Raw genomic sequence first — 57,671 nt, 5'->3', positions numbered from 1 at the left:
GAAAATGGTAAAAGGGTATTATAAAATGATTAGCACTGTAGATGGTGTTATTGGTAGAATTAGAAAAACATTAGAAGAAGAAGGTTTGGCCGATAATACGGTAATTGTATTTATGGGAGATAATGGTTACTATATGGGAGAACGTGGTTTTTCTGGTAAATGGTTAATGCATGAGCAATCGCTTCGTGTACCGTTAATGATATACGATCCAAGAGAACCTAAATCTGCGCAGTCTAAAACTTTCGACGAGATGGTATTAAATTTAGATATAGCCCCTACATTATTAGATCTTGCTGGAGTAGGTATTCCGGAAAGTTACCAAGGAGAAAGCTTAGTCGAGTTTTATAATAATGATATTTCTAATTGGCGTAAATCTGCATTTTTTGAACACCAAAGAGAAGGGGAATCTTTGCTTCCTAAAACAGAAGCTTTTCGCGACGATACGTATAAATTTATAAGATATGAAGCTGCTCCGGAATTTATAGAGTTGTATAATTTAAAAGAAGATTTTAACGAGGTGAATAACTTAGCCTTGGATAAAAAATATAGTGACCTTGTAGATCTTTATGCTAAAAAGTGTGATTCGGCTGTTGGGAAATTAATGGCGCTTCGAATAAAAAGCTAGTATAAATTATGGAAAAGACTTTTTGGTTAATTAATGTGTTTTTTATAACACTAATTACGGGGTTAACAGCACAGAATATTAATAAGGAACAAAGTTCGGAACAACTTTCTCTTTGGTACGAGCAACCGGCTAAAGCTTGGATGACGGAGGCACTTCCAATAGGAAATGGTCCGCTTGGTGCTATGCTTTTTGGGGGTACAGAGATTGAACGTATTCAATTTAATGAAATAAGTCTTTGGAGCGGAGATAGAATGCCTATAAAAGATGACTTGACGGAAGAAGATATGGGCGCTCATCAGGCTTTTGGAGATATTTACATTCGTTTAGGTCATGATTTCAATAAGGTAACAAACTACAAACGTTCACTCGATTTAAACACTGCGATTCATCTTGTGGAGTACGACTATATGGGTGTTCATTATGTTCAAAAAGCTTTTGCTAGTCATCCTGGAAATGTTATAGTTGTGCAATTAACTGCAGATAAGCCTATGGCATTCACTGGGGATGTTTGGCTTACGGATATGCATGACGGGAAAATCACTTTAGATGAAAAGAATAAAAGGTTTTATTCGGTTGGTGATATGAAAAATGGTTTTGAGTATGAATCCCAATTGCAAGTGTTTACTAGTGGCGAAAAATTGAAAATGAAACGTTCTAATCAGCAAAGTAGTGGTATGGAACCAGTGCCTTTCTTGGGTTTGAATTTTATTAAATCTGATTCCGTTACTTTAATACTTAGTGCAGGTACTAATTTTAAACAAGACTTTAAATCGGAGTGGCTTGGAGAGCATCCGCATGCCAAAGTAACTGAAAATGTAGATGCAGCTTCTTTAAAAGGTGTTGATGCACTTCTTGTAGAACATTTGGCAGATTATCAAAATCTTTTTGGACGTGTATCTTTCGATTTAGGTAAAACAGATTCGAGTTTAAGAGAGAAAAGTACTTTGAAAAGATTACAGGCCTATAAAATGGATAACTCTTTTGATCCTGAATTAGAGGCTTTATTTGCTCAATATGGGAGATATCTTCTTATTAGTTGTTCAAGACCTGGTTCTTTGCCTGCAAATCTGCAGGGTAACTGGAATAATAGTAATCTGCCTGTTTGGGCTGGGGATTATCATTCTAATATCAACTTAGAGATGAATTATTGGCCAGCAGAAACAGCAAATCTTGGTGAATGTCACGTTCCTTTTATCGATTATGTTTCAAGTTTACGTGAGGTTAGTGCTTTAAATACACGAAAGCATTATGGTGATGTTCGTGGTTGGACCATTCAAACTATGAATAATGCCACGGGATTATCTTTTTGGAAATGGAATGCTCCAGGAAGTGCTTGGTATGCACAACACTTGTGGGAACACTATGCTTTTGGTCGTGATAAAGATTATTTAAGAAATACGGCGTATCCTATCTTGAAGGAAATTTGCCATTTTTGGGAAGATCATTTAGTAAGAAGAGCTGATGGAACTTTGGTAACTCCTGATGGATGGTCTCCAGAGCAATATAAGTATGAGCCAGAAGAAGGTGTAACTTACGATCAGGAAATAATTTATGATTTGTTTACAAATACAATTGAAGCGGCAGAAGTTTTAGGAGGAGATGAAGCGTTTAAAAAGAAATTAATTGGCATGAGAGAAGATCTTTTAAAGCCAGCAATAGGACGTTGGGGGCAATTAAAAGAATGGGAAATTGATAAGGATGATCCTGAAGATCATCACAGACATGTTTCTCACTTATTTGCTTTGTATCCAGGGCGTCAAATTAGTGTTGCTAAAACACCTGAACTTGCAGAAGCGGCTAAGGTTTCTTTAAATGCTCGTGGCGATGAGAGTACGGGGTGGAGTAGAGCATGGAAAATTAATTTTTGGGCAAGATTAGGTGATGGTAACCGTTCTTATAAACTCTTGCGTAATTTGATAAATTTAGTAGACGAAACAAAAACCATTTATGGTAATAGTGGTGCTGGTGTGTATTCTAATCTTTTAGATTCACATCCTCCTTTTCAAATAGATGGTAATTTAGGAGCTACAGCTGGTTATTGTGAAATGTTAATGCAGAGTCATGCAGATGAAATTCAGTTACTCCCTGCTTTGCCTTCAGCTTGGCCTGAAGGATCTGTTAAAGGTCTTCGTGCTCGTGGCGGTTTCGAAATTGATATTACTTGGAAAGAGGGTAAGTTAACAGATGTTGTTATTTATTCAGAATCTGGGTTACCATGTAAAGTTACTTATAATGGTAAAGTGTGGGAATCTAAAACAAAAGCAGGTAAATCATATACTTTGAACCAATCATTAAAACGGTAAATACGTTAAAAATATAATAGTTTATAAATTACCTCTAAATGGCCAGAAGAAATTCTGGCCATTTTTAGTTTTATACTTTACTGCAAATTGTCAAATTTAATAATTAAAGCTGCCTAATTATTTATTCATGTTCTATGGTAAGGGGACGTATTTGTGTTACATATTATATAGGTATGCGAGTTTTTACTGTTGTAAGATGATTAGTAGAACATATTTATACGTATTAGTTAGGATTTTGACTTTCTGCTTATTGAGATTAGTGTAAATATTGAGGATATATAGCTGTTTTGGCGTCGGTGTTGTTGGAGATTATGTTGTTTTAACAATAATCTTAAATAAAATGATTTAAATGCAATATTTGGGGTTTCTTTTTAATATAATATTATAAAGAATTGTTAATATAGCATAGTTTGGAGGTAATATCTGACACCCTACGCTTGCTTTGTTAAAATAGTATGCTCTTATGTTAATTTTAGACAAAGGAAATGTTAATATTTAACATAATTTAGATTTTTATTAAGAAAACTTAAATAAAATGTAAACAAAAAACAGGTAGCCAAACTTATTTTACTAACATTAAAAAGATTTATTCATTCATTTAAATACCAAAATAATTATGAAAAAAAAACACTGTTATAAACAAATCTCACTATTGCGACTACTAGCAATAAATAAAAATATGGTCACGCAAGTCGCCGTTCTTCTTTTATTTATAAGCGGTGTGAATGCGATGGCGTCAAGTGTGCCACTCAACGAGATGAGTAGCTTTACTGATGGCGATGTTAAAAAATCTGAAGAACTTGTACCTCAAGATACTGTTATTACAGGTACGGTTGTAGATGTAAATGGTGTTACATTACCGGGAGTTACAATATATTTAAAAGGTTCTTCTATTGGAGTTGTGTCGTCTTTTGATGGTAAGTATACTATTGACGCTCCTATACAGCATAAAACCTTGGTGTTTGCTTATATGGGAATGGTAACTCAAGAAGTTAAATTAACAGGACAGACTGTAGTTAATGTAAAGCTTTTAGAAGAAAGCGAAAGTTTAGACGAAGTCGTAGTTGTAGGATACCAGTCTATTAAGAAAAAAGATGCAACAGCTTCTATTGTAAGTGTTAAAGCAGAAGATATCGAAAACTTTCCAGCATCTACTTTCGAAGATGTTTTACAAGGTCAACTTGCTGGGGTTAACATTCAATCTTTATCTGGAGAGCCAGGAGTAAAAGATGTTTTTGTTATTCGTGGTAATACAAATATATCGTCTGATATAGATGGAGAATTAAGTGCTGGAGGTACTGGATTTTCTAATCCATTATATGTCCTTGATGGTGTTCCAACTACCCTTGAAGATTTAGCAGGTTTCGATGCGACAAATACAAACTTCCTTGCATCTCTTAACCCGAATGATATCGAATCGATAGATATTTTAAAAGATGCTTCCGCTGCTGCTATCTACGGTTCTCGTGGAGCAAATGGGGTTGTACTTATTAAAACAAAAAGAGGTAAAATTGGAGCGCCTGTTTTTACATTTAACACCTATTTAGGGGTGTCTAATACGCCTGATTTGATAGATGTTGAAACCGGTGTTGCCGAACGAAATGCGAAATACGATTTACTTAATAATTATTGGAATTATGACAGAATTAGAGACAATGTGCCAATGATTCTTTCAGATAGTTTAAACCCAGCGTTTAATAATAATGTAAACTATCAAGGGTTATTTTACCAACCAGGTATCATTCAGAATTATGATTTTGGTGTGTCTGGAGGTTCAGAGAAATCTAACTATAGAGTGAATCTTGGATATTACGACGAAGAAGGAATTGTTGTAGGTACTGGATTTTCACGTATTTCTGCAAGTATTAACTTAGGTATTAAAATTAATGACAAGGTAGATAACCAAACGGTTGTACGTTTAGGATATGTAGACAGACAAACAGGGTTAGGGAATACAAACGCCTCTACAGGAACATTTCCTATAAACCCATTACGAATGAATTCTTCTTTGTTATATATGTCACCTTTAGAAGAATCTGCATTATTAGGTAGATATGATGATATTAGAAACGAAAACATTAATTATACGGTGTCGTTTAGTAACACGTTAAGAGCTAAACTTATCGAAGGTTTGTATTTTAATAATACAGTATCGCTTTCAACAAATTCTACAAAGCGGGATTATTTTGTACCATCTACAATAAATTCTTCTGGAGAGTCTTATGCAGAGTACACGAGTACGGGTACTAAAAATGTGAATATGGATAACTTCTTGTCTTATACAAAAACGTATAAAGAAGTTCATTCTTTTAATGCTTTAGTAGGAACATCTCTTAATTATAATCAGAGTGATCTAATTAGAGTAGGAGGTATTGATTCTGCTAGTGATCAAATACAAACCGTTACGGGTATAGATCAAGAAAATATTTTTGGTAGAAGTACATTTTCTGAAAACGGAATGCTTTCTTTTTGGGGGCGTTTAGGATATAGATTTGATGAAAAATATTTAGTCGATGTAAACTTTAGAGCAGATGCTTCTTCTCGTTTTGGTTCTAATACAAGATGGGGTTATTTCCCTGCTATTTCAGCAGGTTGGGTATTCTCTGAAGAGTCTTTTGTTCAAGAGGCTTTACCATGGATTAGTTTTGGAAAATTATACGCAAGTTATGGTGTTAACGGTAGTCAGTTTTCTAATGATTATTTACGTTTTAATACGTACGATACAGGTAGTGCAGGTTACGGTTTAGGTACAGGTACGCGTCCGGTATCAACTTATAACGGTACAACAGTGGTTACTCCTAATTATAGTAAAATTGCCAACCAAGATTTATCTTGGGAGCGTTCTACACAATGGAATTTAGCATTAGACTTAGAGTTGTTTAATCGAAGAATTTTTATGACACCAGAAATTTATAATCGTGAAACTACAGATTTATTATTTGATGTCGATTTCCCTGTGGAAAGTGGATATACTAAATCTCAAGCAAATATCGCTGGAGTTAGAAACTACGGATGGGAATTTTCTTTAAATGCTTATGTGTTTGATCCAGCTAAAGATTTTCAATGGCAAGTCGGGTTTAACGTGGCGCATAACACCAACCAAATTACAGCATTACCAAACGGTAACCGTGACTGGGTAACAGGAACTAGAAGTTTAACAGTAGGAGAGGCGCTTAACTCGTATTACTTCCTAGAAAATACAGGGGAAGTATATAGCACTGTAGACGATATACCAGTAGATCCTTACACGGGAAGTTTGTTGCCAATACAGTTTAACGGATCTACAAAAGTAGGTAGTTATGGCTATGTAGATGTAGATGGAGATTATATTATAGAGTTTGGAGACGACCATATTGTGATTCCGGGTGCAGATCCAAATCCAAAGTATACAGGAGGTATTACAAATACATTCTCATATAAAAATTGGAATTTACGTATCGTTTCAAGTTTCACTGCAGATAGAACAATATTTAACCAAACCTTAGTAACTAGTTTATGGGGTATTAGTAAAGATAACGCAAGTCAGATTCCTTACAATTGGTCAAATTACAATACACCTGTACTTAGTAATTTCGATTATTGGAGAGAGCCAGGAGATGTTACTAAATATGCGTCTTTAGATCCAGGTGGAAATAATTATTTAAATAACAGAACGCAACAATCAATCTGGTTAGAAGACGGGGATTACTTTAAGATTGGGAGTATTACTTTGAGTTATAATTTTGATAGAGCTTTACTAAAGAGAATCGGATTTAAAGGTTTACGTGTATATGGTACAATGACTAACGTGGCTACATTCCAGAAATTTACAGGTCCAGATGCAGAGCGTGTAAATGTTGCCGGTTACGATATGGGATCTGGTTATGCACAGCCTCGTAAGATTACTTTGGGGATGAATGTTAAATTTTAATAAAAAACTTTTAAAAATATATATATGAAATATTTTAAATATAAAATAATAGCACTTTTCGTTATGTCAGGTTTACTATTCAATAGCTGTAGCGATTGGTTAGAGATGGAGCCTATTAACGAAACATATGGTGATGTGTTTTGGACTTCAGAAAGTGCCGCACAACAAACCTTAGCGGGAGGGTATTCTTTGCTTCGTACCGCATTGTTAAAAGGGAACCTGTTTTTAAATTGGGGAGAATTAAACGGTACAACTGTACGGTATAAAACATTAACAAATTCAGAAAAATTTGGTACCACGAGTTTTCCGAATTCTAGTGCATCTGAAATGCAATGGGGACCTTTCTTTAAAGTCATTGCGCAGTGTAATCTTGTTCTTGAAGAAACAGCCAAATTAGATGAATCACTTTTTGACAATGGCCTTGAAGGGAAAGAAAAAATACTTGGAGAAGCTTACTTTTTAAGAGCATTTACATATTTCTATATGGTAAAAGTATGGGGAGATGTGCCATTAGTGCTAGAGGCAGTTACAGAGGTTAATGATGTGTTGACTGAAGATGGTTATATTATAAATGTATCTCAATCACCAGAAATGGAAGTGTTAGAGCAATGTATAGTAGATTTACAAATTGCAGAACAATACCTTGATTATGGTGTCTTTGGAAGTTCAGAGTGGGCAGTACAAGGTAACAAAGGATCTGTGCAAGCACTTATGGCACACGTGTACCTTTGGATGGATAAACCAGCAGAATCGGAAGTTGCGGCAGCGAATATGATTTCTCAAGGTGGATATTCTTTAGTAGATTATACTGATTCTTTAGCGGTAGTAAATATGTTTGTTGGACGCTCTACAGAAGGTGTATTCGAATTAAATATCGATTACGGGGATAGTGAATCTTACTCGAATAATGGTATGGCTCAAAAAACACTTTATTATCCATATATAGATATTCCTGGCTATGTAGAAAAAGGTGCTACTTTAAACATTAGAAAGGAGACGGTAGAGCCTTTGTATGATTCAACAGATGTAAGAATAAAAAGATTTTTTGGATTCTGGGAAACCGAACGTCCAATTACTTTAAAGTATGCGAGTGTAGTTTATGAAGATGAGGCTAATAAAACCATCACTACTACTCATGGAATTTGTAATACACTATTGTTTAGATTATCGGGTATCATGCTTTTAAGAGCAGAGGCTTTAGCGAAACTAGGACAATATGGAGAAGCAAGAACATTGTTAAATACGATAAGAGCAAGAGCTGGCGCTCCAAATTTTGATGGTGCAGATGCCGATTTACAACATGAAGTTTATCTAGAGCGTACAAGAGAGCTTATTAGTGAAGGGCATGCAATGTTTGATAGAATTCGTAATGATGAGTGGGACGATATTTCGTGGATGACTTCAGTGCGTGAAGAGCAAAAAGGGTATTACTGGCCAGTAGCATCTTCGTATATCATCGACAATCCATTATTAGTACAGAATCCGTTCTGGGCAACTATTACTTATTAATACTTTAAAATAGACAAGACATATGAAAAAATATATTCTTTTAATATTTGTTGTAGCAATTGCTTTTGTGGGTTGCGAACAAAGTGATTACCTAATAGATGGTGGCGTGCACGATCCAAATGTAAATATGACGACGTACGAGTATTTACAAACAAACCCAGTATTCGATACACTAGTTCTTCTTATAGATCGTGCTGGATTGCAAGAAGAGATTAATGGTGATGTTACCTTTTTTCCGCCAACAGATTTTTCGATAAAAAATTATTTAGATAAGAAGTTCCAAGATACACTTGCTCAAGATCCGTTTGTAGAATGGTCTATGGAAGACATTCCTGTAGAAACGTTAAGAGATTCTTTAAAGATGTACATCGTACCTTCTAAATTAAATAGAACAGATTTAACAGATGATACTCAAGTGCATCAGACTTTATTAGGGAACGATGTTGGCGTGGCGTTAATTGCTGTAGAAGACGATTATACAAATCAAGTAAGTACATGGCCTGAATATGTGTATTATACATTTATTAGAGGTGCTGGGTTAGACGTTTCAGGAACAATTCCTGCAGATGAAGAATTGGATGTAATTGAAAGAGCTCAAACTTCTGGTATTCAAACTAATACAGGTGTGATACACGTGTTGGAAAATAGTCATACCATGTTCTATTTCATACAAAATCATTTTGTTGAAAACTAAAAAATATACTTATGAAAAAAACAAATAAAATAATAATGGCTGCACTGTCTCTGTCTTTTCTTATTGCGGCATGTAGTGAAGTGGAAACAGGTTATTTAAGTGGTTATATAAAATATGAAAACCCTGTATTGTATGTACAGTCAGGTACAGATGTTAGTACCGGGAAATTATTACCAGATGGATCGACGAAGCCACTTACAGTCGAAATGTTAGAAATTAGAAATAAAGAAACTGGTGAGATAGCAGAAGATTTATTAACTGAGCGACCTATAGTAAACTGGTTGGAAGCCTATAATTACGAGACTGATAGTACGTTAGCGCAGATAGAAGAAAAGTTGGTGTATGTAGATGCTCCTGCATTTAATTTTAATACTGTAAATGGGGAAATACGTTGGAATGCAAATACACAATATGCGGAAGCAGAACAATACGAATTTGATTTAAAAATATCAAATGTAAGAGGATCAGATGTGTTTCCAAATATTGGTCAAGTTGAGATTACACCTTTTGAAGCTGTGACCTTTGTTAATGGTACACGTGTGCAAGTGAGAAGTTTAGATCCGGTAAAGACTATATATAATGTTACTGAGTCAGTGGATGTATTGAACACCGGTGATAGTGAAATAAACACAGTAACCAAAATTTCAGACGAATCAGCACCAGGTATTACTGTTATACTTAAAGTTGTAGACAAGAACGGTACACCGTTTAATCCTAAGACAGGAGAGGTGTTGCCTAATTGGTCAGGTTCAAATTTACCATCTTACGAACAATCATCTGTTAATACAGAACTTACCGATGAAGCTTTTATCTATCATTTTCCAGTAACACCTTTTCCATACTATACGTGGTATCATAAAAACCCGTTAATGTATTACCATATTCCAGAAGGGACCCTTGGTAATTTAGATGATAATGAAGATTACGACCCAATAAATGGACGGTATTGGTTAAACTTTAGAACCAATCTTAGAATTAATGGTCCTGGAACTTGGGAGATTTTAATTAGATTTCCAACCGTTACACATATATAGTACATGTGAACCGTTTTAAAATATTTTCTATTTATTTAGTTTGGTTAATTTTTTAATAAATAGAAGATTTTTCATGTAGTGTTTGAGTTTTTTTTTAATCCCAGGTTAATAGTTTAACCTGGGATTTTTTCGTTTTAGGTTTTTTAGGAGGTGTTTTTAATACTGTATATGTTGCATTTATGTATCCGTTATTAAGTTTTATTTACCCTGTTTCTTCAAGCCAATTTCATGTGTTTATATATACTTTCTAAAGAAATGTTAGCAATCAAATCCGTTAATATTTTTTTCAATAAAGCAACGCTTTCTTAAATTTAGTTAAGATAGTATTATGTTTGGTTAATTTTATAACTAATAAAGGAGCCTCATCTTATTATTTTTGGAAACAAATAATCTGTGGTGTCTATTAAAAATGATATTAATAACTTTTTTTTAATATTGAATTAAGTCTACTGTAAGCTCTTTTTTATTTCTGTAAGGAGCAAAAGATTAAAAGTTAAACGTGTTTTATAGTTAAAGTATCTCCTATATATGAAAAAATGGTTTGTTTTTGTTTGTTTAAGTTTTTTATTGATTTTTCAAAGCCACTCTCAAAGTAAGAGAGTGGCCTATGAACCTTGGACGGAATCTCAGATAGATAAGTTCATGGAAAAAACGGAATTAATTCCTATTAGTGTTACAGGAGATAAGGATAATAGAATTAATGTTGTTATAGTAAACCAATGGACTTCGAGTGATAAAGCACCTTACAATTCGCCTGAAATGCGAGGTGAATTTGTTAAAGATATTGAAGAGTCGTTAGTTGCTGCGCTTACTTATGGCGATGAAAGAGCACAAACGGCTTATTCTCATTATAAAGAGTTTTTTAATGTGTACGGACTTTGGGCGCCACATATGCCAGAATTTAAAGTAGGCATTGGCATCCCAGAAATCGACGCCATGAGAGATAAATTGTTTTTACCTTGGAAAGATGAGAATAGAGGCTGGATTACATTCTTAATTATGCCAAACAGAGAAAGTGGTGGTGGTGGTGCTGCTAGAAACTTGGAAGGCAGATATGGTACAGCTGTTATTGCAGGTAATGGTATAGGTAAGATGTTACACGAAATTTCTCATACATGTATGAGTCTAGGAGACGAGTATACTACTGGTGCGACAGGAACTTCTGCTTTTCCAACATATGCCGCAGAATTAGAATACGATAGAGAAAAAATGAAATGGAGAAAATGGATAGATCCTTCTACGCCATTACCAACGCCATACGAAGAACAATATATAGATAAGATTGGAGCATTCGAAGGCAATCAATATCACCTCGTAGATTATTACCGTTCTACAGCTCAAGGGTGTATTATGGGAGCCGGAGTATTCGATAATACCGAACATATGTGCCCGATTTGTAATCAGCGTGTGTCTATGCGTGCTTACGATTTAGTCGACCCCGTTAATAGTTTTACACCTTCAACAAATGCCATTAGCATAAGTGGCAAAAAGAAAATTCATTTTTCTGTAGATCATATTAAGCCAGAGCCAAACACTCAAGTTGCAAGATGGTATTTAAATGGTAAATTAATTGCTACAGGTTCATCTGAGTTAGATGTAGAATTTGGTGAGATTTCTAATTACGAACTGGTTTGTTCCATAACAGATGAAACACCTACTATTAAACCAGATCCTCCATTTGCTGTATTCCCGCAATTCGATGTCGCATGGACAATTACAAATACTGCTCCGTCGTCTTCGGCTAGGGAATTATCGGTAAGCTTAAGTGCTAAACAAAAAGATAAAAAAGTAACTGCTTCTAATACGATTAAACCTAATGTTTCTGGAGGTAAAGCGCCTTACACTTACATCTGGTCTGATGGTAGTACAACTGAAACTTTAGATAATGTAGGTAAAGGGATTTACGATGTAACGATTATCGATAGTGAATTTAGAACAGCTAAAGCACATTATAGCATTTACGAAAGTAGTTTAAGTGCTAGTAAGAAGTCAAGTAAGTCTAAAAAGAATGCTAAGGAAATAACGGTTGTTTCAGATATTAAAGCTTCAGATATAGGTGAAGATAATGGTTCTGTAGCCTTAAGTTTTTCTGGAGGAACGGCACCTTATACTGTGCAGTGGCAAGATGCTGACTATGTATATGGAGCAAGTCAAATATATGAGGCTGAAGATGCAACATTCAGTATTCCTGAACATGACATAAAAACATTCTTTAATGCTAGCGAAAATACGTTTGTGAATTTTAAAGATAAAGAAGGTAAAATAACCTGGAATGTAGAGGTTGCGAACAGTGGGATTTATCCAGTAGACGTTATTTATGCTGGAATAGACCTAAAAGGATCCGATGCACAGGTTTCTGTAAATGGTAAGCTTCAAAAGGATTTAATGCATTTTAATCAAACACGTCCGCTTTATACTGGATGGGATTACGCTACTGTAAAAGTATATCTAAGCGAAGGTTTTAATACGGTAAGTGTGGTGTCTAACGGAGAATCTATTCCAAACTTGGATTACCTTAGATTACCTGCTAGTGTAAGTATGATTTCTGTTAACGAAACAGAAAGTATTAATCTTGCACCTGGCGATTATAGTTTTGTGGTTACAGATGCTAATAACTTAGTGACTGAAAAAACGATTACAATTCCTGAAGTTTATGCGTTTGAAGTAGATAATCTAAACATAGATACAGAAGGCGAACATGCTGTGAAAATAGAAAATCCAATAGCTAATTATAGCTATAAGTGGTATGCTAAAGATGCAAGTAATCGCACTAAAGAATCTTATGAGTCTCCGCTTTTTATAGGAACTACTTTTTCTCCAAAAACAAAAGGGAATTATTATGTAGCAGTAAAAAATAATCTAACGCAAGCAGAAAGTGTTAATAGAGTTGGTTTTGCTGTTGGAGATATTGCAGATAAAAGAACGGTTGCTATCGACCCGTCTGAGTTGGAACGAGGAAGTGTGTTATTTTGGTTAGATGCTACAGATATGGATGGAGATCGAAAGGAAGATGTTATTGCTCCTGCAAGAGGACCAGTTTCTGCTTGGAGAGATAAGTCACGAAGATCGTCGGCTAATGCTTTATTTACAAAGTACGAACCTAATAAATTAAATGGAAAAGGTGTTGCCGGTTTCGATCAGGTTTGGTTATCTATAATGGACGAAGAAGTTAAAGACTATCAAACTGTAATTATGGTTTATAAAGAAAGCAGTATGTCTTTTCCTGGGTCTTCTCTTTTTAAAGGATTAGAAACATTAATGGGGAAAAGTGAAAATACAAAAACATCACTTTTCGACGAAAGTAAAACAGATTCAAAAACGAAGAATGGAAGCGTTTTCCTAAATGGTAAAAAAGTGAATCCATTTGTAACACCAAATCCAATGGATTATTGTCTTCTTACTGTACAGTTGGATTCTAAATCAGGAATACCACTTAGAAGAACAGAAGGTCTTTGGGAAGCAGATTTAGCCGAGTTTATAGTTATAAATAGAGTGCTAGAAGATTGGGAGCGCAAAGGGGTAGAGGAGTATCTTCGAAGAAAATGGTTGGCTAAGGTCGACGTGAAATTTTAATAAACTATAAAAAAACCAAACCAAAATAAAACAGAACAAAATGAAAAATTTAGTAAAGAAAAGTAGTCTCTTGCTTCTTGTAGCGTCCTCGTTTATATCTCTTGTAGGTTGCGGAGATACTGCGCCTCAGGATAACGTTTTAACAGATGCAGAAAAAACAGACGGATGGAAATTGTTATTTGATGGAACAACAACCGATGGTTGGAGAGGTTATCAAGCAGATGATATGCCAGCTTCTTGGAAAGTTATAGATGGAACATTAATGACTGAAGGTGCAGGTTCTGAAAAATTAGGTGATATTGTAACTACAGAAAAGTACGAAAATTTCGATCTTAAATTAGAGTGGAAATTAGAGCCAGAAGGCAATAGTGGTGTTTTATATCACATTAACGAAGATCCTTCTCTTGCAGCAACATATTATTCAGGTCCAGAATATCAAATTATAGATGATTTAGGTTTTCCTGGAGGCGTAACACCTTATAACTCTACTGGAGCAGATTATGCAATGACACCAGCAGACGAATCTCAAAAACAATTAAACCCAATAAACACTTGGAATACAACAAGAATTGTATTCGATCATGGTAAAGTTACACATTACTTAAATGGTAAAAAGATTGTAGAATTTATTTCTGGGGATGCGGCTTGGAATGAAAATATTCAAAAAAGAAAATGGAAAAACTACCCAGCTTACGGGAAATCTAAAACTGGATTTATTGGTTTACAAGATCATGGTAGTAAAATATGGTTTAAAAATATCAAGTTAAAAGAACTATAAATTAAAGGAGTTCGATATCAATTATTCTAAATCAATACAATACATAATTACTACATTATGAATAAAAAAAATCTCTTATATATTTTTAGTTTTTTCTTAGTCGGTTCTTGTTTTACATCATGTAAAGAGACTGTTAAAGAAAAAGAAGTGGTTGAAGCTAAGCAACCTAATATTATTTATATCATGACAGACGATCATGGTTACCAGGCTATTAGTGCTTATAATGGGGCGTTAAATCAAACACCTAACATAGATAGAATTGCGAATGAAGGGGTGAAGTTTACAAAGAGTTTTGTAACTAACTCAATATGTTCGCCGAGTAGAGCTGTAATGCTTACAGGTAAATTTTCTCATGAAAATGGACAACGTATCAATGGTCTTAAATTTGATGGAAGTCAGCAAACATTTCCAAAATTGCTAAGAACTGCAGGTTACGAAACGGCTTTAATCGGAAAATGGCACTTAGGTAGTGAGCCAACTGGTTTCGATTACTGGAATGTATTACCAGATCAAGGAGATTACTACAACCCAGATTTTAATGAAATGGGTGAGAAGTCTAGAAAAGAGGGTTATGTAACATCTTTAATTACTGAGTATAGTTTAGATTGGTTAAAGGAAAGAGATACAACAAAACCTTTTGCGCTTATTATGCATCATAAAGCACCACATAGATGTTGGATGCCAGAGATCAAATACCTAGATAAGTATAACGATGTTAAATTTCCAATTCCAGATAATTTTTACGACGATTACGAAGGTAGAACGGCTGCAGCTCAACAAAGAATGCACATGAAGAATTTCTGTCCAGTAAACGATTTAAAAATGTTGGATAAGGAAGGTGAAATCGACGGACCTTTACGTAAGTATTTCGAAGCTCAAATTGCTAGATTAACACCAGAACAAAGAGAAGCATGGGATGCGGCTTATGCAGAAGAAATAGCATATTATAAAGAGGCTAAGTTAACAGGTAAAGAATTATTGGAATGGAGTTACCAGCGTTATTTAGAAGATTATTTAAGATGTATCGATTCTGTAGATGATAGTGTCGGAGAAATTTTAGACTTCCTAGAAGAAAATAGCCTTGACGAAAATACACTTGTAGTATACACTTCAGATCAAGGATTTTATTTAGGAGAACATGGTTGGTTCGATAAGCGTTTTATGTATGAAGAATCTTTCCGTACACCGTTATTAATGAAATTACCTTCTAGAATTAAAAAAGGTACAGTTACAGAATTGGTTCAGAATATAGATTATGCACCTACATTTTTAGATCTAGCGGGTGTAGAGATTCCTTCAGATATGCAAGGGAAATCATTACTACCTATATTAGACGATAAGGCTGATAACGACGAATGGAGAAAATCTGTGTATTATCATTATTACGAATATCCAGGACCTCATGCTGTTAAAAGACATTATGGTGTAAGAACAGATAAGCATAAGTTGATTCATTTTTATAACAATATCGACCAATGGGAATTATACGATTTAGATGCAGATCCAGGAGAAGTAGATAATTTATATGGTAAAGATGGATATGACGAAATTACACAAACGTTATATACCGAATTATTAGACTTACAGAAGAAGTATAATGATACCACTGTTGTGGATGTTAAATTAAACTAGGCTAGATATAGTTATGAAATTTAGAAAAACTTTATTCTGTTTATTGGTCGTGTTCTTAATTGCTTTGCCTAGTCAAAGTCAAGAAAAAGACTTGCCTGTTAAAGTGTTTATTTTAGGTGGGCAATCTAATATGGATGGTACTGGTAAAGGGGAAGAGCTTCCTGAAGAGTACCTTGTTGCTCCCGAAAACAGCATGATTTGGGATAATAAGGAAAAAAAGTGGGTAACCCTACGTACCGATTCTTTCTCTGAAAGAAGAAAATATAAATTCGGTCCTGAGGTGGCATTCACGCATCTTTTAGCTAAAAAATTTCCAAATCATACTATTGCTATAGTAAAAACCTCTGGCGGAGGTACTAAGTTATGGAAACATTGGCTTCCAGAGCAAAATATGTATAAAGCATTCCTTAGAAATATTAATAATGGACTTGCAGATTTAGACAAACAAAACATTCCTTACGAAATTTGTGGTATGTTATGGATGCAAGGCGAGTCGGATGCAGAAACTCTAGAATGGGCAAATGCTTATGAAGACAATTTAAAAGTACTTTATAAAGATGTAAGGTTGCAAATGGATAAACCTGATTTACCAATTGTAATGGGACGTATTTCAATAGGACTTTTAAGAGAAACACCTTGGGTTTTCGATTATACAGAAGTGGTTCAGGCCGCGCAAGATCGTGTAGCAAAAGCCGATAAAAATGTACGCATTATTAATACAGATAAGTTAGAAACGTTAAAGGATAACACTCATTTTAATTCGGAATCCAATATTTGGTTAGGACATAAAATGGGGAAATTAATGATTAAGGAAATAAAATAATATTTTTTAATACCCCGTAATTAAACCACATGTTTGTTACCCTGAAGTTGTGTACTCATGGCGCTCTATCTTAAAACTAAAGCATTCATGACTAATCGATTTCAGGGTTTCAATTTTTTAATGAGTATTAGTAAAAGACGTCAGTATTATTAGTTTTGTAAAGCTGCTTGTTAAGAATGGGATTTAAGCTGTTTATTAATTTAAGGGACTGGATATAACTTTTAATTTTACTTAAAGTATTTACAAAAAAGAACATAATTTGATTACTAAAATAGCGTACTAATTAAGATTAACCTTTAAATTTTTTATTGATAATAAGATTGAACTAAAATTAAATTTATGAAGAAAACAGTATTTCTTTTTATTGTATTAATGCAACTTGTATTTGTTGGATGTACAGAAAAAAACAAAGAACCAAAGGCTGAAAGTGTAAAAACTGTAGAAGAGCCATTAACATACTTGCCTTTTAAAACCGTTAGCTTGGAAGACATGTCGGCGTTTAAAGAGCCTAGTTCTAACTGGCAAATTGTAGGAGATGCTTACGTAGACAGAAGTCAGAAAACAACACTTACAAGTACGCCAGGAACAGGAGTATTAGTTAGTAATCCTGCTCCAAAATCAAGAGGAAATCTTTTTACAAATTTTGAACATGGTGATATCGAATTAGAGATCGATGTGATGATGCCTTTAGAATCGAACTCTGGAATTTATTTTCAAGGTAGATACGAAGTACAACTTTTTGATAGTTGGGGCGTAAAAGATGTTGCTTTTTCAGATATGGGCGGTATTTACCAGAGATGGGACGATACTAAAGAAGAAAAAGGATACGAAGGTCATGCGCCTAAAATAAACGCAGCTAAATCTCCTGGATTATGGCAACATTTAAAAATCCTTTTCCATGCTCCTAGATTTAATGAGGCAGGAGAAAAGATTAAAAATGCAGAATTTAAGGAAGTTTGGCTTAATGGTCAGTTAATCCATGAAAATGTAGAAGTTACTGGCTATACAAGAGGAACAAAACTTCATGAGGAAGTGCCTTCTGGACCTTTAATGATTCAAGGGGATCACGGACCGGTTGCTTTAAAAAATATCAAGTATAAATTATACGGATCAGATCGCGTAACCTTAGCTAATGTAGAAATGATTGAGTACGATGGTGGTGTAGAAACACTTCCAAGTTTCGATACGATAACACCTTTACGTACGGTAAAAACAGATTCTATTTCGGCGCAAATGGCGACGGGGAAAAGAGCATCAAAAATTCTAGTTTACACAGGTAATTTAGAAATTCCAACTGCAGGAGATTATACCTTCGATATGGAATTTCTTAGTGCAGCTGGTATTTTAATTGTCAATAAAGACACTATTGTAAATTATGAACTAGAAAAGCCATCTCGATTTGCAACCGTATCACTTCAAAAAGGACAAGTGCCTTTTAAGTTAATTTACAATAAGATTAGCAGATATTATATCGGATTAGGACTTTATGTAGAAGGTCCGAATATGGAAAAGCATAGCCTGACAGCTAAGCAATCGTACATGCCAAGAATAAGAAATCCTAAAAACGACATTTTCGTAGAGGTAGAAGATGAGGTGATTGCACAACGTAGTTACTTTATGCATAATGGTGTAAAACGCACGCATGTCGTTTCTGTGGGAACTTTAGAAAATGTTAATTATGCATTCGATTTAGAATCAGGTTCGTTATTAAAAGCGTGGGATGGCGTGTTATTAGATGCAACACCAATGTGGTATGTTAGAGGAATGGATCAATTGGGTGTACCAAATGATTTTAATATTTCATTTAATGGCGGTCCAGAATTCGCTTTTTTAGAAAACGAGAAAGCCGTTTGGCCAGATACTATTCCAGCGCAAGTCGTTCAAAAACAAATTGGATATAAATTCGATACATCGGGTATGCCTTCATTTACATTTAAAATGAATAAAACGACTATCGAAAATAAAATAGTTCCTGTAGAAGGAGTTAGAGGTCTTAACAGACAAATCACTATTACAGGAAGTGAGCCTATTTGGTTTAAAATTGCGGATGGTGACGAAATTAAAAAACTACCTGATGGTTCTTATCTAATTAAAAACGAAAACTATTTTATAGATTTTTCTGATAAAAATGGTACAACACCAGTGATTAGAAATGTAAATGGTAGGGACGAATTAGTTGTAGAACTAAGCGCAGGAAATCAGAGTGTAACGTATAATATTATTTGGTAAATAAAAGGATGAATATGTATAAAATAAAAATGCCAATAGTACTAGTTTTTATAATTTTTACTTCTTATCTGTCAGCTCAAGCGCCATCAGACATGGCTAAAAAGGAAGCTGTATATTATGAAATCGTAGATGTGCCTATTCCTAAAGGTGTCGAGTTGGAAGTAGGTGGTTTAACATTTACAGACGACGATAAATTAGGTGTAACCACAAGAAGAGGAGAACTGTGGGTTATCGATAAACCATATAGCCAAAAACCAGAATATTCACGTTTTGCTCACGGCTTACATGAAGCGTTAGGAGTTAAATATAGAGATAATAGTTTTTACCTGACTCAAAGAGGTGAATTGTCGCGGTTATTCGATCACGATGGCGATGGGAAAGCAGACGAGTACAGAACCATTTATTCTTGGCCCTTATCTGGAAACTATCACGATTATGCTTATGGTCCGAAGTTTACAGAGAATGGCGATATGTTGGTTACCTTAAATTTATCATGGGTAAATCACGGAGCGAGTTTAGTAAAATGGAGAGGTTGGATGTTAAAAATCACACCTGAAGGAGAAATGGAGCCTATTGCAACAGGTTTACGTTCACCTTCTGGTTTCAATATTAATAAAGATGGCGATGTGTTTTATACAGAAAACCAAGGAGACTGGGTAGGTTCTGGTAGAATGACACATTTAGAAAAAGGAGATTTTGCAGGAAATCCAGAAGGCTTAAGATGGTCTTCAGATCCGCTTTCACCAATAGATCTGAAACAAGATGTTATAGACGAAAGTTTAGGACTTTCTCTTTACGAGTATTCTAAAAAAATTCCGGCTTTAAAAGCGCCAGCGATTTGGTTCCCTCATACCATATTGGGTATCGCAACGTCAGATATTTTATACGAAACTACAGGTAATAAATTTGGTCCTTTCGATGGGCAAATGCTAATTGGAGATCAAGGACACAGTAAAATAACACGTGTGTTTATGGAAAAAGTAAATGGTGTGTATCAAGGTGCTGCTTTTGCTTTTAGAGAAGGATTCTCTTCAGGAGTTTTAAGATTAATCTGGGGAAGCGATTCAAGTATGTTTGTAGGAATGACAAGTAGAGGTTGGGCGTCTACAGGTAAAAAAACGTTTGGTTTACAACGTTTAAAATGGACAGGTAAAACACCTTTTGAAATTAAAACGATGAAAGCTCAAGACGATGGATTTATTCTTGAATTTACTAAACCGGTTAACAAAAAATTAGCGGCAGATCTTGCCATGTATAAGCTGAATACTTTTACTTACAATTACAACCATGAATACGGTAGTGATATTGTAGATAGACAAACGGCTATGATTCATGAAGCTATTGTTTCAGAAGACGGTCTAACCGTAAGACTTAAAATACATGGTATGCGTTTGGGGTATATTCATCAAATAGAAATTCCAACGCTTAAATCTACATCTGGAGATTTATTATTACACAATACAGGATATTATACGTTGAATGAAGTGCCGGGAGGGAAGTTAAATTCTCCATCGATGACTATGGTTTCAAAATCAGATAAAAAAGTTGTGCAGCCAAAACGTACAAATAAAATGCCTGAATCTTGGAACAATAAAATAGACGAGAAATTAGATATTGGTACCAAGCCAGGTTTAAAATATGATGTTGAAGAGGTGCGTATAAAAAGAGGAAGTAAAGTGGCGTTAACGTTTAATAATAACGACGATATGCTTCACAATCTTGTTATCACCGAAAAAGGTGTTAAATCTGTAGACGAAGTTGGGAAATTAGCATTGTCTCTAGGTTTAGAGGGGGCCGATTATAACTACGTTCCAGATACCGATTTGGTACTATTTCATACCGGAATTTTAAAACCTATTAGTACAGAAACAATTTATGTGACTATGCCAGAAACACCAGGAGAATACTGGATCGTATGTACGTTCCCAGGACACTCTGCTGTAATGCGAGCGAAACTGATTGTAGAATAAATAGTAAGTAAGCTTAAAGTAATTAAAGGTCTGTTTTGTAAAGTGAATACAGTATGTTTCTTTATAAAGCAGACACTTTAATCATTAAAAACATAAAGGAATTAGCATATGGTAAAGCAAAAAAATATTAAAAAGTACTGGAAAGCTCAAGTTATAAAAGGGCTTGTCTTGGCCTTATCTGTTTTTAGTGTGAGCCATTCTTATTCGCAAGTACAAGACGGTCTAGAAGGAACTAAAAAAGGCTCTATGAATGGGTATCTCATGATCGGAATTAATAAAGTTCCGGAATCTTATGATGCAGGCTTCTCTACGTACATTGCGGCATGGCCTTTAGTTAAAGATTATCCAGGTAATAGTTTTCAAACAGGACTTTTAGGAACTTGGATGCATCCAGATTATAATGGTGTAACAAAGCCAGATAGAAAGTTGTATAACGACATCGAGGGCGGATTAGGCTGGTGGAGAGATACGAGATTTGCTACTGAAACCCCAAAGTTTATTATGGGAGGAGTAGCCTTAAACTTCAGTGCTTGGGCCAATGGGCCAGGTGCAGGGAAAGGAAGAAACTGGGATAAGCCAAACGGTAAGTATGGGGTAGCTCAGCTTAGTCCTTGGGTATTGTGGCCTCCAGATGGTCTGAATCTTAAACAAGGAACTAATGGAGAATTATTTGGTTATGGGTATTTGCCGCTTCCATTAATTAAAGCAAAATCGACTACGGCTGGAAAAAATGTGCCTACAGGAGATAATTCGTGGACTTTATTTTTAAACACTGAAAATTTTAAAGGACCAGTTGCATTTTTTACACCTTATTTTTTCTCTAAACCTATCGTAGAAGAGCCGGAATTGGCAGGTATGTTTCTGGATACACGTCCGGGAAAGCCAAATAAGCCCATCCAAATGGAAACGCAACATATTCCGAGTGTACAATACACAGATCGTAATGGAGATGTATATGCTAGAGTTGCTCCTACATCTTTTCCGAGTGATACTAATGGGGAATCGATGCTTATGCACCAAGTTACTGCATATAAAAAGAGTGCGCTTTGGGATGCTGTAAAATTATGGTTAGATAAAGATGGTCCTGTTGCAAGCGGAACTATCGATACCAAAGGAGCGGTAGTGCATACCTTTAAAGGAACTGCAGGATCTAGTTGGAAAATTTATCCTTTAAATACTCCAAAAGAGCAAAGATGGCCAATCGATTGGAAATCCATAGCGACTCCCATTGCCTTAGATTCAACGACTTTTGGTTATAAGTGGGACGAGAAAGTAGTGAAGCGCATGGAAACAAAAAACGGACCACTAATGGCGCTTCCTGAATATTATAAATTAGAAAAACGGACGAACGGTAAACCGTATTGGGTAGCATTACAAGCCAAAGATGTGCCTTCAGAATCTGGATTAGATAAACTTAATTTTGCATCGACAGATGCACCATCGGAACCTTATCTTACACCAGAAGAAACGATAAGTAGTTGGAAAACGCCAGGACCTGTTGCGGGCCCTTTTAAAACTAAAATTGGTGATGGTAGTACTGTAACGTATTACTGGTATCGTTTTGTGGATCAGCCTGCATTATTGAATGCCGATTTAACAACTGCCGAACGCGAAGAATTACAAAAGCGTGTTGTAAAATTACATCGCGAATGGACAAAAGACAAAGCGTATATTCCGACACCAAAAGTTGGAGCGTTGGCTAATATAGACCCCGCTCTAATCGTAACGCCTCCAGTAGGAATGGAAGCAGGTTATGTGCCAATTGTAACGAGACAAGGATTGGAAGAATAGGATATGATTAAATAATAAAACGTCCTTTTCTCCGTGTATAGACTTGTTTTTTATAACAAGTAAAACTAATTGTAGAATGAGGTGTTATACTTTTTATTTATTATAACCGTATGTGATTAAAGTCCGTTAGATAATTTCTTTATTTAACGGACTTTAATGTTTTAATTTATGCTGTCTTGTTCGTGTTGGATGAATTAAAAGTGTTTTTCGTCAGTCATTTAAAAAATTATAGAAAATGAAAAAAATTATTATGCTATTAAGTATTTGCTTAGCTTACTCTTGTGAAAACACGGTAAAACCTGAGCCTACAAAAAATATTGAACTCACAGAGAGTCAAAAACAAGCAGATATTGATTCTGTGAAAAGTCTGGTTTCAGATTCATTTCAAGATATATTTTCAGATTTCGATTCTACAACTGTATCTAAATATTATACAACCGATTTTGTGCTTTTAGAAAATGGTGTGTTATGGAATAACGATTCAATCCGCAGTTTTATTCGAAGAAAGCAGGCTAGTAAACAAAATGTTCAAAGGTTAAATAGTTTTGAGTATTTAAAATCTGAACATAGCCAAAATATGATTTGGGTAGCTTACGATAATTATGCGTTTTTCGTAAAAGAAAAGGACACGATTAGAACGGCACATTGGCTAGAAAGTGCGATTGCTAAAAAAGAAAATAATACATGGAAAATTCAGCAATTACATTCTACTGTTGTCCGAAAAAACAAACACTAATAATTAACTCAAACCTTTAAAATTAAAGACATGAAAAAGATCTATTTATGTGCATTTCTATTTGTGTTTTGCATGCTTAATACGGCTTATAGTCAAAGTAGACAGCTTTTTAATGCCGACTGGAAATTTGCGTTACATGAGCAAGAAGGTGCAGAAGCTCCCGATTTTAACGACAAGAATTGGAGCATTGTAAACGTGCCACATGATGCTAGTATTAAAGGTGAATTTGATAAAAAAAACTCTACTTCTGGTAATGGCTATTTGCCTTTTCAGCAGGGGTGGTATCGCAAATCATTTATGCTTTCTGAGCAGGATAAAGGTAAAAAGGTGTTTATCAATTTTGAAGGCGTCTATAGAGACTCTAAAGTTTGGATTAATGGCGAACTTTTGGGGCGAAACTTAAACGGTTATCTAGGGTTTGAATACGATTTAACGCCTTATGTACAGGTAGGGCAGGAGAATGTTATAGTGGTGCACTACGATAATCGAAAAAAAAGAACTTCCCGTTGGTACACGGGGGAAGGGATCTATAGAGATGTTTGGTTAAGAATTGAGAACCCTGTATATGTGGCTAACCATGGAACATATGTAACGACACCATTCGTTAGCAAAGAGAAAGCGAAAGTAACATTAGAAACAGAGATAATTAATGAAGCAGGAAAGGACGGTGAAATTACGCTAGAAACACAAATATATAACCCAAGTGGTGTGGTGGTGGCTTCAAAAACAAGTGTGGTGTATCTGCAGTTTTTTAAGACGCATAAATTTCATCAGGAATTTCAAATTTCCAATCCTGAACTATGGGATACCGAGACGCCAAACCTTTATTATGCAAAAACCAAGATACATTTTAATGGAGAGATTCAGGGGGATTATAACACGCGTTTTGGAATCCGAGATATCGAGTTTGTTCCAGATCGCGGATTACTGTTAAACGGAAATAAGGTATTTGCTCAGGGTGGAAATTTTCATCACGATTTAGGTTGTTTAGGTGCTGTAGCGTTAAAGGAAGGGTATCGATACCGCTTACAACAATTAAAAGATATGGGGTCTAATTCCATTCGGTTAAGTCATAATCCGCATGCTAGGGTTTTACTCGAGCTTTGCGACGAGATGGGAATTCTTGTGATTTCGGAATCTTACGACAAATGGACCTCTCAGTATTATGGTGGTGAAGTCGCTTTTCGCGATGTTTGGAAGACGGATATGGAACGTTTTATAAAAAGAGATCGAAATCATCCTTCAATTTATCTTTGGAGTGTAGGAAATGAAGTGTCTAAGCAGCGTAAAATGTTCGATAAGAAATTTGAAACTGAAGCAGATGGCGCGTATCAAGGAGCCGATGTTTTAAAAGAATTGGTGGCGTATGTGCATGAGTTAGATCCTAGCAGGAAAGTTACTGCAGCGCTTTTTCCAGGACGAAAAGATGATAATTTGGAATGGAATAATTGGGATAATCACGATGAATTTATGAAGACTTTGCCACCTGCGATGGCTTTTAATATGGATGTGGTGAGTTGGAATTATACCGGTAATTTTTTCGATATCGACCATGAAAAGTATCCGCAAATGCTATTTATAGCCTCGGAAACGGCAACAAATCTTGACTTTGGAAATCGTAAAATTTCGATGTTAGAATTTGATAAATCGTATGTAGTTGGACATTATTATTGGGCAGCGTCGTCTTATTTAGGGGAGTCGGTTTGGCCAAATAAAAGTTGGGAACGCTCTTTTTATGGAATGGACGAGCAAATGACACCTATTGGTCATATTTATCAGGCGTTGTATAGTGAAGATCCGAAACTAAAACTTTTGGTAAAAGAGCCAGATACCTTAAAATATAAAGCCTGGGAAAACCATTACGATAACAAACGATGGAGTTGGTATCCGATGTTAAATCATTGGAACTTTAGTGCAGATGATCTCCTAGAAATTCAGACGATTACAAATTGTGATGAGGTTGAATTGCTATTAAATGGAAAATCTTTGGGAAGTAAAACACTTGCGCAAGGTGAGGAACCTGTGTTGTATTGGGATGTTAATCATAAAGAAGGAGAACTAATTGCAATAGGGAAAAGAAACAATAAGATTGTGGTTAGGGATACACTTGTCACTGCGAGTAAGCCTGCTCTAATTAAACTGTCGCCTAATAAAACTGAATTAAACGCAGATGGGGCAGACCTGGTTTATATTCAGGTGAGTTTAAGAGATAAAGCAGGACATATTGTTCCTGAAAATCAATTAATACAATTTAGTGTAAATGGACCGGCGAGTATAGCCGGAGTTGCTAATTCAGATGTTTTTTCCGACGAATCTTGGCAAGGCAATAGTAGGAGCACGACTAATGGAACGTGTCTTGTTGTGCTACGTACCACAACCGATGTTGGTACAATTGAATTAAGTGCAAAAACAAACGGGCTGAAATCTGCTAAGCTTGTTTTAGATGTGACTAAAAAGAAGTCGATTTGATAGCTGAATGTTTTTGATAAAAGCATGATGCAAAACGTTTGTAATTAAGGATTCAAACGATTTTAAGACATAAACGAAATGAGTATAAGTAATACAGAATTTGACATAAACATATTAGAAAAATAGTACATCATTGTAGATAAAAGACACTATCCTAGAAAGTGTGTAAGTTCAAAATTTCAGGGTTAAATTATTTATAGTTTAATCCTGTTTTCAAATATAGCTAAAAATTGATTTAGTATAACTCCCCAGTTTCTGATGGGCATCGTCCATTTTTTAGTGCTTTCTCTAAGTGCTAAAAATACAGATTTCATTACAGCATCATCTGTTGGAAAAGAGAGCTTGTTTTTGGTGTATTTTCTAATTTTTCCATTTAGATTTTCTATTAGGTTAGTTGTGTAAATTATAGTTCTTATTTCAATTGGAAAATCAAAGAATACTGTAAGCTCATCCCAATTATTTTCCCAACTTTTAATAGCATAAGAATATTTGGAGTCCCATTTAATTTTAAAGTCTTTTAAAGCAGCTTTAGCAGCCTCTTTTGTTGGGGCTGTATAGATTTGCTTCATATCACGAGTAAATTCCTTTTTGTCCTTCCAGACCACGTAGCGACACGAGTTTCTTATTTGGTGTACAACACATATTTGTGTCGTTGAGTTCGGAAAAATGGTTTTAATAGTATCTGTAAATCCATTTAAATTATCGGTAGCTGTGATAAGTATATCTTGGGTTCCTCTAGCCTTAATATCGGTTAAAACACTCATCCAATAGGCAGAAGATTCGTTTTTGCCTAACCATAATCCTAGCACCTCTTTTTTGCCATCGGTTCTGAGTCCAACAGCGATGTAAATCGTTTTATTAATGACCTTAGAGTTCTCTCTAACTTTAAAGACAATACCATCCATCCAAACAATTAAGTAAGTAGCTTCTAGCGGTCTGTTTCTCCAGGCAATAACATCTTCTGTGATTCTATCGGTAATTCTTGAGATGGTGGAAGTAGATATATTAAAATCGTAAAGCTCTCGGATCTGCTCTTCGATATCACTATTACTCATGCTTTTAGCGTAAAGAACTAATACGATCTCGAGGAACTTGGATCTCCGTTTGTCTTAAAACTGATTTTAATTTCGTTGTGGTTAATTTATGGTAATAATTGTTAAAAAAAGTTGAAATAGTATTGTCTATTGTTAAATTTTAGCATAATAAGCGATTTGTGACTTGCTAGTTTTGATTAAAATTTAATTACGATAAATCCTTTTGTAATTAAAAGCACAATAACCTCGTTGATTTTAATCTTCTCCAGATGTAAAAGAGGCAAACTTAACTTAATCAATATAAAAATGAAAGAAAAGAACAGATTTAAGTATAAACAGAAATTTTACAATCTACTCCTGTTATTTTTTATGGGTACAATTGGGATGATGGCTCAAACCATTGCAGGGACTTTAAATTCAAAAGATGGACCAATGCCTGGTGCTAGTGTTTCTCAGAAAGGTACTTCAAATGGGGTTGTTACCGATTTTGATGGTAAATTTAAAATTCGGTTAGCTGAAGGAGAGAAAACGTTAGTGTTCTCATATATTGGTTATAAGAGCGTAGAGGTTATCGTAGGTAATGAAACTGTTTTAGATGTAATAATAGAAGAAGATACGGAAACCTTGGATGAAGTAGTTATTGTTGGTTACGGAACACAGAAAAAAGTTAATTTAACAGGTGCTGTTTCCGTGGTAGGCAAGGAAGCATTAACAGATAGACCAGTGGCGAATGTACAGCAAGCTTTACAAGGTGCATCTCCTAATTTACAGATCACAACTTCTGACTCATCAGGGGAACCTGGAGCTTCGATGAATATGAGTATTAGAGGTTTGACGTCTCTTGAGGGGGATAGCTCTCCGTTTGTTTTGATTGATGGTATCCCAATGGACATAAATGATATAGATCCAAATGATATTGAATCTATTTCTATTTTAAAAGATGTTGCTGCTTCTGCTATTTATGGTGCTAGAGCTGCATATGGTGTTATTCTCATTACTACTAAAAATGGTGTTGGAAGTAAAGGTGTTAAGGTTTCTTATTCTACTAATTTTGCTATCACATCATTATTGAATATGCCTCAAAATGCTGATGCTTTATCATTCGCTCATACAATGAATCATTCTAGTATTAATGCCGGAGGTAGTGGCTATTTTGATACTGATGCCCTAAATAGGATTGCTCAAAATATGGCGGAACCAGGTAGTGCTCCAGGTGTATTACCTACAGCAGATGGTTTAAATTGGGATATTGGAGTACAAGGATTAAATTCTTCAGATGCTACTGATTGGGAATCTGTTTTATTTAAAAAAAATAGTTATAGAAAAAAACATAATATTAGTCTTTCAGGAGGTAATGAAGATATATCATTTTATTTGGCAGGAGGGTTTTATGATGAAGATGGTATGCTTAAGATTGGTAATGATTTTTTTAAAAGATATAATTTAGATGCTAAAATTCATGCGAAAATTTCTTCTTGGATGAAAGTTTCTCTTTTAACAAAATATAATTATGAGGAGCAGGAATATCCTACACATCCTGTATATGGTAGATCTTATACGATTTTAGAAATGACTAGATTAAAACCAACAAAACCTCTTTATTACCCAGGAACAGATGTTTATACTGGAACAATTGGAGAACAAGAAGTTTGGAGAGGAAGTGATAAATACAGACAATTAGTGTTTTCTCCTAGATTGACTCTTGAACCTATTAAAAATTGGATAACGAATGTAGAAGTGAATTATAGAACTAATGACAATAGCGTTCAATCTTCATATGGCGCCGTAGCTGGAGCAGTACCAGATGGAACAGGAGGTTCTATTATTACATACTCTAATCAGGCAAATACTGCATACGATTCTAACTTATACACAAATACTTATTTGTCTCCTAATATTTATACTAATTATAACAAAAGTTTTGGAAATCATAATTTCGGTTTAATGATGGGTTACCAACATGAAACATATAGTTATTCTAATTTAATGGTACAAGCAAATTATTTATTGTCAGGTTTGATTCCATCTATTAGCACTTCTGTGGGGGAAGTAACTTCTAATTTCAGTAGTGACAATGATGAGGATGAAAAGGGACATTGGAGTACTCAAGGTGTTTTTGGACGTTTTAATTATAATTACAAAGAAAAATATTTATTTGAAATGAATGTTAGAAGAGATGGTTCTTCCCGATTTGAACCAGATAGTAGATGGGGGACTTTTCCTTCATTTTCTGCCGGTTGGGTCTTTTCTAAAGAGAGTTTCTATCCTTTAAAAGATCAAATAGATTTTTTTAAAATAAGAGGTTCTTATGGTTCTATAGGAAATCAAAATGTTGATAATTATTTATATGTGCCAACGATGTCTGTTAGTCAATCTTCTTATCTGTTTGGAGGTGAGCCGTTATGGACTGTTGGTTTGCCTAATATCTCAAGTGTAGACTTGACATGGGAAAAAGTAACTACCATGGATTTTGGTTTGGATATTAAATCATTTAATAACCGTTTAGCTTTAACGTTTGATTGGTATGAATCTAGAACTAATAATTTAGTAGGACCTGGACAAGTTCTACCTGTTATTTTGGGAGCAGAAGTTCCTAAAGTAAATGCAGGAGAAATTACAACACGAGGTTGGGAGTTAGAGTTGTCATGGCAAAATACTTCGGGCGATTTTAATTATGGTATAACAGGGGCATTATCTGATTATAAAAGTAAGATTACACAATACAATAACCCAACCAATATTTTAACAACATATTACGAGGGTATGGATATAGGAGAAATATGGGGATTAGAGACTTCTGGACTTTTTCAGTCTGTTGCAGAAGTAGATGATTGGACTGTAGATCAATCCTATTTGTATTCAGGAGAATGGCTTCCGGGAGATGTAAGGTATTTGGATCAAAATAACAATAATGTTCTTGATATTGGGGATAATACTAAAGATAATCCTGGTGATAAAAAAGTAATAGGAAACAATACTCCCAGATATCAGTTCGGGTTCACCTTTAATGCTGGTTATAAAGGGTTTGATGTTTCTTTTCTAGTACAAGGGGTCGGTAAAAGAGATTTAGACCTTAGAGGATTAGGTACCTTCAGAGGACCTGCTAATGGACCATTGCATGCTAATGTTTATACAGAACATTTAGATTTTTGGAGGGATGAGACTAGTCCTTTAGGAGCAAATCCTGATGGTTATTTCCCTAATGCCTATAGTCAATATACAGGACAAAATGAAAAAAATTATGGTTTGCCAACTACTCGATATTTACAAAATGGAGCATATGTTAGGCTTAAAAATGCACAAATTGGGTTCACATTACCTAAAGGAGTAAGTGATAAAATAAAAATATCTAAAGCTAGGATTTATCTATCAGGAGAGAATTTATTGACATTTACAGATTTAATGATTTTCGATCCAGAAGCATTTAGTGGAAGACAAACACGTGTTGGTGATCAATACCCATTAAGTCAAGTGTTTTCATTGGGACTAAATGTTAACTTTTAAAAAAAAAAATAATGAAAAGAATATATTATATAGTTATAATTATTATTGGATCAATGTTTTTTAATTCATGTTCAGATGACTTATTAGACAAAACTCCTTTAGATGAGATATCTGATGAAGATTTTTGGAAAACAGAGGGAGATTTACAACTTTATTTAAATACCCTATATGGTGAATTTCCCGGTTGGGAAGGAGATGGGACTGCACCTTCTCACGATATTGGTACCGATATAATTAGTGAATCACAATTATGGTTTGGAACTTCATCAACAAATAGATTAGATGGTACTGGTAATTTACCAACTACTGGAGGAGGATGGACCTGGTCTAATATACGATCTGTAAATTATTTTTTAGAAAATGTAGATAGAGTCGAATCTGGAGAGTTAATAGATCATTATAAAGGAGAAGGATATTTTTTTAGAGCTTATTTCTATTTTGAATTACTAACACAATTTGGAGACTTACCGATAGTAACTAAAGTTGTTCAAACCGATGATGATGATATATTATATGGAAGAAGGGAGTCTAGAACAGATGTTGTTAATTTTATATTAAGTGATCTTGATTTGGCTATTGCTAATATGAAAACAGTTTCAGATGTTGGAGATTCTCGTTTAAATAGAGATATTGCTTCTTTATTTAAGGCACGAGTGGCTCTTTATGAGGGGACATGGGAAAAATATCATGAAGGAACTGAATTTGCAGGAGATACAGATGGTTCTCTGTTTTTAGAGCAAGCTCACGCAGCTGCTTATAATGTTATTGAATCGGGTAATTATTCATTGTATACTGCAGATGGAAATACAGATGAGGCTTATTATGACCTTTTTATTCAAACTGATTATAATGGACACTCAGAGGTAATGTTATATAAACATTATGACTATTTGACTTACAATATTAAGAATTTTTTATGGAATCAACCGAACTTACAAGGTATGACACGAGAAATGACTAAGAATTACTTAGCGTCTGATGGAATGCCAATATCAGTAAGTCCTAATTTTATTGGAGATGCTACCTTGTCCGAAATTCAAGTGAATAGAGATCCTAGATTAGGACAAACAATAATGGCTCCAGGCGATTTAGATTATGTTTCTTTAAATGGTGATGATATAGCTTTTAATACGCCTAACATGACAAGAAACCCTACTGGTTACTCTATAGAGAAATGGCGTTCAAAAGAAATCTTAGCTGATCAAGAAAATCATAGAACAAGTGACATTGGCTATATAATATTTCGTTATGCTGAAGCTCTTTTAATATTTGCTGAAGCTAAAGCAGAGTTGGGAATCTTAACTCAAGCAGATGTTGATATATCTATCAATAAATTACGTGATAGAGTCGGTATGCCTCACCTTAATTTAGCTTCAATTACTCAGGATCCCAATTGGCCAGATTATGGATATACTTTAACAGATTATCAATATGAAGTTAGAAGAGAACGTGTGGTTGAGTTGTTTGGAGAAGGTAATCGTTTAGATGATCTAATGCGTTGGAGAGCTCATAAATTGTTTGTAGGAACCAGACCTCTAGGAACTACTTATACTTCAGATATTGAAGATCTGTATCCTGGTCTAATGGTTGATAATGATGGGTTTATAGATCCTTTTGTTAATTATTTAAATGGGGGAGCTTATGGATTTGATGCTAGTCGAGATTATTTATTACCATTACCAACTAACGAATTAACTACTAACCCTGCTCTTATTCAAAATCCAAATTGGTAAGAGATTAAAAAAATAAAACTGGCACAGAAATGTTGCCAGTTTTTTAATGAATTTTAATTTATTATTATGAAATACAAATTAATTCTTATTGGTTGCCTAGCTGTAATGTTAGCTTCTTTTAAAACAACCGATATTTTGCCAGATGTTCTTATAATTGGAGATTCAATTTCTTTGGGGTATACACCTTTTGTAAGAAAAGCTTTAAAGGATAAAGCTAACGTAGTACATAATAAAGGAAATGCACAACATTCAGGTTATGGTTTAGAACAGATCGATGAATGGATCGGTGACAAGAAGTGGGATGTCATTCAATTTAATTGGGGATTATGGGATTTGTGTTATAGAAATCCGGAATCTAAAAATCAGGGTAATCGAGATAAAGTGAATGGAAAAGTAACGTTTACACTAGAAGAGTATGAACATAACTTAGAGGCCTTAGTCGTGCGATTAAAAGAAACAGACGCTAAACTTATTTTTGTGACAACATCCTACGTTCCTGAAGGTGAATTAGGACGTATCGTGAAATCGGATAAAGCATATAATAAAGTTGCTAAGAAAGTCATGAAAAAATATGGAGTGACTGTAAATGATATCAATAAGATTTCTAAGAAAATACATAAGGACCATGGCGCGGGACCAAAAGATGTGCACTATACTAAAGAAGGTTATGAGCAGCTTTCTCAACCTGTAGTTAAAATCATTGAAAAGTATCTAAATGATTAGGTGGTCATTTACTTTTAATTTTGAAAAGGTACCATTTTAAATGAGTGCCTTTTTTTATGCCTGAGATATACGATTAGATTCAGATTGTATATCCTAAACATTCATCAATTTATGTTTATGGTAGTGTGTGTTATTAGAATAATTTAATTACACTGTTTGATATTTTAGTAGTCCGAAATGGCACTGCTAAATTTTAGAAGAATAAATCTGTTATGTGATTTTAGAAGATGACTATGTTTTTAATGTGACTACTTTTTAAAACGTGAATCCATGTCTTTAAAATTGATAGTCTATTTCTACATAAAACGGTTTAATGTACGCGCCTTGTTCTCCCGTAACAAAAGGTGTTATTCTAGCTACACCTTTTTCTAGTTTTATGTGATCCATATGTATTATGCCGTCTTTTAAGGATGCAACATCTTTTGTTATTTTAGTAGATCCTATTTTTAAGTCAACTTTAATAGTGTTTATCTCTTTTTGAAATAATTGAACTTTGATGTCGTAATAGCCCGTTTCTGCAACTTCTATTTCCCATCCGGCAACATCTTGATTTTGCGCTTTGTTTTCTGTGAAAATAGCATCATTAATATTTAATACAGAAGGGTTCTCGTGTATTGTTCCAACAATTGCAGGGTGATCTTTAGTGAAATTCTTTTCAGAAATCATGTCGTTAAACCAGATGTCCATGTCTTGTTTTAAATGTAGGGCTTCTGAGTTGTGAGTCGATACAATGTTTTTTTGTTCGTATGGGTCGTCTATAATATTATAGAGTTCAAAGCTATTAATATCTGCATTTCGTTCTGTATTTCCAACCAGTTTGTATTGTTCTTTTCTAATCGAGATATTGGTGTATTGTTCCGGACCGCCACGAACCCAACTGCGTGCAAAAGTCCGATTTCCTAAGCTAGACATTTCATTATTCAATAAAGGCAGTAAACTTTTTCCGTCTAGAACTCTATCTGTAGGAATTTGTGCACTACATAATTCTGCCAGCGTAGGTAAAATATCGTAATGTGCTGTAGGTGTTTTAATATCGCGATTTCCTTTAAATTGAGAAGGAAGACTCCAAAAACTAGGTACTCGAACACCACCTTCGTACACATAACCTTTTCTTCCTTTCATGCCTGCAGCATAACGATCGTGCTGATGACCGTTATCCGTCATAAAAATAATCAACGTATTATCTCTTATTTCCATGCTATCTAAGGTTTCGAAGAGTCTTTTTAAGTTATCGTCTATATTAGAAACCATAGCATAAACTTTTCTAGCATTTTCTTTTAGCTGTTCATTCATTACAGGAAATGGTCTGTCGTCATTATCAAAACCTTTCGAAGGATCAATGTCCTTGTACATGTCGTAATATGCGTCAGGTACTTGAAGCGGGGCGTGTGGTGCATTGAAAGATAAATATAGGAAAAAAGGATCTGCTTTGTTTTCTTCAACAAAATGGATCGCTTCATCTGTAAATACATCAGAGCAATAGCCTTTAGTTTTTACCATTTCTCCATTTTTCCAAAGAATGGGATCATAATACCGTTGATTACCTTCTAGTGCATTTGGCCAGTCTCCATTTTGACCTAATCCGCCGGACAGATGATTTAAGGTGAAATCGAAGCCTTGATCTTGCGGACGAGAAGGGTAGTTGTCTCCAAGATGCCATTTCCCTATCATACCTGTTTTATAACCGGCATCTTTAAGAATTTCAGCAATAGTAATTTCATCGGTTGCCATTATTGCGCCACCTCTATAGGTGTCACGAACTCCTGTTCTTAGCGTGTATCTTCCTGTCATTAAAGCAGCACGAGTTGGCGCGCATACAGGCGATACTAAAAACTCATCAAATCGCACGCTTTCTTTTGCAAAACGATCTATGGTTGGTGTTTTTACATGCGGATTGCCATAATACCCAAGATCTCCAAAACCTTGGTCGTCCGTTACAATAAGGATAACGTTGGGTTTTGTTTGCGCTTTTAAGTTCTGAGAAATGAATCCCAAGAATATAATGTAACAAGCGAGAGATATAATTTTGGATGTATTAAACATTTTAATAGTTTGCGGTTGCGTTCCAAGAGGTGTTAATGAGGGACACAATATATTTTGGTTTCTGTTAAAAGAAAATTATAATGGAATTATTCCGTATAAGGTATAGTCCCTGTTTTATCTACAGTGTAACCCCATTTTTTAATGTATTCCGTGCCTGGCAGAAATTCATCTTTATTCGTTTTTAATCGTTGTGTAAGTTTAGTGTCTAATTCAGATTGAATAGTCGCATACTCCTTATTCCCGATTAAATTAGTTTCTTGGTACGGATCTTTTTGATTATCGTATAAAAGCCAAGGCCCATTTAAATCACGAGTATATGTATATCTAGGTGTTCTTAATCCTCTATATTCTCTTCCGCCTCGGTTTTTATTCCAAGAACCAAAAGGTTGGATAGATCTTATAAGTGCAGCATTATCTAAATCTTCGTTATTCTTAATTATTGAACTGAAATCTGTTCCTTCAATAGTGTTCGGAATCTCTATATTTGTTAATCCCAATAGGGTAGGTAATAGGTCTTCAGAATTTACCACTACTTTCTTGGTGCTTGGTTTTAAATTGGCTGCGGCAGGTAGCTTTAAGAGCATAGGTACACGAATAGATTCGTCGTAAGGTTGTTGCTTTTTTAATTCTCCGTGCGATCCTAATAAATCTCCATGATCTGAAGTGAATAGAATAATCGTATTATCCCATTGTCCATCATCTTTAAGTTGTTGCGTGATTTTACCAATCATATCGTCTATAGCTTCAATATGTGCGTAGTAACCAGACAATTCTTTTTTAGCTCTTTTTTGAGATTTTTCAGGAACGTTTTGTCTAAGCTGAATTTTTTCTGGATCAAAGCGATCACGATATTCTTTAGGAGCAGTATGATACGGACCATGTGGTGTACCATAAGATACAATCATAAGAAATGGATCTTCAATAGCTTTTCTGTCGCTAATATAATGTAAGGCAGCATCGGTTTGATCGAAAGTGTCGTAGCGTTCCCATATTTTTCTATCAGGGTTGTCGTTATCGTAATACACAGAATGATTATAGTCGTGCGTACACTCGTTACCATTCCAAAATTCGAAACCTTGTCTTCTTTCTCCTGGTGGTACATTTTGTAATCTACCATGACCGTCTAAATGCCATTTTCCTATGTACCCCGTATCATAATCATGCGCACTAAATATCTTAGCCATAGTAAGCGCATCTGGATTAAGCTGAACATCGTTCATAAAAACACCCGTAGTTAAAGGTAGTTGCCCTGTTAGTAGTGCCGCTCTAAATGGTGTACAAACTGGGGTGCCCGATACGGCATTGGTAAAATTGATGCTTTCTGAAGCTAAACGATCTAGATTTGGCGTTTTTACATTCGGATCGCCAGCATAACCTGTGGCTTGTGCGCGCCATTGATCGGTTAAAAGAATAAGAATATTCGGTTTTTTAGTAGGTACGGTACTCGTAACAACTGCCGTATCTTCTTTCTTTGCGTCTTTACATGAGATGTTTAAAATAAACATACCGGCTAAAAGTAGGTGACAAGAAAAGAATGTTCTCAAATACTTTTTAAAATGATGTAGCATATCAATCTTTATTTTAATGTGGTAATAATTGTAATTCAAGTGTGATAGTGAGATGGTTTACTCCAATTCCCAGTCGTCTGTTCTAAAAGACGAGGCAGGTAAACCTGCTGTATTGAATAGTTCTCCAACAGTGAAATCTTCGAAGGCATAACGCACTGCAACAGGATTAGGAACATACGCTGAAAATAAAACCAATCCTTTCCAATTTATTGAAACTTGGGCAGGATAAAAACGTTTGTCTTTACCGGCAATTTTGAAATTAGTAAAGTCTTTACCAAAGGTGTTTAGCCCCGTTTTAGCATGGTCGAATGTAAGTTGCACAACAGGACCTTCAATACTCATGTCTTTTAAAACAGGACCAGAATATTCAATACCTTTTAGGTTGTAAGTTTTGGCTAGGGCTAGGTATGCCAGACGCTCGCCTCCTAATTGTTTGTGCGCTGGATGAATGATATTTTTTTCTCCTACGTCCATTAAACTTACCATTCCGGTATTCACCGTTTTTGTTGAAGCTTTTAATTGCGCTTCTCTAAGTAAAGCTGAATTTACGCCAGGTTTGTTGCTGTAATCGTGAGGTGCTATTTGTACGTAATAAAAAGGGAAATCTCCAATAGCCCATTCTTTACGCCAGTTGTTAATTAGACCGGGCATCAATGCTTCGTATTTTTTTGGTTCTGGAGCATTAGATTCACCTTGGTACCAAAGCACACCTTTCATAGTGAAACCTTTTAGCGGATTTATCATGCCGTTAAAAAGGGTAGTAGGTATTCTATGGGTTACTCGACCTTTAGCGTCTAGAGCAGGTTCAGGAACCCAGTCAAAGTCTTTAAGTCCGTCTTCGCTTATCCAAGGTTCTATTCTTGTGCCTCCCCAAGCAGTAACAATTAGTCCCACAGGAACCTGTAATACCTCTTGAAGCATTTTACCAAAATGGTAAGCTGTAGCGCTAAAATTAGCAGCATGCTCTGGCTTAGATTCTAGCCATTTACCAGAAACATTATCTAGTGGTTCAAGGCTTGCTTTTTGTCTTACTTTGAATAATCGAATCTGATTATTCGTTGAGGTCGCAATGGTTTTATTAGACCCTAATACCGGTTGTTTACTAAACCCTTTTAATGGCATTACCATATTAGATTGTCCAGAACAGATCCAAACTTCTCCTATTAATACGTTGCTAAGCGTTAGCGGTGTGCCATCAGAAATAGTAATGTCGTAAGGACCACCCGCACTAGGCGTTTCAACTTTTAGTTTCCAATGACCATTTTTATCAGCTTTAGTTGTGTACGTCTTTCCATTCCAAGAGGTTGTTATTTCTACTGTTTTACGAGAGGTCGCAGTTCCCCAGATAGCGGCATCGGTTTGTTGTTGTAAAACCATTTCGCTACTAAAAAATGCAGGAAGTTTTATTTCTGCTGTAGCAATATGAGTGATACAAAATATAAGAAGTAATAAAATGGTGTTTGAAACGGACTTGTTGTACATGCTTAAGTTTTTAAGGGGATGCTATTATTTTCTATCTAATGTTAGTGTTATTTTTTCCCATGGTTGAGGGTGTGTTGTAATCCATAATTCTGGATTTAAATCCAAGTTTTCTTTATCGTAACCCATAGTAAATACTTCAATTTCTTGACCGATCATCGATTGGTCTAATGGAATATAATAGGTGTAATTGTTATCTCTACGAGACGTCATGAATTCCCAGTTATTAGCAGGGTAAGACGATGCTCTATCAGGAGCGCCAATATAAGTGTCACCTATTTTAGCCGCTGCATAAGCACCTTCGATACCGTGTTTCCCGTTTATGGCCACACATAAGTAACTTCCTTGAGCGATCTCGTCTAATACGATTTTAGATTTCCATACTTTTTGAGCTTTTTTCTTGCTCGGGTGTGCAAATAAGTTGGAAGCTCTCCATTGCGTTCTGTCTACTTTTTTTCCTTTAGCTACACCTTCAATTTCTACGATTTGTTGTGATGTGGCTTTAAATCTTAAGTATCTTACGTCTTTACCAATGTTTATTTCGGTTTGTTTTTCTGCAATATAGGTTAGGGTTTCCCAGTGTATTAAGTCAGTAGAAATTTCAACAAAATTTCCTTCACCAACAAGTAAGGGTTGTAATCCAAATTCGTTAGGAACTGTAATTAAAAGCTGATCTAAATATGTGATTTTTCCTAGATCCAATCTAAACGCGCCACCTTCAATACGTGTGTCTAAACGGTATGTTTGGTTGCGCCAAAATCCAGTTTCTAAATTCCCGTCGAATAAATTTTTATCCCAAACACCACGGTTTACAAAAGCATCTTGTTCGAAAAATGCATCTCGAGCGGCTTTAACTTCTGGTATTTTAGTTTCTCCAGAACGTTTTAAAGAACGTACTTCTAAAGCATTGTTGTCTGCTGCAAATATGGTAGCTTCATATAGTGTAGTCACATCTTCAGGGATAGATGTTGCTTCAAAAGCATTTAGTTTACGGTGGTAATTATTTTTTAATTTGTCTCCAGGGAAACGGACTTTTAATTTTCCGCCTTTTTCTAATTTCTGAATAGATTTACCATCAACTTTTGCATTGGTAAATAAATCACTATTTGCTATGTTTATGTTAGATGTTGTTCCTGGCATTCCAAGAATTTCAATTTCAATAGATTCGCCAGGAATATTTTTTATAGTCTGGAAATCTGTTCCCGCTAAAAGCGGATCTGTGTAGGCTTCTGTAGTGGCTATAAATAATGCAGATCTAAAAGGTAATACATCTACAGGAACAGTTTCTCCTTTTTTAAATGTACCAATTAATTTTTCTGTAGGATGTACTTGAAGTAATGTAATGTCTCCGTCGGCTTTAAGTCCGATATCTTCATTTAATGTTAAAGAAAAAGACTTTGCTTCCCAGTTTAAATTTCGAAGGCTTAATAGTTGTGTTTTACCATCTCCTCTAGTTACGGCATGTTCTCCGTATGCTTTATCTAGTACCATACCGTCTACAAGAATATCTCTATATTTTTTATGTAAATTATAGATATAAGCCAGTTTAGAAAATTCGGCGTCGTTTAATAACCAAGGGTTACCATAGACTTCTGGAGAAAGAATCAGTGCTCTGTTGAAAGCTTGTAATACTAAATCGTCTTCCCAGAAATCGATACAAGATGAAATACACACACCATGGTCTTCTGTTAAACGTTGTAAGTCTGGTACAAGTCCTCTAGACATGGCCTGAGCTCTATGGTGTGGCGCTGTCATGGTATTTGCCATATGTACATCTATATAGGTTTCGGCACCTCCCCATAAAAATGTAGTTGCGTAAGGTTTTGCCTTATCTAAACCAAGACGGTGATTTAATAAAATTAAATCCGGGCTGTGTTCGCGAGATTGTTTCATTAACTCAATAAAAGCATCTTCTTTTTCAGGACGTAATGGTCCGCAAACAGCATCAAATTTAAAAAGTGCAAAATCATAATCTCTACACAATTTTACCATTTCGGCTATACGTGCTTTTTCTTCTTCTGGCGTATCTCCAAATCCGTCAGGTCCACCCCAAACACCTAATCTAATATCAAGCGCTTTGGCTTGCTCATAAATAGGATCGAACCCATTAGGAAATTGCTTTTTAAAGCGTTCGGAATAAATACTTCCATAAAAATTCTTACCATCAATTGCACCAGCATCCATTGCGTAGATATCTAATTGCATCCCATATTCACTTTTTAACCATCCAAAGAAGTCTAGATTTATTGCCGTATGTTCTTCTGTAGGACCTTCGTTCGTGTTGTTAATCCAACTAAAGTATTGTGCTTTCGAAGGTGTTCTTTCATCTGCACCTGGAAAAACGTGTTCTTGACCTGATACATTTAAAAATGAAATGAAAAAGAAGGAAAATAGAATATGCTTCATAGTTAATAAGTTATGTGAAGAGTTAAATATCATTGGTTTTATTTTTGGTGTCTCAGTAGCGAATAAAATTTTACAGCTGGGTTATAGGTAAGTAAATTACTTTTTTAGTGTAATCGTATTACGTCCTTCGCTAAGCTTTAATTTGGTTTTTTTATGTATTACTACGCCGTTATGTTTTATAGATTTCCAGTTTCCAGAAGGAATTCTAAACTGTCCGTTCATGGATTTAGGTAGTTCAATTTCATATTCAGAATTATGATCGTCTATCTTTTTGAATTTTGCTGTAATCGGACCTTTAATAGTAGGTGCTTTAATTTCTGAAAAACTAAGATTGTCTAATTGAGGATAGATTTCTGCCATTTCGAAACCAGGAGTTATAGGCTTAATACCCCATAAATCTCTTGTAATTATATTCCCTGGCGCTGTCCCCCAAGCATGATTCCAATCTAGATTTGGTTTGTATTTAATATCCCAAGCTTCCAAAGTCATGGTCGATCCAGTTTTAATCATATTCCACCACGTTCTGTCGTGGTCTGTAGCCGTAATTAATTGTTTAGCATATTCTGCTTCATTCGATTTATATAAACCTTCTAATAAATATTGAGCCGCGTAAACACTACACGCCATCCCTTTAGATTTAATAAATGTAATGACGGCTTCCTTGCGTGCTTCTGGCACTATTCCGAATGCTAAAGGAAACATGTTTGCGTGAAGCGAGGAGTGGCTAGAATTTTCACCATCTATATACAGTCCTGTAGATTTATCGAACAATTTGTCGTTAATAAGGACTTTTACTTGGTTTGCTTTTTCTTTAAAAAACAGAACGTCTTCCTTTTTATCTAAGGCTTCGGCTATGCGAGACATCATTATAAGGTTTTCAAAATAAAACGCATTGACTACGGTATTTATCGCTTTCATCTCGTAACCGTCACGTTCCGACATTGGCCAATCTACAATATCTCTAATTTTCTTTCTGTTTTCAAACCCCAGTTGCGTCATTAATTCCTTATTCAACTTTTCATTGTCGGTCGTAATTAAGCCATCTTCTCTAGCCAATTCGATGAGCGTTTTATCTTTTAGCTTATTGTAAAATTTACTAATCGATTCGGTATCTCCTGTGTACAAATAATCGTAATAAAACATTTTAGCCGTATGAAGTATCCATTCGGTAGGCCATGTAGGGGTAGAAATAAAATATTCGTTAGTTCTTCTCGCTAAAGAATATTCATTGTCGAAAGCATAATGACTAAGTTGATTGATATACGCGTCGGCTTCATAAGGAATGCGTTCTCTATCTCCATCTACATAATAGCCCGCAAAACTAGTGGCTTTAATGGTGTGCTTGCAGATGTCCCAAATTTGGTTAAGTATAGTGTCTGAAGACGTGAAATAACTAGCCTCGTCATTGAACTTGTAATGCACGACCTTCTGATGGATTATAAGGTCGTCTATCGGGATTTTTAAGTTCTCTATCTCACAATATCTAAATGGCATAATCACTCCAAATGATTCTGGAAGTGCTATGGCTTCAGGTTTAGTGTTACCTATAACTTTTGGTAGTATAAGATCTGTTGCGTCTCCTTTATTTAGATTCGGTAACATAACCCTTTGGTATCTTATGGTTCCTTTTGGTTTTCTGTTAACAGTGTGCTCTGTCGAAAGCTGCTCTGCCAAGTGAAAAACAACGGAGTCCTTTTGAGATGCATTGGGTTTTAAAGAAATTGTTCCGAAATATGCCTTGCCGAAATCTATAAAATAATGACCATCGCCTAACTTCTGAATGTTTACAGGTTTGTGTAAGTTGTGCTCAAATTTTGCTTTGACTTCGGTATAATCTTGTGCTTGAACATTTAGAAAAGGTCCAAGCACGATTAGAATATTTATAAGAAGTAATCTCATTAAGTGTTTTTTATTTATCTGCAATTACAATTTTGTAATTACCTGCTTCCAAATCAAACTGACCTGATTTTGTTTCTTGATTAAATACTTCACCGTCTTTTAAGATTTTAATGTCTTGGGAAGGATTAAGAGTCAAGTTAACTTGTGCACTACTTTCGGAAGGAATAGCAAACGTATACTCGTAAGAGGTTGAGGTCAGTTTTTTCCAATTAGAAACTATAGTTCCAAATGGAGAGTTATATTTCGTATTAACAAATTCTAATCCCTCTGGTGTTGAAGGCGTCAAAATAAATTTTTTGAAACCAGGATGCTTAGGATCTGGCTGAATACCACCTAACCATCTGTAAAACCATTCTGAAACCGATCCAAACATCGGGTGATTGTTAGAAAATGTACCTTCGCTTTCTTTCCAAGTTTCCCAAATAGTTGTCGCTCCATTAGCTACCATAAAGCCCCATCCTGGGTATGCTTTACTATTAACGATATCGAAAACAGTATCTGGAGAAATGTTTTTAGAAACCGCCTCTAAAGCATATTTAGTACCAAATATACCTGTGTTTAAATGTCCAGAAGGTCCGTTGTTAATAGCATTTTGTAATGAGTCTTTAGCTGCTTCCAACTCTTCTGTAGGTACTATATTGTGGTAAAGTAGTGTAGAGAATAAAGTCTGACGATTAATTTTAGTCTTTACAGGTTTATCCCAGAATTCATTTTTAACAAGTGTTCTTAAATGGTCCGCAAGTTGTCTGTATTTTAATTCATTGTCTTTGTCGTTCATCACTTTTGCAAATGTTTCCATGATTTCGGCACATTGCATGTAGTGAGAGGTTCCTATTAATTGTACGGGTACAGGTAGTAAAGATTCGTGATCGCTTAGTCCTTTATTTACCATGCCGTCTGGGTGAATTCTAGCAACTTTATCCATCCATTTATTATTTTTCTCATACATTTCTTTTACAAAATCTGTATCATTATAATAAAGGTATAGGTAATACTGTGTCGTTAAATAAGCAGATTCCCAGCTAATCCCACAATATTCAACACCAGTAAAAGGCGCTGTATCTACAAACGTAGAATCTTTCATGGCATCTACCCAGTCATATACCGTTTTACGATAGATACCTTTCATGTCGAAGTTATTTATATAAGCTTCGCTTGTGGCATTTAAATCACCTCCGTAACCGAATTTTTCACGAGCAGCACAATCTGATTGTACACTAATAAGGTTGGTTAAGAATGACCGTTCTGAAATTTCCTGAATGCTGTTAAGTAAGTCCGATGAACTGCTGAAGGTATTTTCATTTTCAACATTAGTATGAAACATAAGACCTTGTATATCTTCTGTTTTTGGTTTTTCTTTTAAACCTGAAATTTCGATATATCTGTAAACGTGATATGTAAAAGGAGGTTGGAACCATGCTTCAGAATCACCCATAACATAACTATCGGTTTGCCATGCAATGTCTGGTGCACCTGGGCCACCTGCGCCCTTTCTTTTAATCTGACCAATAACGGTTGTCATTGGATTTAATGATCCATCATCATAAATGCGTTCACCAAATCTATAATTAATAGTGTCTCCTTTTTTACCAGTCATTTTCATTTTAAATGTTCCTGTAAAATTCACACCCATATCTACAATATAAACCTCTTTCTCTGGAGATGTAATGGCGGTAGGCGTTAAAGTTTTTGTGATTTGAACTGGTGGAAAGAATGCTTTTTGTAAATCGCCTCCAGGTCCATTATCAATAATAGCAGTAGACCATTTAGAATCATCAAAACCATTAGTCTTCCATCCATTTATTTCTTTAGTTGCATCATAAGCAACTCCAATGTAAACACTGTTTTTTTGAATGGCACCATAGCTGTATTTCCAAGTGTCGTCGGTTGCAATTTCTTCCGTTTCACCGTTTGTGTACTCAATTATTAATTTAGCAATTACAGTAGGTTTTCCAACGGTAAGATCGGTTCTTAAATTTCTTCGTCCCCATTTTCTTAGAGGAAGCGGATTGTAGAAACCATTTCCTAAAGTAACACCTAAACAGTTTTCGTTTTCGTTTATCTGAGATGTAATATCATATTCAGAAACAAAAATGCGCTTACTAAAATCTGTCCACGCAGGATCTAGTATGTTTTTTCCTATTCTTTCCCCGTTTATTGTGGCTTCATAATAACCTGCAGCAGTAATATATAGTGTTGCTTTTTTTATGCTTTCTTTAGAATTGAATTCCTTTCTAAAGATAGGGGCAGGGTGGTTTAAATAAAATAAAGAATCTTTTTCTGGTAAAGGTCTTTCATATGTAATCCAAGATGCATTGTCTAAATTGAATCCAGTCGTTGATACTTCTGGTGAATTTTTCACTGTTTTTTTGGATGATAAATTCTGACAACTGAACACAGTGAATGTTAACCCACACAGCATTAAAACCCCAATTAATTTTGGTGATAGTTTCATATGATTTTAATCTATTTATTATTTAAGTTTTAGGGTATATCCATTTCTTGTAAATAACGGAATGTCTTCTATCGATACTTTGTATGTAATAGTTTGTCCGCCTTTATAGGTTTTTCCGCTGTGTACATCTTTCCATTTAGAACCTTCAGGTAAGTAAATAGATCTAGATTTTGCTTTAGCTTCTAAAACTGGAGCAACTAAAATGTCTGGTCCAAACATGTATTCGTCATCTATTGTATAGGTGGCATCATCATTAGGGAAATCGTAGAATAAAGGTCTCATTAGGGGTGTTCCTTTTTCTGAAGCGATATCCATATGCTTTTGAATGTATGGACGAAGTTTTTCTCTGATGATTAGGTAGCGAGACATGATTTCGTATGGTTTATCTCCAAAACTCCAAACTTCGTTAGGTGAACCTGAGTTTGTAATCTGACCTTCTAATTTTACTGTAGGGCTTATTACACCGTGCATTCTCATAACTGGGCTAAAGGCACCAAATTGAAACCAACGAATAAGTAATTCCTTATAGTCTTCTGATGTAGAGCTACCGTAGAATCCTCCAATATCTGTGTTCCACCATGGGATTCCTGCTAATCCTATGTTTAATCCTGCTTTTACTTGTTTTCTTAGTGTAGGGAAGTCTCCGCTAATATCTCCAGACCAAAGTAATGTTCCGAATTTCTGACTTCCAATCCAACCGCTTCTAATTAAGTTGATCACTTCTTTTTGTCCACCTTCTTGTTGGCCTTCGTATATCGCCTGAGCAAAATTGTAAGGGTAAATGTTAGAGACTTCTAAACCGTTACCTCTATAATATCTAATATTTTTGTATTCTAAAGGTTCAATTTCCGGTTCTGCTTCATCCATCCAAAACATGCGAATTCCCATGTCGAAATAGTTTTCTTTTAACTTAGACCACATGGCTTTTCTAGCCTTTGGGTACGTAACATCTACAAACGTTAAATCGTCATTGGCTTTTAAGAATAAGTTGTTTCCTAATTCTGGACGGATAGTAAAATTATGTTCTGTGAAATATTTATAGTTCTCACTTTTTTCAGCTAAAGTTGGCCAGACAGAAACCATAAGTTCTATATCTAAACTTCTTAATTCTTCGACCATCGCTTTAGGATCTGGCCATAATTCTGAATTAAACTTCCAGTCTCCAGTTACAGGCCAGTGGTAAAAGTCGGCTACAATTACAGAAATAGGTAAGTTTCTTTTTTTATATTCTCTGGCAACATTTAATAATTCTTCTTGAGAGTGATATCTTAATTTAGATTGCCAAAATCCGGTTCCGTATTCTGGCATTTTTGGTGATTTACCGGTTAAATCTGCATAATGCTCTACTAGATCAGCAGGCGTATCTCCCGGGAAAATAACATAATCTATTTGTTTTGCATACTCAGCGTAAAAGCTAGTGTGCGTCATCGATAATTCTGCTCTACCAATCGCAGGATTGTTCCAGATAAATCCGTATCCTTTAGTGGAAAGTAAAAACGGAATTGATATTTGAGTATTTTTTTGAGCAAGTTCTAAGACGGTTCCTTTTAAATCTAAGCGGTCGTTTGTGTATTGACCCATTCCGTAAAGGTGCTCATCTGCATCGGCATCGAAAGTTACTTTTAATTCAAAATGATCACTTCCTTTACTTTCAAACTGTCTTGCAAAGTGTAAGTGGTGTGGGTGTGTTGCTTCTTTTAATAAGATTTCGTCTTCTTTGTTGTAATAGGTTACACGCCCATTTCTAGATTCAATTTCGGCACGAATATCTCCGTTAATAACTGTAGCTTTTTTAGGACTAATAGTTATTTCAAGTTGTGCTTTAGGTTGTGGGAGTAAGTTCCAATCTTCATCGGTTATTCTTAGACTCTTAGAGCTTCTGAAACGCAATGCATTTTCTCCAAAAGCGTCAATCCAGAATAATTGTCCCTCGTTTTCCCAAATTAATCTGTTTTCTTGTTTTGTAAATGGACCTTCTTGTTGATCTTGAGAATAGCCTTCAAAAGAATACATTGATGATACAATGAACAAAAGGATTAAAATAGCTCTCTTTTTCATAATTATGTTTTATTATTTATTGCTTATAACTTTCGGGTCACCCCAGTTTCCAAATACTTTTTTTCCAGAGAAATCCAATAAAATAAATTCTAAATCTTTTACATCTATATCTATTTCAACAGGTTTATCTCCTCTTTTCATTTTTCCACTGTCAAATAACACGCGGCCTCCAAATTTTTCTTCTACCATAACTTGAAAACGTCCTATAGAATCTTTAGGAGAAGATCTGTCCATTTGTACAGTCGCTTGAAAACGGTCTGCTCTTCCGTTAAGACGATACATCATTTCTGCATTACTTTTAACGCCTAATCCTTTACTGAATTTTTTACGTCCGATTTTAATTTTTTCGCCGTGGAACGTTTTATCTTCTACTGGAGCATTTCCTTTTTTAGCCATATAATAAATATCACTTAAATAGGTTGTACCTGATTTAGAGACCGTATACTTATCTTCTGTAATGGGTGTTGGTCCAGCGACTAGCGGACTTCCAATTGTACCTACTTTAATTAAAAGGTGTTCGTGTTTCCCCAGTTTTTTAGCAGTGAAAGATTCATTAAATTCTCCTAAATCTTTTTCAAGCCATAAATCTCTTACAGGTTGTTTTCCTGCTAATCCGATTTGTTCCCAAAGGACTGTGATATCTGCTATTTTTTCACCTTTATTAAGCATTAACACAGCAGTTGTTCCGTCTGATAAAGGTTTGTTGTATATTTCTATACTATCTTTTTCATAAACTCTGTATCCTTGATGTGTTCTTGGATCTTGGTTAATAGCAAGTACTTCTTTTGCGGTGATTATATTTTTAACCTCATCAGACATTTCACGAAGATCGTTACCTGCCATAATAGGTGCTGCTAAAATACTCCACAAGCTAAAGTGGACTTTGTCTTCAGTAATACTTTTTAGATTTCCAACTTGTAACATGTCTGGGTCGTTCCAGCTGTCTGGACCTGCAAATTGCCATAATCCGTTAAATGCAGGGTGTATTGCACCGTTTCCTCCAGAGGTTTCTGCACAACGATAAACCGATTGAATTCTAGGGAATATATCCCCAGAAGTACGCCATAATTCACCGTAATTCTTACCGCCCCAGGCCCAAGCTCCACTTCCGAAATCTGAAATACTAAGCACCATAGGGCGTCCTGTTTTTAAGATAGCTTTGTGGTATACATCAAAGTCTTCACTCGATAATCTTCCGTTTTTCTTAGCAAAACACGCATCCAGTTTAATATAGTCTACACCCCAATCTGCGAACGATTGCATGTCTATCTCTTCATGTTCAAAACTACCAGGTAAATTCTGACATGTTAAATCGCCTCGGCATTCGTAGATGCCATATTTAAGACCTTTACTATGTATGTAATCACCTACAGCCTTCATGCCATTAGGGAATTTTATAGAATCGGCTACTAATTGTCCGTTTTCATTACGTTCTGCAGCCATCCAAGCATCATCTAATACAAGGAATTTATAGCCAGCATCTCGCATTCCAGAACTCACCATTATATCTGCAATCTGCTTTATTTTATTTTCATCGATATCTTTTTCAAAAGCATTCCAACTATTCCATCCTACCGGTGGTGTTGGTGTTAAGAAATCACTATCGTAACGTGCTACATTTCTTATTGGTTGAATAACGTTGCTTGCTGTTTGTTTTGCTTTTAAGTCGACCATCGCTTTACCTAAACTTTCTCCTATAAGTAAGTAAGATTCTGCGTTTCTATTCCAGTGGTAAAATTGATTTGCAGGAGAATCTGCTCTTTCTTTATAGAAATCTCTAGTGTCTACAACAGATACATTGTCCTTAAATTCAGGATAATTTGCCATGGCTAATTGTGCATTCATTATAGAAAGTGCTCTAGGATCTTTATCTTCCCAGCCTTTCATTCCTGTAGTAGCAATTACAAAAGGAAGTGTAGGTGTGCCTAGATCTGAACGTACATCTTTTATTAAATGAACTAAATTCTCTTCGTAAGCTTTATTTGCTTCTTTGTTAACGCGGTCGTTCCAACCTTGGTGCCATGCAAATCCTGAAATTTCGTAACCTTCTCCGTTGTAATCTGGAACATAATCGTGAAGATTGTCTAATACTTCGTAAATGTTAGATAACATTTTTACATAATAATATCCGGTATCTTTTGGTTTTGAAGGTAATGATACATACCCACTATCGCTCACAGAACTTGGTGGACGAAAATCTACATTTATACTTTTTCCTCCCCAAGTGGTTTTAATAAGTAATACTTTGTTGCCGTATTGATCTCCTACAACTCTTCCAAATTCTAATTCTGGACCTATAGTTGTGGCATAAGCCCCATATCCAGCACTTAATTTTCCTGATTTTATAGAATCGAACTTATCGGTTGCGTGAATATAAACATCGTCTCTTTTTGCCCACTCGCCATTGGCATCGCGTAGGTTTTTGTATTTCCCTGTTTTATCGTTATTAACAACCCAGTTAAGATTTCCTTTTTCTCCTTTTTCCATTTCACCATGGCCTTGCATATTCGATTGCCCTGCCAAAATGAAAACCTTAATAGGTTCTTGAGCACTTGCTTTTAGAGCAAAAAATAACGTGATTAGGAAGAAAAAACTGTTTTTGAAACAGGAATTAATTTGTGTGTTCATAGTGAAGATCTGTAATTGTGCTGTTTTATTTATTGATATAGAAATAGCGAATTCTACAAGCATTTCCTATTCTCTTTGAAGGGTCTATGTTTTCTGCTATTTTAATCTGTAATTTATGTTTCGTGTGTTCTAATCCGCTAGCTAGCGTAAAAAACCAAGGTAAATGCAGACTTCTGCTCCAGTTGGTTAGCAAGTCTAGTGTTTGCCAATCTCCGCCATCGATACGATATTCTATAGTTCCAGAATCTGGACCAGCCACAACAGCTATTCCTACAGTATTACCTGTAAAAGTAAATGTTGCTTTTCCTTTGTTTATTTCGTCTCCGACTAATAACGGAACATCTACATAGTTAGGTCTCGTTGCTTTTCCGTCTTCTGGTTTCCAGTTTTCTACAATATGCCAGTTTCCACTTAACTTTGCGGTATGAATATCTACTAGCTCTCCTTTGTCGTAATTTAATTGATCTAAAGGGTCTGGTAACGGGTAGCTGCCAATTTTATCGTCTTCCGCGATTGGTCTTGTCCAAGCCATTTCTAACAAGCTTAACATAGAATGTGCATAAATACCTTGTCCGAAAGGTGAAGGGTGTAAGTTCTTAAAATCTTTTGCCCAGCTAAATTCTCCTGCATCTATACGATCGGTGACTTCTTTAGCAAGGTTTATTGTTGGAATATTATAATGCGCTGCAACTTTTTCGTGGTTTTGTATCACGTCTGGAATTATGCCATTGCGATACGATTTCATTTTTCCTGGATCTACAAAGTGCATGATAACGATATCGGTTGCAGGATTCAGGTAACGTGCATGGCGTACAATACCTTCCATAGCTCGTATTTGTTCTTCTTTGGTTCTTCCGTTAGTCCCGTCGTTTACCGCAGCTTCTTCAAAAAGTAAATCAATTGGGCCGTCCTTAAAAACGTCTTGTTCCATTCTAAATGCAGCAGGAGTACTTCCTGTAGATGGCACACCTGCGGCTATAAATTCGAATTTAGTTTCAGGGAATTTAGCTTTAAGGTAATCCGTAATGCTATCTCTCCAACCGCCATTAAAAGTAATAGAGCCTCCTAAAAAGGCGACTCTACCGGTTTTTTCGCGTTCAAATTTTATTTTACTGTTTTGTAATCCAGCTCGTAACTTATGGTAGACTGACGAATTTAAAGAAGTCGTCTCTTTTTTTGTATTGTATATTATAAAATCGGCACCTATTTGTGGTGTTTCAATAGGGAAGTGGTGTCCGTGTAAAGTTTGTTTCCCTTCGGTACATGTAATTACGGTAGCATTTCCTCCTAATTCTAAATATTTGTTTATAAAAGGGAAGGTGTTTTCTTTTGGAGGAACTACAGAATCTGTTAAACTAATCATATGCATTACGGGAATTTTAGCCTTTGCTAAAACTTCAAGATTATCCATTGGTGAATTTGCATATTTTTTTGCTTCTGCATCTGATTTAAAACCATATTCCTTTTTTAGGATGTTCCAGTTTTTTTCAGAACCAATACCTGTTCCATAACCACCTGGCCAACTTTTAAAATCTATAACTGGAGCTTCAGTATAAATACAGCTTACAAGTTCTGGATTCTTTTTAGCCCAGTTGTAAACAAATAATCCACCTCGGCTGACACCTTCTAAAGCTACTTTTTTACTAAAGTCGTGAGAGCGGATTAAGTATTTGTAAAAACTATCCCAAGCTTTTACTGCTTTTGGGCTACCAAATTGGTTATCTGTATTTATGTAGGCAATATGGTATCCTTCTTCTAGTAAAATTTCATCCATTTCTGTATGCCACCAAGGAAAACGTGCTCTCCATACCCAAGGTTTTCCTGCTAATGCTTTTTTAGGTTCAAGAACAAAAGCTTCTTTATTGTTGTACTCAAAAGTATATTTTGTAAAACCTTTCCAATCTGTTTTCTTTCCAGGGAAATTTTGGTCTACCAGTACAGCTTCTTTTCCTGTAAGAGCTGTGTAAACCAATTTTGCTAATTCGCCAGCACCTTCACCATTTGGATGAATGGCATCAGGGAATAAATCCCCTTTTCCTAACATAGGCGTAAATAAGTCAATGATTTCTAAATTTTGACTTTTTGCAATGGCTTCAATTCTAGGGTTTATTTCCTTTTCAACAATATCTGCGCTAATTTTTCGTCCTCTTTTATAAACAGGAGCCGCTTTACATAGGTATATTGTTGGTTTAGATTCTAAACTTTGAAAGGTCTTAATAAGCTTAACGTAGTCGCTGTTAAATTCATCTTTGTAAACCCAGTTAAACGCTTTACTATCGTTAGTACCCAACTTAATTAAAATAATGTTTGGGTTGTAGTCTAAAGCTTGTTTATAAGCACCTGTTGTGATGTATGGTGAGTTTCCTTTAGATAATAAGGTGCGACCACTTATTCCGAAATTTTTAACTTCATAATTATCGCCTAACATACGTTGTAGTTGGGCAGGGTATGCATTTTTAATCCGGTCTTTAATCCCGTATCCAAATGTAATACTGTTACCTATACAAGCCACTCGAATTTTTTCGGCTTCTTGGGCGTGGGCAAAGGAAATAAATAATGTAAAGAGTAATAGAAATGTATTTTTTATAAGTTTCATTAGGGGTATGCTTTATATTGATACGATTATTTTATTTATTTTATGGGTGCTTTTTTTACAAATTCTTTTGGGAATTTAGCATCAACCTCATCCCACCAGTCATATAGTTTTTTATATAAATGATTTGTCATTTCTGGTAATTCTGAAGCTAAATTATGTCGCTCTCCAATATCATTTTTAATATTATATAACTCGAATTTGTTGTCGTTTAAGAACACTATTAATTTGTAATCGCCATCTCTAATTGCGCTACTAGGTCCTCCTTTTTGATTGGATATATGTGGATAGTGAAAATAGAGCACGTCATGGACTTTCTTAGATTCATTTTTAAGTAAAGGAACCAAGCTTTTTCCGTCTATATGTAAATCTGGACGTAGTGGCTGACCTGTCATTTCTAAGATTGTAGGGTAGAAGTCCATGCCTGAAATAAGCGCGTCAGACACAGTTCCTGCTTTAGCAACTCCTGGCCATTTTATAATAGCAGGCTCTCTTATTCCGCCTTCGTATAACCAACCTTTTCCTGCACGTAATGGTGCATTGGAAGTTGGAGTTCCTTCCGAAGTCGATAAACCTCCATTGTCTGAAAAGAATACAACAACTGTATTATCCGCTATGTTTTTTTCTTTTAGTTTATCTAAAACTTTACCTACAGCCATATCCATAGATTTAACCATTGCCGCGTAGGTTGGATGATCTTGTTGTGTTCTGTATTTAAAAGGTTTTTCTGCGTCCGTTTCTTCTGCAAATCGGTCTGCGTCTGTTAGTGCTAAAGCGTCTTTCTTTTTGTTAAATTTTTCTATACGATCTTCTGGTGCATCAAAGGGTGCGTGAACAGAATAAAAAGAAAAGTAAAGTAAGAACGGATTCTTATTATTTTTATCAATAAAACCGACGGCTTCGTTAGCCAGACGGTCAGTCATGTATTCGCCTTCAGGACCATTTTCTAAATTTGGAATGTCCCAAGGTGAAAAATATTTGTTTTTAATATAAAGTCCACCCCTGTGGTGTCCAGCAATATTTATATCGAAACCTTGATTGTTTGGCCAATATTTTTCTCCACCTTCTGTGTTACTTAGATGCCATTTTCCTAAGAAAATAGTTTTGTAACCAGCATCTTGTAGTAATTCTGGGAACACAACTTCTTCAAGAGGTAAATTTCTTACGTAATCCGGATTTCCTGGACCTCCAATCCATTGCGTTAGATTAATCCTAGCAGGATTTTTTCCTGTTAAAATTGAAGCTCTTGCAGGAGAGCAAATAGGAGAGGGAACGTAAGCTTGTGTAAAACGAACACCATCCTTTGCTAATTGATCTATATTAGGTGTTTCGTAAAATTTACTACCATTTGCGGCGATGTCCATCCAGCCTAAATCATCGACTAAAAAGAATACGACATTAGGTTTTTTTGAAGTTTGCGCAGATGTGCTAATGTAAAATAACGCTACTGTTATTAATAACAATGCATTTTTAGAAAGTAGTTGTATTTGCATATTAAAAAATTTCGATAAAGAGGTGTTATACGTTTAGGACGGTTATAAATGCTTGTTACCCTATGTGTTGTGAGAAAAGTATCATGATTGGCTAAATCTTTTAATGTTTAAAATTTTTGTCTAAGAGTTTAGAGAGTTCTTTTATGGTGTTCGAGTTATCCTGAATATTGGCTAAATTCTGATTTTCCTGAGGATCTGTATCGTGATCAAAAAGTTCGCTAGCTATATAGTCGCCTCTCTTTTTTAAGTCTTTATCCCAATCATACCATTCTATATATCTGTATTTATCTGTTCTTACAGAATAGCCCATACGTTCTTTTTTTCTGGTTTCGGCAGTACCGAATCTTCCTAATAAATACTGACTGTAAGCTGCTTCCTTCCATTTAGCATTTGGATTCTCTAATAAAGGAACAAAACTTGTGCCTTGTAAATTCTCGGGAATTGCTAATCCTGCCATCTCGCAAAGTGAAGGATAAATATCTACGAGTTCTGTTAATGCATTTGTTTTACGCCCTTTTGCTTTTATTTTTGCTCCACTCATTATCATAGGGACATGGGCATCGATATCGTAATTAGACATTTTACTCCAGCTATTGTGTTCTCCTAATTTATAACCGTGGTCTCCCCAAAGTACAATAATTGTATTGTCCATTAAGTCTAGACGTTTTAGTTCGTCTATTAGTTTTCCTATCTGAGCGTCTGTGTAAGATACACTAGCATAGTATCCGTGTTTTACTTCTCGCTGTTTGTCCTCGCTCCAAGGTTTTTCAGAAGAGAGCGGTAAATCATGACTATCGTCGTAGTTTCTTAATTCTTGATCGCCATGAACTGTAAAGTCTGGACTATCTATTGGAGGGTATTGGTTTGTGGCTAACGGTATAGAATCTCTGTCGTATAAATCCCAATATTTTTTAGGAGCATTAAAAGGTAAGTGCGGTTTGTAGTAACCTACCGATAGAAAAAACGGCTCCTTTGTAGCTGCTAATTTTTGTAATCTTTTTATAGCGTAAGTGGTTTGTGCTCCGTCGTAATAAGCATCGTCTTCTACATCTGGACCTTCTGTAGCATTAGCCTTTAGATACCATTCGCCCAAAGGATCAATTCTGTTTTTACCCTGCGCTATTATTTCTTGTTTTTTAGCTTCTAATAATTTTAGATTTACATCATCTGCGTAAACAGCATCTGGATCGTAAGGGAATCCTTTAAGATGAAGTCTTTCTGTCCATGATAAGTAATCAGGAATATCGTTATGAAACGTTTTTCCTATACCTATAGTCGTATAACCATTTTGTTTAAAGTATTGAGGTAGTGTGACAACATCGGGAACGTTGTTTCTGAACTTTGTTGCTAAATCCCAAACCTGAATCGCGTCTGGACGCAAACCTGTAAGTAAACTTGCGCGAGAAGGATTGCATACCGCTTGTTGGCAATATGCTCTAGTGAATACCACGCCATCTTTTGCCAAGGCATCTATGTTTGGTGTTTTTATAGAGGTGTTTCCGTAAGCTCCTAATTCTGGACGTAAATCGTCTACAGGAATAAATAGAATGTTTGGTCTTGGAGAGGTTGATTTTGAGGCGGTAAGTTCTTTTTTTTCGTCAGCACATGAAAATGTACAAAAAACAGAAAAAGTTAGAATCATTGAAAGATAAGCAACTCGTTTTAACATGAAAATGGTTTAGTAGTTATGGCATACTTTTAAATATAATATTTAAAAGTATGCCATTTATTTTATATTTACAATTAAATTACATTTATAATTTCATGTATTTTGTATTTAACTAACTATAAATAGTTGTTTTTCAGTTAGTTGAAATTATGTTTAACAATTTGTTGTATTATTATTTCATTATATTAATGTAGTTTTAATATCTTTAGAGCGTTAAGATTGTATTAAGAATTCTAAAATCTTATTTGAAAAGCATATTTGTTTTAAGGTTTTTAAAATTAGCTAATTATATGGTAGTGAAAAATTGTATTGTATTAATGTTGTTAGGGATAATACTAACAAGTTGTGGTTCTGAGAAAAAAGAAGTCATTTTAAAGGATACAAGTAAGCCAAACGTAATACTTATATATGCCGATGATTTAGGTCGTGGGTTGCTTTCTGTCGAAGGTCAGAAAATAATAAAAACACCTAACATAGATAAATTAGCGCACGAAGGGATGCGATATGAGAATGCTTATGGTGTTATGTTTTGTGCACCAGCTAGAGCAAGTCTTATAACAGGGTATCACGATGTGCATGGAGATCGTTGGAAACTTACAAGTGGGGGTATTTATAAAAATATATCTTCAGGTAAAATGACTCAAGAAGAAATTGAAACGCGATTAAATGAAAAAACGGGTCCAATTGGAGACGATGAAGTGTTTCTTCCGCAAGTTTTTAAAGAGTCTGGATATGTAACAGGGGAAGTTGGAAAGCTTGAATGGGGATTTTCGGTTTCAGATCGCGATATGAAACGCCATGGTTGGGATTATTACTATGGTTTCTTAGACCATGTAAGATGTCATGGTTTTTATCCGCCTTTTCTATTTGAAAATGGTAATTTAGTCAATATTGAAGGAAATACAAGAGCCGATAGTGGGAAAACAATAGAACGTGAAACCGAGAAAGCTTTTGCTGATAGATGGGATATGGAAGGGAAAGCGCAGTATTCTCAAAATATATTCTTAGAAAAAATACTTGGGTTTATAAGAGAGAATAAGGATAAGCCATTTTTTCTTTATCATCCAACACAGTTGCCTCATGGTCCTGTGTCTATTCCTGAAGTGGCCGAAGAGTATAAAAACGACGAGAGACTGACTCAAATTGAGAAAGAATATGCATCTATGGTTAAAATGCTCGACGATCATGTAGGTATTATTATGGATGAATTGAAAACCTTAGGGATAGATGATAATACTATAGTCATATTTACAGGAGATAACGGACACGAAATATATTATACGGAAGAAGGACGTATTGTTAAGCCTACTAGAAATATGCAAACAGGAGAGGCTTTCGATGAAATAAATACAAAATATTATAGTGATATCGCTGGAGATGTCTTTGATGGTAACGATGGTATGGCAGGTTTAAAACGTACCAATTGGGAAGGCGGAGTAAGAGTGCCTCTTATCGCACGTTGGCCAGGAAAAATTAAGGCAGGTGTAACGTCTAATCAGCTCGTTGCTAATTACGATTTAATGGCGACTTTTGCCGATTTAACAGGTTTCTCGTTACCAGAAGATAAAGATGGAATTTCGTATTTGCCTAACTTATTAGGTAGCGAAGGTGAGGCTCACGACTATGTGGTTTACTCTTCGTTTTTCGGACCTTCAATTGTAACAAAAGAAGGATGGAAGTTAAGACATTATGCTAAAGACAATATATTTCAGCTGTATAATTTACGAGATGATTATAAAGAGGAACACAATATAATCGATTCAAATAAAGAGAAGGCAGAGCAATTAAAGCAAATTTTAATTGACGAATGTAATGGTGATTTGAGTAACGGTTGGTTTAAAGTGAGGCAAAGTATAATTTAATCAATAACTATAATAGTTCTCTTATGATAAATAATAGGTTTACTTCGGACGCATTTTTATTAACCGAACTTCAGAATGGAAGCGAACAAGCTTTCAACTTTGTTTTTCGTAAATATTATGAAGGCCTATGTTTTAAAGCTAACGGTTATGTAAACGATATGGATAAGGCGCAAAGTCTTGTTCAGGATTGTTTTATAAAGCTTTGGGAAAAAAGAGATAACACAGAAAAAATAAACAACTTATCGGCGTACTTGTCTTTTATGGTACGCAATCGTTGTATTGATTATATTAGAAAATCTGAGTCTATTAAAACCCTTCACGATAGTATTGCACCGTGTCAGGATAAAAATGATGTCGAATGCACCTTTATTTCGGCAGAATTTGAAACATGGTTAATGTATAAAATTACCTTGCTTCCTAAAAAAAGTAGAATCGCATTTGAGTACAG

The 57,671-nt window shown here is 35.3% G+C and carries 31 protein-coding genes and 1 pseudogene (1 of these 32 running past the window's edge); 20 read left to right on the top strand and 12 right to left on the bottom strand.

Annotation, left to right across the window (positions count from 1 at the left end):
* From ACFFVB_RS17220 to ACFFVB_RS17150, 15 genes are all read left to right on the top strand, one after another.
* On the top strand, positions 1 to 625 hold the final stretch of the coding sequence (locus ACFFVB_RS17220) for a sulfatase family protein (RefSeq protein WP_382384470.1). Its footprint begins 785 nt before the window's first position; 625 of the gene's 1,410 nt are visible here — the last part of the coding sequence; its start codon lies off the left edge, out of view; it ends in the stop codon at positions 623 to 625.
* 8 nt (positions 626 to 633) lie between these two features.
* Positions 634 to 2,928: a glycoside hydrolase family 95 protein gene (locus ACFFVB_RS17215; protein ID WP_382384469.1), complete on the top strand. Its 2,295-nt coding sequence runs from the start codon at positions 634 to 636 to the stop codon at positions 2,926 to 2,928.
* A gap of 679 nt (positions 2,929 to 3,607) precedes the next feature.
* Positions 3,608 to 6,838: a SusC/RagA family TonB-linked outer membrane protein gene (locus tag ACFFVB_RS17210; RefSeq protein ID WP_382384468.1), complete on the top strand. Its 3,231-nt coding sequence runs from the start codon at positions 3,608 to 3,610 to the stop codon at positions 6,836 to 6,838.
* 24 nt (positions 6,839 to 6,862) lie between these two features.
* A complete protein-coding gene (locus tag ACFFVB_RS17205; protein WP_382384467.1) occupies positions 6,863 to 8,347 on the top strand; it encodes a RagB/SusD family nutrient uptake outer membrane protein in 1,485 nt (494 codons plus the stop codon).
* 22 nt (positions 8,348 to 8,369) lie between these two features.
* A complete protein-coding gene (locus tag ACFFVB_RS17200) occupies positions 8,370 to 9,041 on the top strand; it encodes a fasciclin domain-containing protein (RefSeq protein ID WP_382384466.1) in 672 nt (223 codons plus the stop codon).
* Positions 9,042 to 9,052: 11 nt separating this feature from the next.
* The gene (locus ACFFVB_RS17195) at positions 9,053 to 10,075 is read left to right on the top strand and encodes a hypothetical protein (RefSeq protein WP_382384465.1); all 1,023 of its coding nucleotides are present in this window, start codon (positions 9,053 to 9,055) and stop codon (positions 10,073 to 10,075) included.
* A 642-nt stretch (positions 10,076 to 10,717) separates the two neighbouring features.
* Entirely contained in the window at positions 10,718 to 13,648 is a 2,931-nt protein-coding gene (locus ACFFVB_RS17190) for a M64 family metallopeptidase (RefSeq protein ID WP_382384464.1), read from the top strand.
* 40 nt (positions 13,649 to 13,688) lie between these two features.
* On the top strand, positions 13,689 to 14,426 hold the full coding sequence (locus ACFFVB_RS17185; RefSeq protein WP_382384463.1) for a 3-keto-disaccharide hydrolase: 738 nt from the start codon (positions 13,689 to 13,691) through the stop codon (positions 14,424 to 14,426).
* Between the two features lie 57 nt (positions 14,427 to 14,483).
* Positions 14,484 to 16,058, top strand: a complete 1,575-nt coding sequence (locus ACFFVB_RS17180; RefSeq protein ID WP_382384462.1) for a sulfatase family protein — start codon at positions 14,484 to 14,486, stop codon at positions 16,056 to 16,058.
* 13 nt (positions 16,059 to 16,071) lie between these two features.
* Positions 16,072 to 16,881, top strand: a complete 810-nt coding sequence (locus tag ACFFVB_RS17175) for a sialate O-acetylesterase (protein ID WP_382384461.1) — start codon at positions 16,072 to 16,074, stop codon at positions 16,879 to 16,881.
* 339 nt (positions 16,882 to 17,220) lie between these two features.
* Positions 17,221 to 19,110, top strand: coding sequence for a 3-keto-disaccharide hydrolase (locus tag ACFFVB_RS17170; RefSeq protein ID WP_382384460.1), 1,890 nt, complete (start codon positions 17,221 to 17,223; stop codon positions 19,108 to 19,110).
* 14 nt (positions 19,111 to 19,124) lie between these two features.
* Positions 19,125 to 21,080 (top strand): plastocyanin/azurin family copper-binding protein, encoded by a 1,956-nt coding sequence (locus ACFFVB_RS17165; protein WP_382384459.1) that lies wholly within the window; start codon positions 19,125 to 19,127, stop codon positions 21,078 to 21,080.
* Between the two features lie 108 nt (positions 21,081 to 21,188).
* Positions 21,189 to 22,871, top strand: a complete 1,683-nt coding sequence (locus ACFFVB_RS17160) for a hypothetical protein (RefSeq protein WP_382384458.1) — start codon at positions 21,189 to 21,191, stop codon at positions 22,869 to 22,871.
* A gap of 235 nt (positions 22,872 to 23,106) precedes the next feature.
* Positions 23,107 to 23,607 carry a hypothetical protein gene (locus ACFFVB_RS17155; RefSeq protein ID WP_083415661.1) on the top strand — a complete coding sequence of 167 codons (501 nt, stop codon included), beginning with the start codon at positions 23,107 to 23,109 and terminating at the stop codon, positions 23,605 to 23,607.
* 30 nt (positions 23,608 to 23,637) lie between these two features.
* Positions 23,638 to 26,076: a glycoside hydrolase family 2 TIM barrel-domain containing protein gene (locus tag ACFFVB_RS17150; RefSeq protein WP_382384457.1), complete on the top strand. Its 2,439-nt coding sequence runs from the start codon at positions 23,638 to 23,640 to the stop codon at positions 26,074 to 26,076.
* A gap of 194 nt (positions 26,077 to 26,270) precedes the next feature.
* On the opposite strand, the pseudogene ACFFVB_RS17145 reads toward ACFFVB_RS17150, so the two are convergent.
* Positions 26,271 to 27,158 (bottom strand): annotated as a pseudogene (locus tag ACFFVB_RS17145) (IS256 family transposase); the annotation flags it as partial.
* Between the two features lie 258 nt (positions 27,159 to 27,416).
* Between ACFFVB_RS17145 and ACFFVB_RS17140 the strand changes: the two are divergent.
* From ACFFVB_RS17140 to ACFFVB_RS17130, 3 genes are all read left to right on the top strand, one after another.
* Positions 27,417 to 30,614 (top strand): SusC/RagA family TonB-linked outer membrane protein, encoded by a 3,198-nt coding sequence (locus ACFFVB_RS17140; protein ID WP_382384456.1) that lies wholly within the window; start codon positions 27,417 to 27,419, stop codon positions 30,612 to 30,614.
* A gap of 11 nt (positions 30,615 to 30,625) precedes the next feature.
* A complete protein-coding gene (locus ACFFVB_RS17135) occupies positions 30,626 to 32,347 on the top strand; it encodes a RagB/SusD family nutrient uptake outer membrane protein (RefSeq protein WP_382384455.1) in 1,722 nt (573 codons plus the stop codon).
* Between the two features lie 66 nt (positions 32,348 to 32,413).
* Positions 32,414 to 33,070, top strand: a complete 657-nt coding sequence (locus ACFFVB_RS17130; RefSeq protein WP_382384454.1) for an SGNH/GDSL hydrolase family protein — start codon at positions 32,414 to 32,416, stop codon at positions 33,068 to 33,070.
* 276 nt (positions 33,071 to 33,346) lie between these two features.
* Here ACFFVB_RS17130 and ACFFVB_RS17125 read toward each other — a convergent pair whose 3' ends face one another.
* The 11 genes from ACFFVB_RS17125 to ACFFVB_RS17075 form a co-directional block, all read right to left on the bottom strand.
* The gene (locus ACFFVB_RS17125; RefSeq protein WP_382384453.1) at positions 33,347 to 35,065 is read right to left on the bottom strand and encodes an arylsulfatase; all 1,719 of its coding nucleotides are present in this window, start codon (positions 35,063 to 35,065) and stop codon (positions 33,347 to 33,349) included.
* A 134-nt stretch (positions 35,066 to 35,199) separates the two neighbouring features.
* A complete protein-coding gene (locus ACFFVB_RS17120) occupies positions 35,200 to 36,681 on the bottom strand; it encodes a sulfatase family protein (protein ID WP_382384452.1) in 1,482 nt (493 codons plus the stop codon).
* A 57-nt stretch (positions 36,682 to 36,738) separates the two neighbouring features.
* Positions 36,739 to 38,163 carry a sialate O-acetylesterase gene (locus tag ACFFVB_RS17115; RefSeq protein ID WP_382384451.1) on the bottom strand — a complete coding sequence of 475 codons (1,425 nt, stop codon included), beginning with the start codon at positions 38,161 to 38,163 and terminating at the stop codon, positions 36,739 to 36,741.
* Positions 38,164 to 38,187: 24 nt separating this feature from the next.
* The gene (locus ACFFVB_RS17110) at positions 38,188 to 40,566 is read right to left on the bottom strand and encodes a hypothetical protein (protein ID WP_382384450.1); all 2,379 of its coding nucleotides are present in this window, start codon (positions 40,564 to 40,566) and stop codon (positions 38,188 to 38,190) included.
* Between the two features lie 96 nt (positions 40,567 to 40,662).
* A complete protein-coding gene (locus ACFFVB_RS17105) occupies positions 40,663 to 42,465 on the bottom strand; it encodes a family 78 glycoside hydrolase catalytic domain (RefSeq protein ID WP_382384449.1) in 1,803 nt (600 codons plus the stop codon).
* Positions 42,466 to 42,475: 10 nt separating this feature from the next.
* Positions 42,476 to 44,920, bottom strand: coding sequence for a family 78 glycoside hydrolase catalytic domain (locus tag ACFFVB_RS17100; protein WP_382384448.1), 2,445 nt, complete (start codon positions 44,918 to 44,920; stop codon positions 42,476 to 42,478).
* A gap of 18 nt (positions 44,921 to 44,938) precedes the next feature.
* On the bottom strand, positions 44,939 to 46,978 hold the full coding sequence (locus tag ACFFVB_RS17095) for a glycoside hydrolase family 31 protein (protein ID WP_382384447.1): 2,040 nt from the start codon (positions 46,976 to 46,978) through the stop codon (positions 44,939 to 44,941).
* Between the two features lie 12 nt (positions 46,979 to 46,990).
* On the bottom strand, positions 46,991 to 49,606 hold the full coding sequence (locus ACFFVB_RS17090) for a sialate O-acetylesterase (RefSeq protein WP_382384446.1): 2,616 nt from the start codon (positions 49,604 to 49,606) through the stop codon (positions 46,991 to 46,993).
* 25 nt (positions 49,607 to 49,631) lie between these two features.
* Positions 49,632 to 52,202: an SGNH/GDSL hydrolase family protein gene (locus tag ACFFVB_RS17085; protein WP_382384445.1), complete on the bottom strand. Its 2,571-nt coding sequence runs from the start codon at positions 52,200 to 52,202 to the stop codon at positions 49,632 to 49,634.
* A gap of 35 nt (positions 52,203 to 52,237) precedes the next feature.
* The gene (locus ACFFVB_RS17080; RefSeq protein ID WP_382384444.1) at positions 52,238 to 53,692 is read right to left on the bottom strand and encodes a sulfatase; all 1,455 of its coding nucleotides are present in this window, start codon (positions 53,690 to 53,692) and stop codon (positions 52,238 to 52,240) included.
* A gap of 100 nt (positions 53,693 to 53,792) precedes the next feature.
* On the bottom strand, positions 53,793 to 55,361 hold the full coding sequence (locus ACFFVB_RS17075; RefSeq protein WP_382384443.1) for a sulfatase: 1,569 nt from the start codon (positions 55,359 to 55,361) through the stop codon (positions 53,793 to 53,795).
* Between the two features lie 290 nt (positions 55,362 to 55,651).
* On the opposite strand from ACFFVB_RS17075, the gene ACFFVB_RS17070 reads away from it, so the two are divergent.
* Positions 55,652 to 57,223: an arylsulfatase gene (locus ACFFVB_RS17070; protein WP_382384442.1), complete on the top strand. Its 1,572-nt coding sequence runs from the start codon at positions 55,652 to 55,654 to the stop codon at positions 57,221 to 57,223.
* A gap of 23 nt (positions 57,224 to 57,246) precedes the next feature.
* Positions 57,247 to 57,671 (top strand): RNA polymerase sigma factor (locus tag ACFFVB_RS17065; protein ID WP_382384441.1); only part of this gene is annotated, 425 nt, incomplete at its 3' end.

Source organism: Formosa undariae (assembly GCF_042427615.1).
GTDB classification, from domain to species: Bacteria; Bacteroidota; Bacteroidia; order Flavobacteriales; family Flavobacteriaceae; genus Formosa; species Formosa undariae.
The sequence above is the reverse complement of the archived record's forward strand: the minus strand, read 5'-3'. Positions and strand labels throughout refer to the sequence as shown.

Bases quoted from the DNA above. Each gene is read 5' to 3' on its own strand.
- ACFFVB_RS17075 (WP_382384443.1), bottom strand. From the start codon at position 55,361: ATGTTAAAACGAGTTGCTTATCTTTCAATGATTCTAACTTTTTCTGTT.
- ACFFVB_RS17185 (WP_382384463.1), top strand. From the start codon at position 13,689: ATGAAAAATTTAGTAAAGAAAAGTAGTCTCTTGCTTCTTGTAGCGTCC.
- ACFFVB_RS17190 (WP_382384464.1), top strand. From the start codon at position 10,718: ATGGAAAAAACGGAATTAATTCCTATTAGTGTTACAGGAGATAAGGAT.
- ACFFVB_RS17100 (WP_382384448.1), bottom strand. From the start codon at position 44,920: ATGAAACTATCACCAAAATTAATTGGGGTTTTAATGCTGTGTGGGTTA.
- ACFFVB_RS17070 (WP_382384442.1), top strand. From the start codon at position 55,652: ATGGTAGTGAAAAATTGTATTGTATTAATGTTGTTAGGGATAATACTA.
- ACFFVB_RS17155 (WP_083415661.1), top strand. From the start codon at position 23,107: ATGAAAAAAATTATTATGCTATTAAGTATTTGCTTAGCTTACTCTTGT.
- ACFFVB_RS17180 (WP_382384462.1), top strand. From the start codon at position 14,484: ATGAATAAAAAAAATCTCTTATATATTTTTAGTTTTTTCTTAGTCGGT.
- ACFFVB_RS17090 (WP_382384446.1), bottom strand. From the start codon at position 49,606: ATGAACACACAAATTAATTCCTGTTTCAAAAACAGTTTTTTCTTCCTA.
- ACFFVB_RS17110 (WP_382384450.1), bottom strand. From the start codon at position 40,566: ATGAAGCATATTCTATTTTCCTTCTTTTTCATTTCATTTTTAAATGTA.
- ACFFVB_RS17120 (WP_382384452.1), bottom strand. From the start codon at position 36,681: ATGCTACATCATTTTAAAAAGTATTTGAGAACATTCTTTTCTTGTCAC.
- ACFFVB_RS17215 (WP_382384469.1), top strand. From the start codon at position 634: ATGGAAAAGACTTTTTGGTTAATTAATGTGTTTTTTATAACACTAATT.
- ACFFVB_RS17135 (WP_382384455.1), top strand. From the start codon at position 30,626: ATGAAAAGAATATATTATATAGTTATAATTATTATTGGATCAATGTTT.
- ACFFVB_RS17095 (WP_382384447.1), bottom strand. From the start codon at position 46,978: ATGAAAAAGAGAGCTATTTTAATCCTTTTGTTCATTGTATCATCAATG.
- ACFFVB_RS17140 (WP_382384456.1), top strand. From the start codon at position 27,417: ATGAAAGAAAAGAACAGATTTAAGTATAAACAGAAATTTTACAATCTA.
- ACFFVB_RS17105 (WP_382384449.1), bottom strand. From the start codon at position 42,465: ATGAGATTACTTCTTATAAATATTCTAATCGTGCTTGGACCTTTTCTA.
- ACFFVB_RS17175 (WP_382384461.1), top strand. From the start codon at position 16,072: ATGAAATTTAGAAAAACTTTATTCTGTTTATTGGTCGTGTTCTTAATT.
- ACFFVB_RS17085 (WP_382384445.1), bottom strand. From the start codon at position 52,202: ATGAAACTTATAAAAAATACATTTCTATTACTCTTTACATTATTTATT.
- ACFFVB_RS17115 (WP_382384451.1), bottom strand. From the start codon at position 38,163: ATGTACAACAAGTCCGTTTCAAACACCATTTTATTACTTCTTATATTT.
- ACFFVB_RS17205 (WP_382384467.1), top strand. From the start codon at position 6,863: ATGAAATATTTTAAATATAAAATAATAGCACTTTTCGTTATGTCAGGT.
- ACFFVB_RS17165 (WP_382384459.1), top strand. From the start codon at position 19,125: ATGTATAAAATAAAAATGCCAATAGTACTAGTTTTTATAATTTTTACT.
- ACFFVB_RS17130 (WP_382384454.1), top strand. From the start codon at position 32,414: ATGAAATACAAATTAATTCTTATTGGTTGCCTAGCTGTAATGTTAGCT.
- ACFFVB_RS17080 (WP_382384444.1), bottom strand. From the start codon at position 53,692: ATGCAAATACAACTACTTTCTAAAAATGCATTGTTATTAATAACAGTA.
- ACFFVB_RS17150 (WP_382384457.1), top strand. From the start codon at position 23,638: ATGAAAAAGATCTATTTATGTGCATTTCTATTTGTGTTTTGCATGCTT.
- ACFFVB_RS17200 (WP_382384466.1), top strand. From the start codon at position 8,370: ATGAAAAAATATATTCTTTTAATATTTGTTGTAGCAATTGCTTTTGTG.
- ACFFVB_RS17160 (WP_382384458.1), top strand. From the start codon at position 21,189: ATGGTAAAGCAAAAAAATATTAAAAAGTACTGGAAAGCTCAAGTTATA.
- ACFFVB_RS17210 (WP_382384468.1), top strand. From the start codon at position 3,608: ATGGTCACGCAAGTCGCCGTTCTTCTTTTATTTATAAGCGGTGTGAAT.
- ACFFVB_RS17195 (WP_382384465.1), top strand. From the start codon at position 9,053: ATGAAAAAAACAAATAAAATAATAATGGCTGCACTGTCTCTGTCTTTT.
- ACFFVB_RS17170 (WP_382384460.1), top strand. From the start codon at position 17,221: ATGAAGAAAACAGTATTTCTTTTTATTGTATTAATGCAACTTGTATTT.